The sequence below is a fragment of the Bradyrhizobium australafricanum genome, assembly GCF_020329495.1.
Lineage (GTDB): Bacteria > Pseudomonadota > Alphaproteobacteria > Rhizobiales > Xanthobacteraceae > Bradyrhizobium > Bradyrhizobium australafricanum.
The window spans coordinates 224651-281669 of record NZ_JAGKJL010000001.1 but is presented as its reverse complement, the minus strand read 5'-3'; the positions used below and the strand labels follow the sequence as shown (position 1 = coordinate 281669).

Annotated in this window: 52 protein-coding genes, 1 tRNA gene and 1 pseudogene (1 of these 54 only partly in view); 30 read left to right on the top strand and 24 right to left on the bottom strand. The window is 64.7% G+C overall.

Features of this window, described 5'->3' with window-relative positions; translation table 11 throughout:
- Positions 1–101: 101 nt before the first annotated feature.
- On the bottom strand, positions 102–1592 hold the full coding sequence (locus J6525_RS01360; RefSeq protein ID WP_063790157.1) for a methyl-accepting chemotaxis protein: 1491 nt from the start codon (positions 1590–1592) through the stop codon (positions 102–104).
- Positions 1593–2163: 571 nt separating this feature from the next.
- Between J6525_RS01360 and J6525_RS01355 the strand changes: the two genes are divergently transcribed.
- The 3 genes from J6525_RS01355 to J6525_RS01345 all read left to right on the top strand — a co-directional run bounded on the left by J6525_RS01355 (position 2164) and on the right by J6525_RS01345 (position 5456).
- Positions 2164–2325 (top strand): hypothetical protein, encoded by a 162-nt coding sequence (locus J6525_RS01355; protein WP_225641436.1) that lies wholly within the window; start codon positions 2164–2166, stop codon positions 2323–2325.
- Between the two features lie 155 nt (positions 2326–2480).
- Positions 2481–4142 carry a thiamine pyrophosphate-binding protein gene (locus tag J6525_RS01350; protein ID WP_225641434.1) on the top strand — a complete coding sequence of 554 codons (1662 nt, stop codon included), beginning with the start codon at positions 2481–2483 and terminating at the stop codon, positions 4140–4142.
- Between the two features lie 42 nt (positions 4143–4184).
- Positions 4185–5456, top strand: a complete 1272-nt coding sequence (locus J6525_RS01345) for an NAD(P)/FAD-dependent oxidoreductase (RefSeq protein WP_225641432.1) — start codon at positions 4185–4187, stop codon at positions 5454–5456.
- Positions 5457–5476: 20 nt separating this feature from the next.
- Here J6525_RS01345 and J6525_RS01340 read toward each other — a convergent pair whose 3' ends face one another.
- The 3 genes from J6525_RS01340 to J6525_RS01330 all read right to left on the bottom strand — a co-directional run bounded on the left by J6525_RS01340 (position 5477) and on the right by J6525_RS01330 (position 7521).
- Entirely contained in the window at positions 5477–5710 is a 234-nt protein-coding gene (locus J6525_RS01340) for a hypothetical protein (protein ID WP_057019701.1), read from the bottom strand.
- 346 nt (positions 5711–6056) lie between these two features.
- On the bottom strand, positions 6057–6245 hold the full coding sequence (locus J6525_RS01335) for a hypothetical protein (RefSeq protein WP_092085569.1): 189 nt from the start codon (positions 6243–6245) through the stop codon (positions 6057–6059).
- Between the two features lie 295 nt (positions 6246–6540).
- Positions 6541–7521, bottom strand: coding sequence for an NADPH:quinone oxidoreductase family protein (locus tag J6525_RS01330; RefSeq protein WP_225641430.1), 981 nt, complete (start codon positions 7519–7521; stop codon positions 6541–6543).
- 374 nt (positions 7522–7895) lie between these two features.
- Between J6525_RS01330 and J6525_RS01325 the strand changes: the two genes are divergently transcribed.
- The 7 genes from J6525_RS01325 to J6525_RS01295 all read left to right on the top strand — a co-directional run bounded on the left by J6525_RS01325 (position 7896) and on the right by J6525_RS01295 (position 16380).
- Positions 7896–8669, top strand: coding sequence for a motility protein A (locus tag J6525_RS01325; protein ID WP_016848416.1), 774 nt, complete (start codon positions 7896–7898; stop codon positions 8667–8669).
- Between the two features lie 28 nt (positions 8670–8697).
- Positions 8698–9528, top strand: a complete 831-nt coding sequence (locus J6525_RS01320) for an OmpA/MotB family protein (protein ID WP_028334286.1) — start codon at positions 8698–8700, stop codon at positions 9526–9528.
- A gap of 112 nt (positions 9529–9640) precedes the next feature.
- The gene (locus J6525_RS01315; protein WP_225641428.1) at positions 9641–11539 is read left to right on the top strand and encodes a potassium transporter Kup; all 1899 of its coding nucleotides are present in this window, start codon (positions 9641–9643) and stop codon (positions 11537–11539) included.
- A 155-nt stretch (positions 11540–11694) separates the two neighbouring features.
- Entirely contained in the window at positions 11695–13620 is a 1926-nt protein-coding gene (locus tag J6525_RS01310) for a potassium transporter Kup (RefSeq protein ID WP_092085565.1), read from the top strand.
- Between the two features lie 136 nt (positions 13621–13756).
- On the top strand, positions 13757–14086 hold the full coding sequence (locus J6525_RS01305; RefSeq protein ID WP_016848419.1) for a rhodanese-like domain-containing protein: 330 nt from the start codon (positions 13757–13759) through the stop codon (positions 14084–14086).
- Positions 14087–14094: 8 nt separating this feature from the next.
- Positions 14095–15264 carry an aminotransferase gene (locus tag J6525_RS01300; RefSeq protein WP_225641426.1) on the top strand — a complete coding sequence of 390 codons (1170 nt, stop codon included), beginning with the start codon at positions 14095–14097 and terminating at the stop codon, positions 15262–15264.
- Positions 15265–15270: 6 nt separating this feature from the next.
- On the top strand, positions 15271–16380 hold the full coding sequence (locus J6525_RS01295) for a polyamine ABC transporter substrate-binding protein (RefSeq protein ID WP_225641424.1): 1110 nt from the start codon (positions 15271–15273) through the stop codon (positions 16378–16380).
- 122 nt (positions 16381–16502) lie between these two features.
- Here J6525_RS01295 and J6525_RS01290 read toward each other — a convergent pair whose 3' ends face one another.
- The 6 genes from J6525_RS01290 to J6525_RS01265 form a co-directional block, all read right to left on the bottom strand.
- Entirely contained in the window at positions 16503–17438 is a 936-nt protein-coding gene (locus J6525_RS01290; RefSeq protein ID WP_225641422.1) for a lipid A biosynthesis lauroyl acyltransferase, read from the bottom strand.
- A gap of 17 nt (positions 17439–17455) precedes the next feature.
- Positions 17456–18733, bottom strand: a complete 1278-nt coding sequence (locus J6525_RS01285; protein ID WP_028344597.1) for a beta-ketoacyl-ACP synthase — start codon at positions 18731–18733, stop codon at positions 17456–17458.
- A 27-nt stretch (positions 18734–18760) separates the two neighbouring features.
- A complete protein-coding gene (locus tag J6525_RS01280) occupies positions 18761–19945 on the bottom strand; it encodes a beta-ketoacyl-ACP synthase (RefSeq protein ID WP_092085557.1) in 1185 nt (394 codons plus the stop codon).
- On the bottom strand, positions 19938–20414 hold the full coding sequence (locus J6525_RS01275; protein ID WP_225641420.1) for a 3-hydroxyacyl-ACP dehydratase FabZ family protein: 477 nt from the start codon (positions 20412–20414) through the stop codon (positions 19938–19940). Before J6525_RS01275 ends, J6525_RS01280 begins: the two co-directional genes overlap by 8 nt.
- A 9-nt stretch (positions 20415–20423) precedes the next feature.
- A complete protein-coding gene (locus J6525_RS01270) occupies positions 20424–20723 on the bottom strand; it encodes an acyl carrier protein (RefSeq protein WP_024582229.1) in 300 nt (99 codons plus the stop codon).
- A gap of 181 nt (positions 20724–20904) precedes the next feature.
- Positions 20905–21246, bottom strand: a complete 342-nt coding sequence (locus tag J6525_RS01265; RefSeq protein ID WP_057019710.1) for a hypothetical protein — start codon at positions 21244–21246, stop codon at positions 20905–20907.
- Between the two features lie 424 nt (positions 21247–21670).
- On the opposite strand from J6525_RS01265, the gene J6525_RS01260 reads away from it, so the two are divergent.
- Entirely contained in the window at positions 21671–22297 is a 627-nt protein-coding gene (locus tag J6525_RS01260) for a ParB-like protein (protein WP_057019711.1), read from the top strand.
- On the opposite strand, the gene J6525_RS01255 is transcribed toward J6525_RS01260, so the two are convergent.
- From J6525_RS01255 to J6525_RS01245, 3 genes are all read right to left on the bottom strand, one after another.
- The gene (locus J6525_RS01255; protein WP_092085555.1) at positions 22258–22770 is read right to left on the bottom strand and encodes an MgtC/SapB family protein; all 513 of its coding nucleotides are present in this window, start codon (positions 22768–22770) and stop codon (positions 22258–22260) included. The genes J6525_RS01260 and J6525_RS01255 overlap by 40 nt on opposite strands.
- Positions 22771–22778: 8 nt before the next feature.
- Positions 22779–23357, bottom strand: a complete 579-nt coding sequence (locus tag J6525_RS01250; protein WP_225641418.1) for a peroxidase-related enzyme — start codon at positions 23355–23357, stop codon at positions 22779–22781.
- Between the two features lie 98 nt (positions 23358–23455).
- Positions 23456–25204, bottom strand: a complete 1749-nt coding sequence (locus tag J6525_RS01245; protein ID WP_225641416.1) for an ATP-binding protein — start codon at positions 25202–25204, stop codon at positions 23456–23458.
- Positions 25205–25602: 398 nt separating this feature from the next.
- Between J6525_RS01245 and J6525_RS01240 the strand changes: the two genes are divergently transcribed.
- From J6525_RS01240 to ggt, 8 genes are all read left to right on the top strand, one after another.
- Positions 25603–27495: a putative bifunctional diguanylate cyclase/phosphodiesterase gene (locus J6525_RS01240; RefSeq protein WP_312009713.1), complete on the top strand. Its 1893-nt coding sequence runs from the start codon at positions 25603–25605 to the stop codon at positions 27493–27495.
- Positions 27496–27676: 181 nt separating this feature from the next.
- On the top strand, positions 27677–28633 hold the full coding sequence (locus J6525_RS01235) for a catechol 2,3-dioxygenase (RefSeq protein WP_225641414.1): 957 nt from the start codon (positions 27677–27679) through the stop codon (positions 28631–28633).
- Between the two features lie 194 nt (positions 28634–28827).
- Positions 28828–29262 (top strand): DUF1801 domain-containing protein, encoded by a 435-nt coding sequence (locus J6525_RS01230; protein ID WP_312009712.1) that lies wholly within the window; start codon positions 28828–28830, stop codon positions 29260–29262.
- Positions 29263–29477: 215 nt separating this feature from the next.
- Positions 29478–30755 carry a sulfite dehydrogenase gene (gene soxC, locus J6525_RS01225; RefSeq protein ID WP_225641413.1) on the top strand — a complete coding sequence of 426 codons (1278 nt, stop codon included), beginning with the start codon at positions 29478–29480 and terminating at the stop codon, positions 30753–30755.
- A 34-nt stretch (positions 30756–30789) separates the two neighbouring features.
- Positions 30790–31287 carry a c-type cytochrome gene (locus J6525_RS01220; protein ID WP_225641599.1) on the top strand — a complete coding sequence of 166 codons (498 nt, stop codon included), beginning with the start codon at positions 30790–30792 and terminating at the stop codon, positions 31285–31287.
- Between the two features lie 180 nt (positions 31288–31467).
- Complete coding sequence (locus J6525_RS01215; RefSeq protein ID WP_225641411.1) at positions 31468–31776, top strand: BA14K family protein; 309 nt, start codon at positions 31468–31470, stop codon at positions 31774–31776.
- 145 nt (positions 31777–31921) lie between these two features.
- Positions 31922–33421, top strand: a complete 1500-nt coding sequence (locus J6525_RS01210; protein WP_249795876.1) for an amino acid permease — start codon at positions 31922–31924, stop codon at positions 33419–33421.
- Positions 33422–33505: 84 nt separating this feature from the next.
- Positions 33506–35242 (top strand): gamma-glutamyltransferase, encoded by a 1737-nt coding sequence (ggt, locus tag J6525_RS01205; protein ID WP_225641407.1) that lies wholly within the window; start codon positions 33506–33508, stop codon positions 35240–35242.
- 111 nt (positions 35243–35353) lie between these two features.
- On the opposite strand, the gene J6525_RS01200 is transcribed toward ggt, so the two are convergent.
- Positions 35354–35689 (bottom strand): hypothetical protein, encoded by a 336-nt coding sequence (locus tag J6525_RS01200; RefSeq protein WP_225641405.1) that lies wholly within the window; start codon positions 35687–35689, stop codon positions 35354–35356.
- Between the two features lie 559 nt (positions 35690–36248).
- Here J6525_RS01200 and J6525_RS01195 point away from each other — a divergent pair.
- The 3 genes from J6525_RS01195 to J6525_RS01185 all read left to right on the top strand — a co-directional run bounded on the left by J6525_RS01195 (position 36249) and on the right by J6525_RS01185 (position 39566).
- A complete protein-coding gene (locus tag J6525_RS01195) occupies positions 36249–38729 on the top strand; it encodes a penicillin-binding protein 1A (RefSeq protein WP_225641403.1) in 2481 nt (826 codons plus the stop codon).
- Between the two features lie 183 nt (positions 38730–38912).
- A tRNA-Gln gene (locus tag J6525_RS01190) sits at positions 38913–38986 on the top strand.
- 172 nt (positions 38987–39158) lie between these two features.
- Entirely contained in the window at positions 39159–39566 is a 408-nt protein-coding gene (locus tag J6525_RS01185; RefSeq protein WP_225641401.1) for a GNAT family N-acetyltransferase, read from the top strand.
- Between the two features lie 22 nt (positions 39567–39588).
- On the opposite strand, the gene J6525_RS01180 is transcribed toward J6525_RS01185, so the two are convergent.
- The 3 genes and pseudogenes from J6525_RS01180 to J6525_RS01170 form a co-directional block, all read right to left on the bottom strand.
- Positions 39589–40095, bottom strand: a complete 507-nt coding sequence (locus J6525_RS01180; protein WP_225641597.1) for an invasion associated locus B family protein — start codon at positions 40093–40095, stop codon at positions 39589–39591.
- Between the two features lie 105 nt (positions 40096–40200).
- A pseudogene (locus tag J6525_RS01175) lies at positions 40201–43360 on the bottom strand (efflux RND transporter permease subunit).
- Positions 43357–44526: an efflux RND transporter periplasmic adaptor subunit gene (locus tag J6525_RS01170; RefSeq protein WP_225641399.1), complete on the bottom strand. Its 1170-nt coding sequence runs from the start codon at positions 44524–44526 to the stop codon at positions 43357–43359. The pseudogene J6525_RS01175 and the gene J6525_RS01170 overlap by 4 nt, the downstream one beginning before the upstream one ends.
- Before the next feature lie 182 nt (positions 44527–44708).
- Here J6525_RS01170 and J6525_RS01165 point away from each other — a divergent pair, with 182 nt between their 5' ends.
- The 7 genes from J6525_RS01165 to J6525_RS01135 all read left to right on the top strand — a co-directional run bounded on the left by J6525_RS01165 (position 44709) and on the right by J6525_RS01135 (position 51395).
- The gene (locus tag J6525_RS01165; RefSeq protein ID WP_016841339.1) at positions 44709–45170 is read left to right on the top strand and encodes a MarR family winged helix-turn-helix transcriptional regulator; all 462 of its coding nucleotides are present in this window, start codon (positions 44709–44711) and stop codon (positions 45168–45170) included.
- A gap of 127 nt (positions 45171–45297) precedes the next feature.
- Positions 45298–45537 carry a hypothetical protein gene (locus tag J6525_RS01160; protein WP_028344615.1) on the top strand — a complete coding sequence of 80 codons (240 nt, stop codon included), beginning with the start codon at positions 45298–45300 and terminating at the stop codon, positions 45535–45537.
- 259 nt (positions 45538–45796) lie between these two features.
- Complete coding sequence (locus tag J6525_RS01155) at positions 45797–48364, top strand: TonB-dependent receptor (protein WP_225641397.1); 2568 nt, start codon at positions 45797–45799, stop codon at positions 48362–48364.
- 20 nt (positions 48365–48384) lie between these two features.
- A complete protein-coding gene (locus J6525_RS01150) occupies positions 48385–49074 on the top strand; it encodes a Fe2+-dependent dioxygenase (RefSeq protein ID WP_028334318.1) in 690 nt (229 codons plus the stop codon).
- Between the two features lie 3 nt (positions 49075–49077).
- On the top strand, positions 49078–50121 hold the full coding sequence (gene exbB / locus J6525_RS01145) for a tonB-system energizer ExbB (RefSeq protein WP_225641395.1): 1044 nt from the start codon (positions 49078–49080) through the stop codon (positions 50119–50121).
- A gap of 3 nt (positions 50122–50124) precedes the next feature.
- The gene (gene exbD / locus J6525_RS01140) at positions 50125–50589 is read left to right on the top strand and encodes a TonB system transport protein ExbD (protein ID WP_076826519.1); all 465 of its coding nucleotides are present in this window, start codon (positions 50125–50127) and stop codon (positions 50587–50589) included.
- Between the two features lie 11 nt (positions 50590–50600).
- Positions 50601–51395 carry a cell envelope integrity TolA family protein gene (locus J6525_RS01135; protein ID WP_225160637.1) on the top strand — a complete coding sequence of 265 codons (795 nt, stop codon included), beginning with the start codon at positions 50601–50603 and terminating at the stop codon, positions 51393–51395.
- A gap of 139 nt (positions 51396–51534) precedes the next feature.
- Here J6525_RS01135 and J6525_RS01130 read toward each other — a convergent pair whose 3' ends face one another.
- The 5 genes from J6525_RS01130 to J6525_RS46675 all read right to left on the bottom strand — a co-directional run bounded on the left by J6525_RS01130 (position 51535) and on the right by J6525_RS46675 (position 55139).
- Positions 51535–52770: an ABC transporter substrate-binding protein gene (locus J6525_RS01130; protein ID WP_225641393.1), complete on the bottom strand. Its 1236-nt coding sequence runs from the start codon at positions 52768–52770 to the stop codon at positions 51535–51537.
- Positions 52771–52965: 195 nt separating this feature from the next.
- Entirely contained in the window at positions 52966–53373 is a 408-nt protein-coding gene (locus tag J6525_RS01125; RefSeq protein ID WP_026192644.1) for a hypothetical protein, read from the bottom strand.
- A gap of 102 nt (positions 53374–53475) precedes the next feature.
- Positions 53476–54156, bottom strand: coding sequence for a site-2 protease family protein (locus J6525_RS01120; RefSeq protein ID WP_225641392.1), 681 nt, complete (start codon positions 54154–54156; stop codon positions 53476–53478).
- Positions 54157–54240: 84 nt separating this feature from the next.
- A complete protein-coding gene (locus J6525_RS46680; RefSeq protein ID WP_446471725.1) occupies positions 54241–54885 on the bottom strand; it encodes a DMT family transporter in 645 nt (214 codons plus the stop codon).
- The gene (locus tag J6525_RS46675; protein ID WP_446471724.1) at positions 54882–55139 is read right to left on the bottom strand and encodes an EamA family transporter; all 258 of its coding nucleotides are present in this window, start codon (positions 55137–55139) and stop codon (positions 54882–54884) included. Before J6525_RS46675 ends, J6525_RS46680 begins: the two co-directional genes overlap by 4 nt.
- Positions 55140–55231: 92 nt before the next feature.
- Here J6525_RS46675 and J6525_RS01110 point away from each other — a divergent pair, with 92 nt between their 5' ends.
- Positions 55232–56104, top strand: a complete 873-nt coding sequence (locus tag J6525_RS01110) for a LysR substrate-binding domain-containing protein (protein ID WP_225641391.1) — start codon at positions 55232–55234, stop codon at positions 56102–56104.
- On the opposite strand, the gene J6525_RS01105 is transcribed toward J6525_RS01110, so the two are convergent.
- Positions 56101–56847 carry an SDR family NAD(P)-dependent oxidoreductase gene (locus tag J6525_RS01105; RefSeq protein ID WP_057019729.1) on the bottom strand — a complete coding sequence of 249 codons (747 nt, stop codon included), beginning with the start codon at positions 56845–56847 and terminating at the stop codon, positions 56101–56103. The two genes, J6525_RS01110 and J6525_RS01105, sit on opposite strands and share 4 nt — an antisense overlap.
- Positions 56848–56859: 12 nt before the next feature.
- On the bottom strand, positions 56860–57019 hold the 3' portion of the coding sequence (locus J6525_RS01100) for an SDR family oxidoreductase (protein WP_225641389.1). It continues 575 nt past the right edge of the window; only the last 160 of its 735 coding nucleotides appear in the window; its start codon lies beyond the right edge, outside the window; its stop codon occupies positions 56860–56862.

Here is a 57019-nt window from a genome sequence, read left to right as displayed (position 1 = left end):
CCGGAATCTCGAAGTTGCGGCTTGAGATTCCGGGTTCGATGCTCGCGCATCGCCCCAATGACGCGGAGGGGTGAGTGCGCGCTCATGTCCTCCGCGAGCCGCTACATCGCGCGCACGTTCTTGAGGAACTTGTCGACCTGAACTTCCAACTCTGAGGCGTTGCTGGCGAGCTCTCCGGAGGCCGCCAGCACGTTCTCGGCGGCCTTGCTGGCATCGTCGATCGCCTTGGTCGTGCCGTTGATGTTGGCGGTGACCTCCTTGGTGGCCGCGGCCTGCTCCTCGACCGCGCTGGCAATCACGGTCGAGATCTCGCTGATCTGGACGATGACCTGGGAGATCGCCTTCAGCGCCGTGGCGGTGTTGCCGGTCGCGGCCTGCATCTCGTTGATCTGCGCCGAAATGTCTTCCGTGGCCTTGGCGGTCTGGTTGGCCAGCGCCTTCACCTCGGAGGCGACGACGGCGAAGCCGCGTCCGGCCTCGCCGGCCCGCGCGGACTCGATGGTTGCGTTGAGCGCAAGCAGGTTGGTCTGGCCGGCGATCTGGCTGATCAGGGCGACGACGTCGCCGATCTTCTGCGCCATGGTCACGAGGCCCGCGACCAGCTTGTCGGACTTCTCGGCTTCGTCGACCGCCATGCGGGCAATGCGGCTCGCCTCGGCCACCTGGCGGCTGATCTCGTTGACCGAGGACGACAGTTCCTCGGACGCGGACGCCGCGCTCGCCGAGCGCTGATTGACGAATTCGGCGGTCGTCGTCAGCGATCGCGCAGTGCCCTGCATTTGCGTCGACGCCGACGCCAGCATCCCGGCAAGGCCCTTCACGTCCTTCTCGAAATCGTCCGCCAGCTTCACATTGCCTGTCACGACCGACCAGCTCAGCATCGCGCCGGTGTAGTTGCCGCGCTTGTCGGTCAGCCCGGAGACCCGCAGGTCGAGCGTTTCCGGACCGAGCTTGATCTTGGCCGCATGCGGCAGGTTTTTGGGATCGCCGACGATGCGGCGCTGGTGCGCCGGGTTCTTGTGGAAGATGTCGAACGAGTTGCCGAGGATCTTGTCCGGCGCCACCGGAAGCAGGTGCTTCACGGTGTCGAGCGTCTTGAGGCTGGTCTGGTTGATGTAGGTGATGTTGAAATCGGTGTCGCACATCATGATGTTGATCGGCATGTTGTCGAGCATCTGCAACAGCCGTTCGGTCTGCGTTTCAAGCCGCGCCTTCTCGGTCGCGAGCTCCCAGGTCAGCATCGGGCCGGTGTAGCGGCCGCGCGAATTGGTCATCGCCGTCACGGTGAGATCGAGCGTCTCGCCGCCGATGGTGATGCGCGCCTTGTGCGGCAGGTTCTTCGGGTCGGACAGCAGCCGGCGCTGATGCTGCGGGTTCCTGTGAAATATATCGATCGATTGCCCGATCAGCGCGTCGACCTTTACCGGCAGCACATGCTCGATCTTCTTCAGGTTCTGCCGCGTCGACTCGTTGATGTAGGTGATTTTGAAATTGTCCAGCTCGCAGAGCATGACACTGATCGGCATGTCGTCGAACAGCCGGTACGAACTGTCCGAGCCGATCACGCTTGCGACGCTCTTCATCCCCAACATGCATTGCCTCCAGCCTTGATAATGATCTTGGTGAATTGAAACGGTGCACCTGATCGGCAGCGGAATGCCTTCCACCGCCGGCCCCACGCAGGTGCGCTACACGATTTACAATTTCTGACTGTGTGGAACGGTAAGCGATTCGAATTCCACCAAGAAGGGCACGCAATGCGCCGCGTGCGATCGCACAAGGTCGAACGCGCGATGCTCGCGATGAGCGCAGCCGAAAACGTCGCACAACACCGCGATTTGCCGTGAAATCCGCGCGATCCGGCGACGAAGATGTGAAGCGGCCGATCGCTGCACCGTAATCTTACGGAAGCACACGCGTGCGCTCCTAATGATTGTTATCGTGCACATAACGTGTGGCTCATGCAGATTGTGCCACGCCATCGCGCGCAGCGGAGAGCTCTTGACTGCAATCGTCTCGGCGGCCACGCGCTGTCGGTCTTGGCAACGTGGCGTGCGAGCATTCTTTCGCCTGCTCTCTGTTGCGTCGGTCGACGCCTCCGTGATGAGAGGCTGCCGCATCGTCGATGCGGGTGTTCGTGAAAGAAGCCCGCGCAGGTTGATAATGCCGCGCGAGACCCGATCGGGGGCACAGACCGGCGTCGTGACATCGGTCCCGCTTGAGCGCGGCGAGATCGCGCTGGAGCCGGCCGACGGTGACCTGCGCTGCTTGCCGGCCGGCGGCTTCAATCCTGCCGGCGATCGTCCGCTCTGCGGAAATCGATGACGAAACGGCGTTGCCCATTGCCTACCGCATGGCTTGGCGCCGCTGCGCGCGGGAGACGCAGCTTCGGCCTTGCACCCCATTTCCGTCTATCATACCCCGTGGGACCACGATCCGCGCGAAGCCCAAACGCGCGCCAGTACTTGCAGGGAGCCCTCATGACCAAAAGCAATGCCCGCACCGGAGGCCAGATCCTGATCGACCAGCTGGTCGCGCAAGGGGTGGAGCGCGTCACCTGCGTGCCGGGCGAGAGCTATCTGGCGGCGCTCGACGCGTTGCACGACAGCCCGATCGACGTCGTGATCTGCCGCGCCGAGGGCGGCGCCGCAATGATGGCGGAGGCCTATGGCAAGCTCACGGGACGTCCGGGCATCTGCTTTGTCACCCGTGGTCCGGGCTCGACCAATGCCGCCCATGGCGTGCACATCGCGATGCAGGACTCCACTCCGATGATCCTGTTCGTCGGCCAGGTCGACACCGGCATGCGCGAGCGCGAGGCGTTCCAGGAACTCGACTACAAGGCGGTGTTCGGCACGATGGCGAAATGGGCGGTCGAGATCGATCGTCCGGATCGCATTCCGGAACTGGTCGCGCGTGCCTTCCGCGTCGCGCTGCAGGGCCGGCCCGGTCCGGTGGTGATCTCGCTGCCGGAGAATATGCTGACTGAAACCGCCGCGGTCGCCGACGCGCCGAAGGTCGAGCCTGCGGCGACCTGGCCGGCGCCGGCCGATCTCGAGCGCCTCGGCAGCATGCTTGCCGGCGCCAAGGCGCCGATCGTGGTGCTCGGTGGCTCGGCCTGGACCGCGGAGGCCGCCAAGGGCATCGCGCGCTTCGCCGAGCGCTTCGACTTGCCGGTTACCACCTCGTTCCGCCGCGCCTCGCTGTTCGACGCCGACCACTCGCATTATGCCGGCGATCTTGGCATCGGCCCGAGCCCGAAGCTCAGGGATCGCATCACCGGCGCCGACGTCATCCTCCTGATCGGCGGCCGCATGTCGGAGATGCCGTCCTCGTCCTACACGCTGCTCGACATTCCGGTGCCGAGCCAGAAACTGATCCATGTCCATCCCGGCGCCGAGGAGCTCGGCCGTGTCTACCAGCCGGCGCTGGCGATCCAGGCGACGCCTGCGGCCTTTGCCGCCGCGGTCGAGACCATGAAGCCGGCGGTCGCGCCGGCCTGGAAGGGCGAGGCGGCCAAGGCGCACGCGGATTACCTCGCCTGGACCGACAAGCCGCGCGAGCTGCCGGGCAGCTTCCAGTATGGCGAGGTCGTGACCTGGCTGCGCGACCGCCTGCCGAAGGATGCCATCGTCTGCAACGGCGCCGGCAATTATGCCGGCTGGATTCACCGCCACCATCGCTTCCACGCTTTCGCCGCGCAGCTCGCGCCGACTTCGGGCTCGATGGGCTACGGCGTGCCGGCGGCTGTGATGGCCAAGCGGCATCATCCGGACCGGGTCGTCGTGGCGTTCGCCGGCGACGGCTGCTTCCTGATGAACGGGCAGGAGTTCGCCACCGCCGTGCAGTATGACGCGCCGCTGATCGTCGTCGTTATCGACAACGCGCAATACGGCACCATCCGCATGCATCAGGAGCGCGATTATCCGGGCCGCGTCGTCGGCACCCAGCTCAAGAACCCGGACTTCGCGCTTTATGCCAAGGCGTTCGGCGGCCATGGCGAGCGGGTCGAGCGCACCGAAGACTTCGCGCCCGCGTTCGAGCGCGCGCTGGCCTCCGGCAAGCCCGCGATCCTGCACTGCCTGGTCGATCAGCGCGCGCTGTCGGTCGGCAAGGATTTTGCGCCGCAGGCCACGCGCTAGGGCATGATCCGGAAAAGTGCGAAGCGGTTTTCCGAGGAGATCATGCCCAAACAAGAGTCCCGTCACGTCGCGATCATCGGGGCCGGCGCGGTCGGCGTCATCAGCGCCATCGAGGCGCTGCGTGCGGGCCACAGCGTAACCTTGATCGATCCGGGCGAGCCCGGCGGGACCCAGGCGGCGAGCTACGGCAATGCCGGCTGGCTGTCGTCGCATTCGGTGATCCCGCCGGCCGAGCCGGGCACCTGGAAAAAGGTGCCGGGCTATCTGATGGATCCGCTCGGGCCGCTGGCGATCCGCTGGTCGTATCTGCCGAAGGCCCTGCCGTGGCTGGTCAAGTATCTGCTGTCGAGCCGGACCGAGGCGCAGGTCGAGGCCACCGCGCGGGCGATGCGCGAACTCCTGAAGGATGCACCGCTGCTGCACCGGCAGCTCGCCGAGGAAGCCGGCGTGGGCGAATTGATCGAGCGGCGCGGGGTGATGCACGTGTTTCCCTCACGCGCGCCGTTCGACCGCGATCTCGGCTGGCGCATCCGCAAGCGTGTCGGCATCGAATGGCTGGAGCTTGATGAAGACGAGATGCGCCAGCGCGAGCCCGATCTGCATCCGCGCTACAAATTCGGCGTCGTGGTGGAGGAGGCGGGACGCTGCCGCGATCCCGGTGCCTATGTCGGGGCGCTCGCCGCGCACGCCATCGCGAATGGCGCCGAGCGCGTCGCCGCCAAGGCCACGGGCCTCAGGCTTGCCGGTGACAGGCTTGTCGCTGTGATCACCGAGAGCGGCGAGATCGCCTGCGACGCCGCGGTCGTCGCCGCGGGCGCGCGCTCCAGGCAATTGACCGCCTCGATCGGCGATCCGCTGCCGCTGGAGACCGAGCGCGGCTATCACGTCATGATCGAGAATCCGGAATCCGGCCCGCGCAATTCGATGATGGCCTCCGATGCCAAGATGGTCGTCAACTGGACCGACAAGGGCCTGCGCGCCGCCGGCACGGTGGAGATCGCGGGGCTTGACGCCGCGCCGAACTGGAAGCGCGCCGAAATCCTGCGCGAGCACCTCTTCAGCATGTTCCCGAAGCTGCCGAGGGATATTCCGCCATCGCGGATCAAGACCTGGTTCGGCCATCGGCCGAGCATGCCGGACGGGCGCCCCTGCATCGGCTATGCCCGTGCCACGCGCGACGTGGTCTACGCCTTCGGCCACGGCCATGTCGGCCTGGTCGGATCGGCCCGGACCGGCCGGCTGGTCGCGCAACTCCTGAGCGGCAAGGCGCCGGAGATTCCGCTCGCCCCGTTTGCGCCCTCGCGCTTCCTGTAGGAAGCAACGGCGGCGAAGCCTCAGCTGTCGCCGGCCCAGGCCGTGATCGCGGCCGGTGCGATCACGCGTCGCGGTGCGTGCGGATTGATCGTTCCGGCGCTGACGTCCTGCGTCTGAACGAGCAGCGTGCGCGCAAACGCCTTGGCGTCCTGCTCGGTCGTGAAGGTACGGGTCTGGCGCGCGAAGCGGTGATGTCCGGCGTCAGGATTTCGCATGGCGAACGAGACGTACCAGATGGCCTTGTCGGTCTTCATCGCGCCTCTTTGGTGGTAATCCGCCCGCGCGATCGCGACGTGATGCTCGATGCTCGATGTGCAAAAAGTGCCAAGACAAAGAATCCTGAAATACAACACATTGCGGCGAATAGGCTCCTCGGCGAACCAGCAATGCTACAACATCGGCACGTCTACCGATACTGGCGGCATATTACCTGTCAACCGATGGGTGAAATGACAATGCGCCGTTGCGACGTTGGTTCCATCCGGCAAATTGCCATGTCGGACGAGGCGCTGGTCGCGGTCCGCGAGGGCGAAGCGGCGGCCCTGGTGGCGAGCCGTCACGACAAGTGTCGATACTTTCGAACGCTCGACGTAGGCCTCGCTAGATGACTTGGTCCTTCTTGCGGGCTGCGTTGATGGTTTCCTCCACCTCGGCGGCAAGGGCCGTGAGATGTTCGGCGAGCTTGCTGAACAACTCGCGCTTGCGCATGTCAGTCGCCAGGTCTCGGATCAACGCACATTCCGCCGCGTCACGGCGAAGCTTTTCGAGATGCGTCAGCATGTCCTGCATTTTTCGTCCCCGAATGCCGTACTCCGCAACGCTAAGGCGGCACAGAACCGCGCAACAATAACCTGTGATAGTTTTCGCGAACCTTGGCGACGGTCGCGTATCTCTCCGACCTCTAGGCAGGCTTGGCTTGCGACATTCAGTGTCGTCCCTGCGAAAAGCAGGGACCCATAACCACAAGTGCTGATTGGTGTGCTTCGCTGGAATGACCAGTTCTGTTCACAACATCCGCCGCGGCGTATGGGTCCCTGCTTTTCGCAGGGACGACAGCGAGGATGAGGCGATAGCGCTGCCTCTCTCACGACCCGATCCGCACCACCATCTTGCCGAGCGCCGCGCGGGTCTGCATGGTGGTGAAAGCCGCGCGAAAATCGTCGAATGCGAACACCTTACCGACAACAGGCGTCAGTCGGCCATCGTTCAGCCATGCCGACAATTGCGTCATCACGCGCGCCTGCGCCTCGGGCTCGCGCCGCGCGATCTGGGCGGCATCGACGCCGATCAGGAGGCCGCCTTTCAGGAGCGGCAGATTGAACGGCAATGCGGGAATGCTGCCGGCCGCGAAGCCGACCACGACATGGCGGCCGTTCCAGGCGATCGAGCGGAACGCCTGCAGCGAGACCTCGCCGCCGACCGGATCGAAGATCACGTCGGCGCCGTGGCCGCCGGTCGCGTCCTTCAGCGCGTCGCGCCAGTCGGGCTTCGTGTAGTCGACGGCAGCGTCGGCACCGAAGCTTGCGGCGAAGTTGCGCTTCTCCTCCGTCGAGGCCGCGGCGACGACGCGCGCGCCGAGCAGCTTGCCGACTTGAATGGCGGCGATGCCGGTGCCGCCGGCGGCGCCGAGCACCAGCAACTGCTCGCCGGCCTTGAGCGAGCCGCGCTCGCCGAGCGCGTAGAGCGCGGTGAGGTAATTGGTGCGAAAGGCCGCGGCGGCCTCCATCGACAGTCCGTCGGGCATGATCTCGACGGCGTCGGGCGGCACCACGATGTGCTCGGCCAGCGCGCCCGAGCGCGCCGCGCCCATCACCCGCATGCCCGGCGCGATGCCGGCGACGTCGCCTGCGACCGCATCGACCACGCCGGCGAATTCCGCGCCCGGCGTAAAGGGCAGGGCATCCTTGGTCTGGTAGCGGCCCTCGACCTTCAGCCCATCCACGAAGCCGATGCTCGCGGCGTGGACCCGGACGCGGATCTGTCCGAGGCCGGGTTCGGGGGTGGGGATCTCCCTCAGCCCGATCTGATCGATGGGTGCGTATTGCTCGACGACGACCGCCTTCATCCTGTCCTGCTCATTGGTTGGTTTCCTCGAGAGCCTTTTCCGCTCCGATTGAATCGGAACGGGGCCCCGGATTCTTGTGCTGACGCGTTTTCTTCACGCGAACCGTTAGCCGTTTCGCGCGAAGACGCTTCCGGCAAACCTATCCCATGTCCGTTGTTCTACGGGGAGGGGTTTTGCACATGCAACGGCAGGCTCGCATGCGGAAAGCCAGCATCTTCAACGACATCGCGAAAAGACCGGCGTTTACCCGTTGTTATCCCTACCAAATTCGGTAACGCGTCCTTAATGGCGTTAACGTTAGGGTTTTCCACGCGGCCCGCCTTGGGCTGCGCGCCGTCCAGGACGGGCAGGTTGCGTACGCGTTGGAGTCTCCTATGGATATCATGACTGGCGCCGGGCTGTTGGCTGGCATCATCGTCATCGCGGTGATGATGTTCATGGGCGGCGACCTGCACATGTTCATCTCCGAACACGCCATGATCATCATCTTCGGCGGCTCGATCGCGGCGACGATGATCCGTTTTCCGCTCGGCGTGATGCTGCACGGGCTGCCGCTCGGCGCCAAATTCGCCTTCACCATGAGCCGCCTGTCGGCCCGCGATCTCGTCGACGAGCTCGCCCGCATCGCCGAGATCGCCCGCAAGCAAGGACCGGTCGGCCTGGAAAAGGTCGAGACCGACGAGCCGTTCCTCGCCAAAGGCATCCGTTACGTCGCCGACGGTTACGACCTCGAATTCATCCGCGACAACATGGAACGCGACCGCGACAACTTCCTGATGCACCTCGACGAGGGCAGCAAGATCTATCGCGCGATCGGCGACTGCGCGCCGGCGTTCGGCATGATCGGCACGCTGATCGGCATGGTGCAGATGTTCGCCAACATGACCGACCCCTCCAAGCTCGGCCCGTTCATGGCGACGGCGCTGCTCGCGACGCTGTACGGCGCACTGGTCGCCAATTTGTTCTGCCTGCCGATCGCCGACAAGCTGCACGGCAAGCTGCTCGACGAGGAGACCAACCGCACGCTGATCATCGACGGCATCCTGATGATCCGCGACTCCAAGAGCCCGGCGCTGGTGCGCGAGATGCTGCTGGCCTACCTGCCGGAGAAGCATCGCCAGGAGGAAGGCGAGCCGGTTCCGGCCTGACCGGACCGCGCTTTCGGGAAACGCAGCGATGGCCAAGAAAAAGCGCGGCGACGCCCATACCGGAGGTCACGGCTGGTTCGTGACCTTCGCCGATTTGATGGGCCTGATGATGAGCTTCTTCGTGATGCTCGTCGCGTTCTCCACCATGGACAACAACAAGCTGAAGATCGTCGCCGGCTCGATGCGCGATGCGTTCGGCGTGCAGACCAATGTGCGCTATTCCGGCATCGTCGAGTCCGACGGTCTGCCGACCCGGCCGAAACTGAAGAACGTCGAGCACATCTCGCCGGAAGAGTCCTCCGCCAATCCGACGCCGGACGAGAAGGAGCGCAGCCAGATCAACGGCGCGCGGCTGAAGATAGACCGCGAATTCGCTCTCGCCTCGGCCTCGCTTCGCCAGGCGCTGCAGGACATGCCGGAGCTGACCGAGATCTCCAAGAACATCATGTTCGAGGAGACCAAGGAGGGGCTCAATCTCGAGATCGTCGACCAGGATGGCCGCTCGATGTTCGCCGACGGCTCCAGGGAGCCGTATGACCGCACCCGCCGGCTGATCCAGAAGCTGGCCGCGCCGCTGAAGGCGACGCCGCTGCGGGTTGCGATCGTGGGGCATACAGCCGCAGGCTTCGTGCCGGCGCGCAGCGATTATGACGGCTTCGACCTGTCCGCGGACCGCGCCAACGCGGTGCGGCAGATCCTGGAGCGGGAAGGGCTGCCGCCGTCGCATATTTTCGCGGTTTCAGGCAAGGCCGACGGCCAGCCGCTGTTTCCCGACGATCCGACGCTGCCGGCCAACCGTCGCGTGACCATCACGTTGATGCGGGAAAATCCGCCGCTGCCGCCGGATCTGAAGCCGTAGCTCCGGGTTACCATACTACCGTCAACTACCATTGTTGCGCGGTTGACACGCGAAGCGGAAGCGTCGATAGCCGCGCGGATCAAATCAACCGATCGGGCGTTCCAACCTCGCCATGGCTGTCAGCGTCTCATCTACCGAAGCTCAGGAAGGACAACCCACCTCCAGCTTCTGGGCCCTGACACTCGGCAGCATCGGGGTGGTGTTCGGCGATATCGGAACTTCGCCGCTCTACGCATTCCGCGAGGCGGTCGGCGGCGCCGCGCACGGCCAGCCGGTCACCCGCATCATGGTGCTGGGCGTGCTCAGCCTGATCCTGTGGGCGCTGTTCACCGTCGTCACCGCGAAATACGTGCTGTTGCTGCTGCGTGCCGACAACAATGGCGAGGGCGGCACGCTCTCGCTGATGGCGCTCGGCCAGCGCGCGATCGGTCGGCGCAGCTGGCCGCTGCTCGCGCTCGGCGTGGTCGGCGCCTCGATGTTCATCGGCGATTCCATGATCACGCCGGCGATCTCGGTGCTGTCGGCGGTCGAAGGCCTCAAGCTCGCCACCCCGCATCTCGAGCACTATGTGGTGCCGCTGACGATCCTGATCCTGGTCGTGCTGTTCTCGGTGCAGAGCTCGGGCACCGCGCGCGTCGCTTCCGCCTTCGGTCCGGTGATGGTGGTGTGGTTCGCCTCGCTGGCGGTGATGGGGCTCGTTCACATCATGGACGACCCGTCGGTGCTGGCGGCGATCAATCCTTATTACGCGCTCCAGTTCATGCTGACCCACGGCACCATCGGCCTGGTGACGCTGGGCGCGGTGTTCCTCGCGGTGACCGGCGGCGAGGCGCTGTATGCCGATCTCGGGCATTTCGGCCGCAAGCCGATCCAGTCCGGCTGGCTGTTCTTCGTGCTGCCGTCGCTGCTGCTGAACTATTTCGGGCAGGGCGCGCTTGTGCTGTCCGATCCCAGCGCGATCGAGAACTCGTTCTACCGCATGGTGCCCGACGTGCTGCTGCTGCCGCTGGTCGGGCTCGCCACCGCCGCGACGGTGATTGCAAGCCAGGCGGTGATCACCGGCGCCTATTCGCTGATCAGCCAGGCGGTGCAGCTCGGGCTCTTGCCGCGCTTCGAGGTCCGCTACACCTCGGAGACCCATGCCGGGCAGATCTATCTGCCGCGCGTCAACCGGCTGCTGTTGATCGGCGTGCTGCTGCTGGTGCTGCTGTTCCGCACCTCGAGCGGGTTGGCTTCGGCCTATGGCATCGCCGTCTCCACCACCATGGTCGCCGACGGCATCATGGGCTTCATCGTGATCTGGAAGCTGTGGAACTGGCGCATGGCGTCGGCGGCGGCATTGATCATGCCGTTCGTGATCGTCGACATGACCTTCTTCAGCGCCAATCTCCTGAAGCTGTTCGAGGGCGCGTGGGTGCCGCTGCTGTTCGGCGTCGTGATGGCGACGATGATCTGGACCTGGCGCCGCGGCGCCGCCATCTTGGTCGCCAAGACCCGACGCATCGAGGTGCCGCTGCGCGACCTGATCCACAGTCTGGAGAAGCGGCCGCCGCATATCGTCAAGGGCACCGCGGTGTTCCTGACCAGCGATCCGAGCTTCGTGCCGACCGCGTTGCTGCACAATCTCAAGCACAACAAGGTGCTGCACGAGCACAACGTGATCCTGACCATCGAGACCGCACCGACGCCGCGCGTCGATCTATCCGAGCGCGTCAACATGGAGAAGGTGAGCGACAAGTTCACCGCGGTGCGGCTGCGCTTCGGCTACATGGAATCGCCGAACGTGCCCAAGGCGCTGGCGGTCGCGCGCAAGCTCGGCTGGCAGTTCGACATCATGTCGACCTCGTTCTTCGTGTCGCGCCGCTCGCTGAAGCCGTCGGCCCAGTCCGGCATGCCGCAATGGCAGGACCACCTGTTCATCGCGATGAGCCGGTCCGCCAATGATGCCACCGACTATTTCCAGATCCCGACCGGCCGGGTGGTTGAAGTGGGTACCCAGGTAACTATCTGACCGGGCGCAGGATTCTGACATTGATCGGCCGTGACCCATGCGTGACGTGCATGGCGGAGGCCTAAATCCGGGCTAACCTATGCATTCCTGCCGGGAGTATAGCGCTGCGACCCGGCATTGTGCGGTGCGGCAGAAGACAGAGGCACAGCTTCCCCATGTCATCCGAGAGTGCGATCACCGCGGCGGAAACGCCGGCGGCAAACGGCAATGGTGAGGCGCATTCAACCGCCACCTTCAAGGCCCTGATGCTCGGCAGCATCGGTGTCGTCTATGGCGACATCGGCACCAGCCCGCTTTACGCCTTGCGCGAGGCCGTCGTTGCCGCCGCCGGCGGCGAGGGCGCGGTGACGGCGCATGCGGTGCTCGGCGTGCTCTCGCTGATCCTCTGGGCTTTGATCGTCGTCGTCACGCTGAAATACGTCGTGATCCTGCTGCGCGCGGACAACAATGGCGAGGGCGGCACACTGGCGCTGATGGCGCTGGCGCAGCGCGCGGCGACTAAGGGCGGCGCCGCGATCGTGCTGCTCGGCATCATCAGCGGCGCGCTGTTCTATGGCGACGCCGTCATCACGCCGGCGCTCTCGGTGCTGTCGGCAATCGAGGGCATCAAGCTCGTCACCTCGACATTCGATCCCTATGTCGTGCCGCTCACGGTGGTGATCCTTGTCGTCCTGTTCGCGGTGCAGTCGCGCGGCACCGCGCGCGTCGCGGCCTTCTTCGGCCCGGTGATGTGCGTATGGTTCGCCCTGATCGCGGTCGCGGCGCTGCCGCAGATCGCGCGGCATCCCGAAGTGCTATACGCGCTCAATCCGATCCTCGCGGTGTCGTTCATGCTGCATCACGGCGTGATCGGCTTCATCACGCTCGGTGCGGTCTTCCTCGCGGTGACCGGCGCCGAGGCGCTCTATGCCGACCTCGGCCATTTCGGCAAACGCCCTATCCAGACCGCGTGGCTGTTCATCGTGCTGCCGTCGCTGGCGCTGAACTATCTGGGGCAGGGCGCGCTCTTGATCGGCAATCCCAAGGGCATCGAGAACCCGTTCTTCCTGATGTTCCCGGACTGGGCGCTGATCCCGATGGTAGCGCTGGCGACCATGGCGACCGTGATCGCGAGCCAGGCCGTCATCACCGGTGCGTATTCGCTGACGCGGCAGGCGATCCAGCTCGGCCTGTTGCCGCGGTTCGAGATCCGCCACACCTCGGAAGCGCATTCCGGGCAGATCTATATGCCGCGCATCAACCGCTTCCTGTTCATCGCGGTCATCGTGCTGGTGCTGATGTTCCGTTCGTCGAGCGCACTGGCCTCGGCTTACGGCATCTCGGTGACCGGCACCATGGTGGTGACGGCGATGATGGGCTTTGTCGTGATCTGGAAGGTCTGGCGCTGGTCGCCGATCGCGGCCGCCGCGCTGGTCGCGCCCTTCCTGTTCCTCGACATCACCTTCCTGGCCGCCAACCTGCTCAAGGTGTTCGAGGGCGGCTGGGTGCCGCTCGCGCTTGGCGGCGCCATGATCGTGGTGATGTACACTTGGCGGCGCGGCAGCCGCCTGTTGTTTGAGAAGTCGCGCAAGCTGGAATTCCCGCTCGCCGATCTCGTCGCGATGCTGGAGAAGCGGCCGCCGCAGCGGGTCTCCGGCACCGCTGTGTTCCTGACCAGCGATCCCGTCAGCGCGCCGACCGCGCTGATGCACAGCCTCAAGCACTACAAGGTACTGCACGAGAAGAACGTCATCCTGACCATCGAGACCGCGCCGACGCCGCGCATCGATCCGTCCGAGCGGGTGCGGATGGAGCAGCTGAGCGAGACCTTCTCCAAGGTGACGCTGAAGTTCGGTTTCATGGAACAACCGAACGTGCCGAAGACGCTGGCGATCGCCCGCAAGCTCGGCTGGCAGTTCGACATCATGTCGACCTCGTTCTTCCTCTCCCGCCGTGCGCTGAAGCCGGCGGCGCATTCGGGCATGCCGAGTTGGCAGGACCATCTGTTCATCGCGCTGAGCCGCTCGTCGAACGATGCCACCGACTATTTCCAGATTCCGACCGGGCGGGTGGTCGAGGTCGGCACGCAGGTCACGATCTAAGGGCCACGATCCAGCTTTTCCGCGTGGCATCTAACCCGTTTCGGACGCTTGATTTTCTCTGCGCAAGAGGCGACTTTGCGGCCCGGAACGGCGGGCCGCGCGACGCTCGCCAAGCTGATATCGGGAGGATATTTCCGTGGCGGACCACAAGGTGGAAGATTTGTTTCCGGACGAGGTGTCGAAGGGCATAGCGGAAGGCCGCTATCTGCTGGTCGACGTCCGCGAGCCCAACGAGGTCGCCGTCGAGGCCTATCCCGATGGCGTCGTAGTGCCGCTGTCGACGTTCGATCCGGCGGCGATTCCCGATCCGCAGGGCAAGCAGGTGGTGTTCGCCTGCCGCTCCGGCAAGCGCTCGGTGACGGCTTCGCTGGCCGCCCAGGCCGCGGGCCTGCCCTATGACAAGCACCTGGCGGGCGGCATCATCGGCTGGAAGGCGGCGGGACTGCCGACCAAGACCGGCGGCTGATCCCTGATATGACCTCCATGAACAAGGTCTTCGCGGACCTTCCTGTCACCATCTTCGAGGCGATGTCGCAGGCCGCGCGCGACAACAACGCCATCAATCTCGGCCAGGGCTTTCCCGACGATCCCGGTCCGGAGGACATCCGACGCGCCGCCGCGGACGCCTCGATCAACGGCTACAATCAATATCCGTCGATGATGGGCATCCCGGAACTCCGTCAGGCGATCGCATCGCATTACGGCCACTGGCACGGACTCAAGCTCGATCCGATGACCGAGGTGATGGTCACCTCCGGCGGCACCGAGGCGCTGACCGCCTCGATCCTCTCCGTGGTCGAGCCCGGTGACGAGGTGGTGTGCTTCCAGCCGGTCTATGATTCCTATCTGCCGATCATCCGCCAGGCCGGCGGCATTCCGCGGCTGCTGCGGCTCGAACCGCCGGAGTGGCGGCTGAGCGAGGAGATGCTGCGCAGCGTCTTCAACCACAAGACCAAGGCGGTGCTGTTCAACAATCCGCTCAATCCGGCGGCGGTGGTCTATCCGCGCGAGGACCTCGAACTGCTGGCGCGGTTCTGCCAGGAATTCGACGCGGTCGCGATCTGCGACGAGGTCTGGGAACACGTGGTGTTCGACGGCCGCGAGCACATCCCCCTGATCACGATCCCGGGCATGCGCGACCGCACCATCAAGGTCGGCAGCGCCGGCAAGATCTTCTCGCTGACCGGATGGAAGATCGGCTTCGTCTGCGCCGCGCCGCCGCTGCTGCGCGTCGCTGCGAAGGTGCACCAGTTCCTTACCTTCACGACGGCGCCCAATCTGCAGGCGGCGGTGGCATATGGCCTCGGCAAGCCCGACGACTATTTCCTCGACATGCGCAAGGACATGGCGCGGAGCCGCGACCGCCTGACCAAGGGGTTGGAGAGCATCGGCTTTCCGGTGCTGAAGTCGCAGGGGACCTACTTCCTCACCGTGGACCTGTCGCCGCTCGGGCTCAACGAGACCGATGCGGAGTTCTGCTGGCGGATCGTGCAGGACTACAAGGTTGCGGCGATCCCGGTGTCGGCGTTCTACGAGCAGGATGCGGTGACGTCGGTCGTGCGTTTTTGCTTCGCCAAGAAGGACTCGACGCTCGACGCCGCGCTGGAGCGGTTGTCGGACGCCGTTCACCGCCGCAAGAGGTAGGCCAGAATGCGAGAGCAGAGCCGTCGTCTCGTCAGCTTCGTCGGCGTGGTCGCGACGGTCCTGCTGGTCTCGGCCTCCGCTGACGCCGAGGAGCGCACGGTCAACTTCTACAACTGGTCGAACTACATGGCGCCGGGAGTTCTCGAGGACTTCACCAAGGAAACCGGCATCAAGGTGGTCTACGATACGTTCGACGCCAACGAGACGCTGGAGACGCGGCTGCTCGCTGGCAAGTCGGGCTACGACGTCGTGGTGCCGACCGGCTACTTCCTGCAGCGCCAGATCACCGCGAAGGTGTTCCTCAAGCTCGACAAGTCGAAGCTGCCGAACCTCGCCAATGCATGGCCCGTGGTGACGGAGCAGCTTGCGACTTACGATCCCGGCAACAATTACGGCGCCAACTACATGTGGGGCACCACCGGCATCGGCTACAACGTCAAGATCGCGGAGAAGATACTCGGTCCGGACGCGAAGATCGACAGCTGGGACATGGTGTTCAAGCCGGAGAACCTCGCGAAATTCAAGGATTGCGGCATCCACATGCTGGATTCCGCCGACGACATCCTGCCGGCGGCGCTGAGCTATCTCGGCCTCGATCCGAATTCGACCAAGCAGGCCGACCTCGAGAAGGCCGCCGATCTCGTCATCATGATCCGGCCCTATGTGCGCAAATTCCACTCGTCCGAATATCTCAGCGCGCTGGCCTCGGGCGAAATCTGCTTCGTGGTCGGATGGTCGGGCGACATCATGCAGGCGCGCAGCCGGGCGGCGGAAGCCAACACCGGCGTCGAGATCGGTTACACGATCCCGAAGGAGGGCGCGCAGATGTTCTTCGACAATCTCGCGATCCCCGCGGATGCGAAGAATGTCGCTGAGGCCTATGAGCTGATCAACTACCTCTACCGTCCCGAGGTCGCGGCGAAGAACTCGAACTTCCTGTCCTACGCCAACGGCAATCTGGCGAGCCAGAAGCTGATCGATCCGAAGATCTTCAACGACAAGAACATCTATCCCGACGAAGCGATGCAGAAGAAGCTGTTCGTGATCACGGCGCGCGATCCGGCGACGCAGCGGATCATCAACCGGTTGTGGACGAGGGTGAAGACTGGGAAGTGACACACTCGTCGCAGTAGCGTGCCGTTATTGCGAGGAGCGTCAGCGACGAAGCAATCCATGGCTCCGCAAGTGGCGAGATGGATTGCTTCGCTTCGCTCGCAATGACGAATGACAGTCTCCGTCTACCGCCAGCGCCGGTGCAGCCAGAGCCATTGATCGGGATACTCACGGACCCAGCCCTCGACGACGTCGGTGACCGCCTGCATGGTGCCCTGGATATCGATCTGGCCGGATGCGTCGAACACCGGCTTGATTTCCTCGGTGACCTCGCCGCGGAAGCGGCCGTCGGGCAGGCGGATGATCCGCGTGCCGTGGATGGGGCAATCGATCTGCCGGCGCAGGCGCGCCAGCAGCGGATTTGCGGTGGTCTTGCGGCCGAAGAAGGTGACGGGAACGCCGTTGGTCAAATACTGATCGACCAGCATCGCGACGTGCTGGCCGTTCTTCAGCGCCTGCGCCAGCTTGAGCGGCGCGTCGCGGCCGGCCGGGACCAATGTGCCCAGGTTGACTGCGCGGATGCGCTCGATGGCGCGGTCGGCGGCTTCGATGTTCGGCCGCCGAAACAGGATGGTGGCGTCGAGCCCATGCGCTGCGGCGGCAATTGGAGAGAGCTCCCAGTTGCCGAGATGTGCGGCGAAGAACAGAGCCGGCTTGCCGTCGTCACGCAACTGATCGAACAGCTGCTTGCTGCGCGCCGAGAATTCGACGCGACCCGGCTTGTCGGGATTCTGGGGATCGTGGTCCCAGATGCGGTCGATATGCGCGAATTCAGCGCCGATGCGTCCGAGGTTGTGCCAGACGCCCGTCAGGATCTCCTCGATCTCCTCCGGTGACTTTTCCGGGAAGGCGGCCTTGAGGTTCTCGCGGCCGATGCGATCCTCGCGCAGCCGGCGGCCGATGAAATGCGCGGCGCGGCCGAAGAACCTTGCGGTCTTCTCGGGATCGAAATAGCGCGTCGTACGCAGCAGGCCGATCGTCAGCCCGCCGATCGCCGCGTCGGTCACGGGCTTCGCGGCGTCACGCAGGTGCGCCCTGGTGCGAAGGAGCAGGCGTTTCATCTGATGAGGCGAGAGCGCTAGGCCGGCTCGCGCGTCAGGATCAGTGAGGCGTTCTGCCCGCCGAACCCGAACGAGTTCGACATCACGGCGGTCACCTTGGCATCGCGCGCCTTGTTGCCGACCACGTCGAACGGGATCGCGGGATCTGGCACCTCGTAGTTGATCGTCGGCGGAATCCGCTGATGCTCGAGCGTGAGCAGCGAGAAGATCGCCTCGACTGCACCGGCGGCCGAGATGGTGTGGCCGACCATCGACTTGTTCGACGACACCGGAATGTTTTTGGTGTGTTCGCCAAACACGGCCGACGTCGCAAGATACTCCATCTTGTCGTTTTCCGGCGTCGAGGTCCCGTGCGCGTTGATGTGATCGATTTGCTCGGGCTCCATTCCAGCATCGGCGAGTGTCTTGCGCACGCAGCCGATCGCCGGCTTGCCGTCCGGGGCCGAGCGGGTGCGATGGAAGGAATCGGTGAGCTCGCCGCAGCCGGCGACGACGCCGAGGATGCGCGCGCCGCGGGCCATCGCGGCCTCGTAGCTCTCGAGCACCAGCGCGCCGGCGCCTTCGGCCATCACGAAGCCGTCGCGGTTCTTCGAGAACGGTTTCGAGGCGGCCTGCGGCGGGTCGTTCTGGGTGGAGAGAGCCGACAGCAGCGAGAAGCGCACCATGGCTTCCGGGTTCACCGAGCCGTCGGTTGCGACGCACAGCGTCGCATCGGTTTCGCCGCGGCGGATCGCCTCGACGCCGAGCTGGATCGCGGTCGCACCGGAGGCGCAAGCCGTCGACAGCGAAATCGGGGACCCTTTGGTACCGAAGGTCTCGGCGAGGTTGAGCGCGACGGAGCCGAAGGTGAAGCGCCGGTGAAAGTGCGCGAACTTCCCGCCGCTGCAGGTCGCCAGGTATTCGATGATTCCAAAGTCCTTGGTCGGAACCTCGCGCGCGACTTCGAGCCGCTGCGGCCACTCGGTCTCGATCGGGGCGACTGCCAGAAACAGCGGGCCGGGAAAGTCGCCCTTGCTGCCGATGCCGGCTTGCTCGAGCGCTTCTTCGGTCGCGATCTCCGCCAGACGCTGCGACAGGCTGGTCGAGGAGAACGGGTCGACGGTGACGAAATCGACGGCGCCGGCCATCGTCGTCTTCATACTGTCGAGCGGGAAGCGTGTCACGGTCTTGATGCCGGACTCACCCGCGGTGAGGCGCTTCCAATTGTCGGTCTTGCCGCCGCCGAGCGACGTCACGATTCCCATGCCGGTCACGACGACGATCGGTCGGCCGAATTTATCGCGTGGTGCTGTCATGGTGTCCCCGTCGGTGCTTGCGCCGAATTACTTGACGGCCTCGACCAGTGCCATGCCTTCGCCCTGCCAGTGGCCGACCCCCAGGACAACAATCTGGGTTGGCGCTTCGGTCTTTTCAACCTCCAGCCCGGTCGGGTCGTTGGCCGGATAGAGCGCGCCGCGCGAGATCGACAGCGCGGCCAGCGCGAGCCCGAGCGGGAACTGCGCCTCCATGGTGTGGCCAAAGGTCGTTCCGGTGGCGCGGACGGCAAAGCCGGCATGCTGGCTGAGGAATGCACGCTCTTCAGCGGTCGCAGGTTCGGCGCCGGTCGCGCCCGTGATCAGGATACCGCTGTCGCCGCTGACGCCGAGCTGCGGCCACAACGTCTGCAGCGATTTCGTCACGGCGCCCGGCTCCTTGCGTCGGGCAAGGTCGGCGACCACCTTGGTCAGCTTGGCGTACGGCTTTGCGCCGCGGGCCTCGGCATGTTCGCGCGATTCCATCACGAGGAAGGCGCCGGCGGAGCCGATGGCAAAGCCCGGGTTGTTCCTGCGGGCCCAGACCGAGCTATGCTGGTCCTTGAGGGCGAGATCGCCGAATGCATAGAGCATCAAGAGGTCGCCGCGATCACCGTTATGAGCGGCGCCGACCAAGGCGATGTCACTCTGGCCGGCTCCAATGCGCGCGACCGCGATCCGTGCCGCGTCGATGCTTGAGGCTTCCTCGCCCATGAAGGTGCGCGAGGTCCCGCACACGCCGTGAACGATCGCGATGTTGCCGGCGAGCAGGTTGGAGAGCTGCGCCAGGAACAGCGTCGGGCGCAGCTCGTTCATCAGCTTCTCGTTGAGCAGGGCGGGCGGCAGCTTGCCCTGCGCATCGGCGTTCATGATCGCCAGGTCGACAGTGAGGTCACGCTCGCCGCCACCGGCTGCGATGATCATGTCCATCCGCGACAGGATTTCCTGATTGCCTTTGACGCCGGCGGAATCGAGCGCCAGCCCGGCGGCATAAGTGCCGATCCGCTGCCACGTTTCCATCTGACGCTGATCGCCCTTCTTCGGGATCTGGGCGTCGAAGCTGACGGGAGCGATCGGATGGATCACGTATGGCGCGAGACGCTTCTCGTCGGCATTGACGCGCCGGGCGCCGAGCGCCTCCCAATGCGCATCCAGTCCCTCGCCAAGCGAGGAGAGCAGGCCTACGCCGGTGATCCAGACTTCCTTCTCAGCCATTACTCATTGCCTGCTGCGGAAACCCGATCTTGGCGGCCATCGCATCCATGTGCACGCGCAAGTCCGGGCTGGGGAAGGGGATGTGACGGAAGGTCAGCTCGGCATTGCACTTGAGCTCCTTGCCGACGCGAACCTTCGCCGAGGCCACGGCGAAGCCTGAACCTTCGTGCTCGATCTTGGCCTCGATGGTCAGGACCGAGCCGGGGCTGACGAAGCCGCGCATCTTGGCTTCCTTGACCATGGCGAGGAAGGGCATGCGCTCGAACTTGGTCAGACCAAGGATCAGCCAGCCCGAGCTCTGGGCCATTGCTTCGGTCAGCAGTACGCCGGGCATGATCGGGTAGCCCGGGAAGTGCCCCGCGAACACCGAATGGCTGCCGGGCGGAACATCCGCCTCGACGACAATGGTCCTTGCGTCGAGGTTGAGGTCGACGATCCGATCAATCAGCTGAAAGATCTCGAGCTGCATGATGGGCGATTACGAGCCCGTGCCCGTGCCCGCGTTCTTGGCTGCAACCAGCTCGTCGATGCGGTCGGCGAGATTCTTCAACACGAAATACTGCTCCGTCGTGGCCTTGCCGTCGTTGACCTCCTGGGTCCACTTTTCGAGCGGCATCTTGATCCCGAAGGCCTTGTCGATGGCAAAGGCGATGTCGAGGAAGTCGAGGCTGTCGATCCCCAGATCGTCGATCGCGTGGCTCTCCGGCTTGATCGTGTCGCGCGGGATGTCGCAGGTCTCCGCGATAATGTTGGCGATCTGCTCGAATGTGGAGGACATCATTAAGCCTTTGATATATTGAAGGTAATTCCGGGTCGGCTCAGAGGAGGCGGGCGCGTTGCCCCGGAATGCCCGATTGCTGGTGCCGGAGTCGTGTGCCCGTATATCGGAGCAGGGCCGTTAGTTCAATGGAGCTTGGCCGGCATCGCAAGGACGGTTTTTGGGCAGGGTTCCGGCCAGCCTAGCTGCGCGGCATCACCGTAATCTTCGCGCAATCCCGGCGGCCCATCAGCACGCAATCCTGGGTCTTGCGCAAATCGGCGATGCTCATGGCAAGCCAGATGCCGATCGCGGTGAGCGCCACCGTGAAGGCGAAGGCGGCGATGTTGGCGAGCATGCGCTGGCGGAAATCGTCCGGCTCCTCGCGCGGCTTCTCATAGCGAGAGAGATCGTTGGCAACGGAAGCCGGGCGCGTCGTTCGGTGCGGCTCCTCGCGCTTGCCGGGCGGCTGCGCCGAGGTACGCGGCCGGAATTTGAGCACCACGTGCTCGGCATCCGAGGAGATTGGCCGCTGCGTCTTCACTGTTGTCAGTCCGGTCGCGTCGCCGGTTATGTTTAGCATGTTCGCTGCACTTCACACCTAAAATCTTGGTGCGCGCAGAGGTGGTATTCATGCGTCGATCACCTCCAGGAACTGGCTTGCCGTCGAGGCGGCTGCTGCGGCGCGCGGGATGCTCGGCGATGACCATGTCGACATATTCGTTCGACCTTCGCGCATGCACAGTTTGCGCTGCAACGCCGTCACGGAGGTTGAGGCTGCGCGCCCGGGCATTGACAGCCCGGGCATTGACAGCCCGGGAGCATCGACAGCCGAGGGCGGACCATCCGGCCATCGGCCCCCACCGCTTCGTGAAGCCATTCCGGCACACCGGACTCTTTCACCCGCCTGCGGGCTCATGACATAGTGGAACCCGTTCCGGAGTGCCGGTCAAAAGGGAGCATAAATCATGGCCCACACGCGCGAGCCTTACGTCAAACCGGTCCCGATCCTGTCGCTGCGGCCGACCCAGATGACGGTCGGCATGCAGGAGGTGACGGAGAAGCGGAAGCGCTGGCGCGAGCACAAGTCGGACAAGAAGCGCGCCGAACTGCTGGGCAAGCACATGATCCCGGTCGTCCATGGTCCCGACGATCGCTACTACGTGGTCGATCACCATCACATGGCGCGGGCGCTGCACGACGAGGGCGTCAAGGACATCCTGGTCACGGTGATCGGCGATCTCACGATGGTCGAGCGTGACGTGTTCTGGGGCGTGATGGACAACAAGCGCTGGGTCTATCCCTACGATTCCAAGGGCGAGCGCCGCCACTTCAAGGACATTCCGAAATCGATCAAGGACCTCAGGGACGATCCGTTCCGCAGCCTCGCCGGCGAGATGCGCAGGGCGGGCGGCTTTGCCAAGGACACGACGCCATTCAGCGAATTCCTGTGGGCCGATTTCCTGCGCCGCCACATCCCGCGCAAGACGGTGGAGAACAATTTCGCCAAGGCGCTGGAGAAGGGACTGGCGCTCGGCCGCAGCAAGGACGCAGTCTATTTGCCCGGCTGGTGCGGGCCGGCATCTGACGACTGATCTGCCGCCACCGCCGGCCCGTGCTGATCCTCCCTGCCGCCGAGCGCGTGGTGCAGCCACCGCTCGGTCCGCTTGCCGAAGGTCAACAGCAGGAACGCCAGCGCGACGGCGGTGACGACGATCGGCCAATGTCCGGCGCCGCAGACGATGCCGACGCAAGCGGCGAAGAAAGCGCATGCGGCGCTGGTCAGGCCGCGGACCTGGAAGCGGTCGCCCTGCCGCACGATCACGCCGGCGCCGAGGAATCCGATGCCGGTCAGCACGCCCTGGATCACGCGGCTCACCGCGTCGGTGAACTTGCCGGGCTCGACGGCCTGCAATGCCAGCAGCACGACCATGGCTGTCGAGAGGCTGACGAGACCCAGCGTCTTCAGGCCGATCGGCTTGCCGCGCAGGTCACGGTCGAGCCCGATCGCGCAACCGGCAAGGGTGGCCGCGCCGAGACGCAGGACGATCTCGCTCCAGTCCGCCAAGGCGTCCTCTATTTCGGCTGCCGGCCGAGCATGTAGAACTCGCTGTTCGGCCGCATGCCGGTGACGTTGGCGAGCCGGTTCGACAGCGCGAAGAATGCCGCAACCGCGGCGATGTCCCAGACGTCGTCGTCGCTGAAGCCGTGGGCGGCAAGCGCGGCGAAGTCCGCCTCCGAGACTTCCTCGGCGGCGCGGCTCACCTTCATGGCGAAGTCGAGCATCGCGCGCTGCCGCGGCGTGATGTCGGCCTTGCGGTAGTTGACCGCGATCAGGTCGGCGATTTCCGGATTCTTGGCGCGGATGCGCAGGATCGCGCCGTGGGCGATCACACAATACTGGCACTGGTTGGCGGCGCTGGTCGCCACCACGATCATCTCGCGCTCGGCCTTCGAGAGGCCGGAGTCCTTCTCCATCAGCGCGTCGTGATAGGCGAAGAAGGCGCGAAACTCGTCGGGGCGATAGGCCAACGTGAGGAAGACGTTCGGCACGAAGCCGGATTTCTCCTGCACCGCCAGGATGCGGGCGCGGATGTCCTCGGGGAGCTTGTCGAGAGCGGGCGTCGGGAAGCGTTTTGCGGTCGGCTGCGTCATGAGATGGTTCCGGCGTGCCGCCTGGATGCGGCGTCACGCGAGACCATAGTGGATGACGCCTTGGGCGCAAGGCGCATCGGCGCCTTGGCGGAATTCGGCTAACGCAGCGGCTTCTTCAGCAGCGAGAAGCGGTCCGGATCAAGGCCGAGCGAGGGCTGCAGCATCGGCGCCTCGGCCGGCGCCATGCTGCGCGCCGGCGCGGGAGAGTTGAAGTTGGCGTCGCCGCTCGGGCTGTCGCGATGCGAGGTGGCGCCGCGCCAGCGCTCCAGCACGGCGCTGACGAAATGCATGTCATGCCCGGCGGTGACCGACGGTACCGTGGCGATGGTGGCCTCGCCGCGCGGCAGCTGGTGCGGCGGCACCTCCTTGAAGCGCAGCCGGGTCGGCAGCGCCACGCCTTCGCCGAACGCCAGCACCTCGCGGGTGCCGAGCGAGGGCACGAAGGACAGCAGGTTGGCGGCGGCGTCCGAGACCGCGGAACGCAGCAGCGCCTGGTCGCGGTCGTTGGCGAGGCGCATCGTGAACAGCGTGTTGCACTGGGAGATGATGGTCGCGTCGAGCTCGGCCGGACGCTGGGTGATCAGGCCGAGATAGATGCCGTATTTGCGGCCTTCCTTGGCGATGCGCGACACCGCCTTGCGGGTCGGCCCGAAGCCGATATTGCGGTCGGCCGAGGCGTAGCGGTGCGCTTCCTCGCAGACGAACAGCATCGGCGAGACGCCGTCGCTCCACAGCCCGAAATCGAACGCCATGCGGCACAGCACCGACACCACGGAATCGACGACTTCGGCGGGGAAGCCGGCGAGCTGCATGATCGTCATCGGCTTGCCGTTGGCGGGCAGGCGGAACAGATGGCTGATCACCTCGGCCATGGTATCGCCGCCGACATTGGCATTGTCGAACATGAAGGCGTAGCGCGGATCGTTGCGCACCGCGTCGATGCGCGAGATCAGCTTGTGATAGATGATGCGCGAGGAGCGGTTCTCCAGCTTGCCCATGCGCTCGTCGATCAGCGAGATCAGGTCGACGAGGCGATAGGGCACCGGCGTATCGACGGTGTAGCCGACCTGCTTGGGGTCGATGCGCTTCAGCCCGAGACCGACCCGGTCGGAGTTCTGGTACTGGGTGTAGATGCCCTTCGCCATCGGGATCACCTCGGCGAGAATGTCGAGCTCCTCGGGCACGCCGGGCCGGCCGCCGAACAACACGTCGACGATCTCTTCGAAGTTGAACAGCCAGAACGGCAGCTTCAGGTTCCGCGGGTTGAGCACCTGGGCGCGCTCGCCGAAGCAGCGGCCATATTCGTTGTGCACGTCGAGCAGGAAGATGCGCAGGTTCGGCCGCGACTTCAGGATCTCGTTGAGCAGCAGCGACACGCCGGTCGACTTGCCGACGCCGGTCGAGCCGAGCACCGCGAAGTGCTTGGAGAGCATCTCCTCGACGTCGACATAGGCGATGACAGAACGATCCTGCTGCAGCGTGCCGACATTGATCTGGTCCGAGCCGCTCGGCGCATAGACCGTGCGCAGCTCCTGGTTCGTGATCAGATCGGTGCTGTCGCCGATGGTCGGATAGTGGGTGACGCCGCGTTGGAATTTCGGGCGGTCGCCGCCCAGGATCTCGCCCAGCAGGTCGACCGAGGCGGTCGCCATGTATTCGTCGGATGCCGGCAGGTTCTCGCACGTCACTTCGGTGATCATGGCGACGATGACCGAACTTGCGCAGCGGATACTGACGAACCGGCCGACGGTCGCTCGCATTTCCGAAAGTTGCATCTGGCCGCCCGCCAGCAGCCCAACCCGGGCCTGCGAGCCGCGCACAGAGATCACACGTCCGAAGGGTGTCACAGTTCCAGCCTGGCTCGTTCTCAAAATCTAAATGTCCGGACCAATATGCCCGCCCGGGATTGGAAAAACCGTTAAGTCGCCGGGGGTCCGCATCGGCTAAATCTACACCTTCCCGGTGACGATTTGTTTCTATCGTACCGGGAGAATATGCGCTGTCGCGCGCATCGGCAGCGGAATCGTCGCTTTCCGGCACAGCCGCGTTTGTTTCCCGGTTTTTCCGTTAAGGCGGGATTCACCATCTCCGAGGAGTGCATCGGCAGCTCCGTAGGTTTACGGGGCATTGGGCGCGATTTGTCATACGCTGTCACCCGGTATCGCGTAACCGATTGCTAACTGCGAGTTGTAACGACCTTTCCATTTGTGCTGCGTAACGATGCCGCGCCCTGGGAGAGATCAGCGTGCGCATCGAACACCGCAATTCATCGTCAGGAAATGCCGATGCCGGCTCGACCAAGGGGCTGGCGTTCTGTGCCGGCCTGTTGGTCGGCAGCCTGCTCGGAAGCGCGACCGCGCAATGGAGCGAGCGCGAAGGCCTGCTGATGGCGGCATTCGCGATCATGGCCGTGATCGTCTTCCTGTTGCTCAAGCGGCACGAAATCTCCGACGAACGGCTCGCCAGCGAACGTCGCAATCTCATGACCGCCGTGAACAACATTCCGCAGGGCCTCGTGCTCTACGATGCATCGGCGCGCATCATCATCTGCAACCGTCCCTACATCGAGATGTTCGGGCTTTCGCCCGACGTCGCCAAGCCCGGCTGCACGATGCACCGGCTGATTGCGCACAGACAGGAGACGGGCTCGTTCGACGGCGACGTCGACGACTTCTGCGACGCCATCATCGGCAACGTGAAGCTTGGCCGCGCCACGCGTCAGCTGACGCAGGCGCCGGGCGGGCGCGCGATCGAGATCGTCAACAAGCCGCTGCCGGAAGGCGGCTGGGTGGCGACCATCCAGGATGTCACGGAGCGCACGCGCACCGAGAACAAGATCGCCCACATGGCGCATTATGATGCGCTGACCGACCTGCCGAACCGCGTGCTGTTCCGCGAACGCCTGGAGCGGTTGCTGAAGGCGATCCGGCCGGATCAGCAGCTCGCGGTCATGTATATCGACATCGACGAGTTCAAGGCCGTCAACGACGCGCTCGGCCATCAGATCGGCGACGAATTGCTCAGGGCGGTCGCCGACCGCCTGCGCGGCTGCGTTGGGGACACCGACGTCGCGGCGCGGCTCGGCGGCGACGAGTTTGCCGTGATCCAGACCGCCGTCCGCGATCAGACCGAGACCATGCAGCTCCTCGCTGCGATCTATCAGGCGATCCGCCGGCCGATCGACTGCAGCGGGCATCTGATCACCACCGATGCCAGCATCGGCATCGCGGTTGCGCCCGCCGACGGCCTCGACATCGATCAATTGCTGCGCAATGCCGACCTCGCGCTCTACGGAGCCAAGAGCGACGGCCGCCGCACTTACCGGTTCTTCGAGACCGGCATGGATGCACGCGCCAAGGCGCGGCGCAGCCTCGAGCTCGAGCTGCGCCAGGCGATCGCCGACGGCAGCTTCGAGCTGCACTATCAGCCGCTGCTCCATCTCGAGGAGGGGCAGGTCAGTTGCTGCGAGGCGCTGGTGCGCTGGCGTCATCCCGAACGCGGCACCATCTCGCCGGCGGATTTCATCCCGATCGCCGAGGACACCGGCCTGATCAACGATCTCGGTCACTGGGTGCTCAACACCGCGTGCCGCGAGGCGATGAACTGGCCGGAGCATGTTCATGTCGCGGTCAACGTGTCTCCGATCCAGTTCAAGAGCCAGACGCTGGCACTCAACGTCGCCGCCGCGCTCGCCGCGACAGGTCTGGCACCTTCGCGGCTCGAGCTCGAGATCACCGAGGCGGTGCTGATCCGCGACGACGAGGCTGCGCTCGATATCCTGCATCAGCTGCGCGAACTCGGCGTCCGTATCGCGCTCGACGATTTCGGCACCGGCTATTCCTCGCTGAGCTATCTGCAGCGCTTCCCCTTCGACAAGATCAAGATCGATCGCGCCTTCATCAAGGATCTCGCCGGGACCGGCGCGTCGTCCACGATCGTCCAGGCCGTCGTCAACATCGCCGCTGCCAGCGACATGACCACGACCGCGGAGGGCGTCGAGACCGAGCAGCAGCGCAACCTGCTGCGCATCCTCGGCTGCACCGAGATGCAGGGCTATCTGTTCAGCCGGCCGGTGTCATCGGCTGAAATCCGCAAGCTCCTGTCGTCGGATCGCGAGAAGGCCGTCTCGGTCGCCTGACGCCTGCCTTGACCGCTTTCACGAGGTGATTCCGGCCACGGAATGCCCTGCGAGCGCAATTGCCGTCGCCAGTAATTTGTTGACGGGACCTAATCATTTGTACACTAGTACAAATCGGCGCGCCGCTCACCTGTCCAACCGCAAGTCGTCGATCCGGCGTCGTCGCGGAGGGAGGCCATCCATGCAGCCGGAACCGATCTTCGATCTCGCGCATCTCGGGCACATGGAGCTTTTGACGCCGAAGCCGGACGAGAGCTTGAAATTCTTTGTCGACGTCTTGGGCATGACCGTTAGCGGCCGCAAGGGCGAGTCGGTGTATCTGCGCGGCTGGGACGATTACGAGCGTTATTCGCTGAAGCTGACGGCATCGAAGGCTTCAGGGATGGAGCACATGGCGCTGCGGGCGCGCAGCCCGCAGGCGCTCGAACGCCGCGTTGCCGCGCTGAAGGGCTCGGGGTTCGATATCGGCTGGATCGACGGTGACATGGGGCAGGGGCCGGCATTCCGCTGCCGCGACCCCGACGGCCATGTCATCGAGCTCTATTACGAGACCGAGTGGTACGAGGCGCCGGCCGAGCTGAAGCCCGCGCTGAAAAACCAGGCGCAGCGCTTTCCGGCGCGCGGCGTCAATGTGCGGCGGCTCGACCATCTCAATTGCCTCGCGGTCGATATCAAGGCCAACCGTCTGTTCTTCGAAGACTACCTCGGCTGCCGCACCACCGAGCAGATCGTACTCAACGACGGCACGGAAGCCGCGATGTGGATGACGATGTCGAACAAGAGCTACGACTTCGCCTATACGCGCGACCATTACGGCAAGCGCGGCCGGTTTCACCATGTTACCTACGCGCTCGACAGCCGCGAGGAGATCCTGCGTGCTGCGGATATTTTTCTCGAGCACGGGGTGCATATCGAGACCGGGCCGCACAAGCACGCGATCCAGCAGACTTTCTTCCTCTATGTCTATGAACCCGGCGGCAACCGCGTCGAGGTCGCCAACGCCGGCGCACGCCTGATCCTCGCGCCGGACTGGAAGCCGATCGTGTGGACCGAGGAAGAGCGCAGGAAGGGACAGGCGTGGGGGTTGAAGACGATCGAGTCGTTTCACACCCACGGCACCCCGCCCGTGATCGACTAGATGCCAGACCGCCGCACGAAAAGCCGCCCGAGCGCGTCGATACGCCGCCGCGAACACGCGCGCTCGCTGACGACAACACCGACGCGCAACCGATATGATCCGGTTCGCGACGGCGGGCGCTGCGCTGCACGCGAGACGTGAACCGGTGAGAGCGGGCACAATGGCTGGCAAGACGCCAAAGACGTCGGCGAAGGGTGCGAAAAAGAGCGCCGCGGCGTGGCACTGCAAAGCCGCGTCTGCTCGCGGGCGGCAATCCGCAGATCGCCAAGGGATATGGTGACGCTCCGGTGCAAGCCTATATCGCCGCGATGCCGGGGTGGAAGCGCGACGTCGGACGCAAACTTGACGCGCTCATCGTGCGTGCCGTCCCCGGCGTGCATAAGGCGGTGAAGTGGAACTCGCCGCTCTACGGCATGGAAGGGGAAGGCTGGTTCCTCGGCATCCATGTCTTCACGCGCTACGTCAAGGTGGCGTTCTTTCGCGGTGCGTCGCTGCATCCGGTGCCGCCGGGCGAGTCCAAGCAGCAGCACACGCGCTATCTCGACATTCACGAGAACGACGAGCTCGACGAAGCCCAATTCACCGCGTGGGTGAAGCAAGCCAGTCAATTGCCCGGCGAACGGATGTGAACGCAAGCAAACACTGTCGAACAACGGCCATCACGCGCCGTCGATGCAGCTCTGCGCGATAGAGCATTGCCTCGCCTCAGCCCTTTGGTGTTAGGCTGCACCAAAGCCCGATGAATCGTCATCGCGCTTTGGATTGTTGTCCTGGCATGATCTTTTCGGAAAACCGCTTCGCACTTTTCCGGATCATGCTCTGGTAACGTCAGAGGAAAACGTCGATGAGCGAACACACGACGGACAAGCGCGTGCGAGAGGCGTCTCGCAGGCGATTCCTTCAGGCCGGTGCAGCTCTGGCCGGTGGCTCCGCGATATCGGGAGTTGCCGGTTTTACCGCGCTTGCCGAACAGGGGAATAATCTTCCGCCCAACGTGCCGGAATGGATGAAAGCGCCCGGCGACCCGATGGGAAGCCAGCCCTATGGCACGCCGTCGGTTCACGAGAAGGCTGTTGTCAAGAACATCTCGAAGACGCTGCCGCAATACATCTCCGCTTCAGGCCGCACGCCGTTGCAGGAGCTCGACGGCATCATCACGCCGAACGGTTTGTTCTACGAACGCCATCATGGTGGCGTGCCGACCATCGACCCGGCCGAGCACCGGCTGGTGCTGCATGGCATGGTCGATCGCCCGCTGGTGTTCACGATGGAGGACATCCGCCGCTTCCCGTCGCAGTCGCGCATCCACTTCCTCGAGTGTTCCGGCAATCCGGTTTACACCAAGCCCTACGGCAAGACGGCCTCCGACCTCGTCGGCCTCCTGAGCTGTGCGGAATGGACCGGCGTGCCGCTCAAGACGGTGCTGGACGAGGCGGGCCTGCAGGCCGGCGCCAAATGGATCGTGGCCGAAGGCGCCGACGCCGCTGCGTTGACGCGCTCGATCCCGATCGAGAAATGCCTCGACGACGCCATGCTGGTCTACAGCCAGAATGGCGAGCGGCTGCGCCCGCAGCAGGGCTATCCGCTGCGCCTGTTGCTGCCCGGCTTCGAGGGCAACATGAACGTGAAGTGGCTGCGCCGGCTCAAGGTCGTCGCCGAGCCGGCCTATTCGCGCGAGGAGACCTCGAAATACACCGACCCGATGCCCGACGGCACGTCGCGCGAATTCACCTTCTATATGGAAGCCAAGTCGATCATCACGCGGCCGTCCGGCGGGCAGAAGCTGACCGCGCAGGGCTTTCACGAGATTACCGGCATCGCCTGGAGCGGTCACGGCAAGATCAAGAGCGTCGAGGTCTCGCTCGACGAGGGTAAAAGCTGGCAGCAGGCCGAATTGCAGGAGCCGGTGTTGACGCGCGCGCTCACGCGCTTCCGCTTGCCCTGGCATTGGGACGGCAAACCCGCCGTGATCCAGAGCCGCGCCATCGACGAGACCGGATACGTGCAGCCGACGCTGGCGGAATTGGTCAAGGTGCGCGGCCTCAACTCGTTCTACCACAACAACGCGATCTGGCCCTGGCGCATCGATGCGAATGGTGAGGTGACCAATGGCCAGGCATAAGCTCAAGGCGGCGTTCCTTGCGAGTGCGGTCGCGATGCTCGCGACTGCCGGGCAGGCCGAGGATCGCTTTGGCATCGGGCGTGCGGCGACGCCTGCCGAGATCGCCGGCTGGAACATCGATATCGGCCGTGACGGCTCCAACCTGCCGCCGGGCAACGGCAGCGTCGAGCGCGGCCGCACCGTGTTCAGCGAGCAATGCGCGGCGTGCCACGGCGACAATGGGCAGGGCGGCGTCGGCGACCGCCTGGTCGGCGGACAGGGCACGCTGGCGAGCCCAAAACCGATCCGCACCGTCGGCAGCTATTGGCCCTATGCCCCGACGCTGTTCGACTACATCCGCCGCGCGATGCCGCAGAACGCGCCGCAGTCGCTGAGCAATGAGGACGTCTATGCGGTGTCCGCCTACATCCTCAGTCTGAACGGCATCGTGCCGGCCAATGCGGTGCTCGACGCCAAGTCGCTGGCCGCCATCAAGATGCCGAACCGCGACGGCTTCGTCTCCGACCCGCGGCCCGACGTGCACAACCACTGAAGCGTCGGCAGGACGTATGTCTCGGGCTGCGGTTGCAGTGCCGCGCAGACCGCTGGGCTCGCGCCATTGTGACCTCCCGGTCCCTGGGTCCGGACCTTGGCCGGCACCATATCGATCGCGGGCACAAGAGCGACACCGCCGCTCTTGGACAGTTTTCAGTTGATGCATCGGAGAGGTCATATGGCCGGATTCAAGGCCGTTGCAGCCGTTGTGCTGCTCGTGGGAATGACGTTCACGCCGGTCGCGGCCCAGATGTCGGAGCCGGCATATTTCGACGCGCAAAATCCCGGGCGCAGCGCAATCAACGGCGGCGCCCTGACGCCATGGGGTGAGGCCCAGGAGGCCGCGCAGCGCGGGCGCAATCCGGCGAACGCCTACGGTGCCATGCCTGCGGCGGAGCCATCTTCCGCCTGCGCGCGTTACCGTTCATTCGATCCAGCGTCCGGTACCTTCCTTGGCCGCGACGGCCGCCGCCATCCCTGCCGATAAGGCCTGCACCGCGCTTGGCGGTGGATAAGGGCGCCGGCACTCGCCCGGCGCGCGAACGACTGGACGTTAGGCGCGTTATAGTCCGCCGATCGTGTCGGGTCCCGCCGGACCCGAGCGGCGGAGGACACCCGGCGTGACAGATGCTCTGGCCGGTTTCTGGGACCGAAAGTCGACCTCGGACCTGTTGCGGGAGGCGGCGCGCGCCGATGGCGACGCGGAGACGCCGATCTTCAGGCGCTCGCTGTCGGCGTTGCAACTGGTCACGCTCGGCATCGGCGGCATCATCGGCGCCGGCATCTTCGTGCTGACGGGCCACGCGGCCGCTGCCAATGCCGGTCCCGCGGTCACGCTCTCCTTCATGCTTGGTGCGGTGGCCTGCGCCTTCGCCGGCCTGTGCTACGCCGAGATGTCGTCGACGGTACCGATCTGCGGCAGCGCCTACACCTATGCCTATGCCACGCTCGGCGAACTGATCGCCTGGATCATCGGCTGGGACCTGATCCTCGAATACGCGGTCGGCGCGATCGCGGTCTCGGTCGGGTGGTCCGGCTATTTCGTCAGTCTGATGCGCGATTTCGGCATCAACCTGCCGCCGCAATTCACCTCGGCGCCGCTCGCCTACGACGTCAACACCGGCGCGTGGTCGTCGACCGGTGCGGTCATCAACATCCCGGCGATCGCGATCATCGCCTTCGTGACCACGCTGCTGGTGGTCGGCATTCGCGAGTCCGCGCGCTTCACCAGCTTCGTCGTCGTGGTCAAGCTCATCGTGATCGCGCTGTTTCTCGCCACCGCGGCTTCCTCGGTGACGCTGGCGAACTGGGTGACGGCGAGCAACCCGGAGGGCGCGCTGATCCCGCCGAATGCCGGTCCTGGCGTGTTCGGCTGGTCCGGCGTGGTCCGCGGCGCGGCAGTGGTGTTCTTCGCCTATATCGGCTTCGACGCGATCTCGACCGCGGCGCAGGAAGCGAAGACGCCGGAGCGCGACATGCCGATCGGAATTCTCGGCTCGCTCGTGATCTGCGCCGCGCTCTATGTCGCGGTCGGATTTGTGCTGACCGGCATCGTGCCCTATGACCGGCTCAGCGTGCCCGATCCGATCGCCGTCGGCATCGATGCGATCGGTATCGGCTGGCTCGGTCCGTTCATCAAGCTCGGCATCCTGTTCGGATTGACATCGGTGATCCTCATCATGCTGCTGGCGCAACCGCGGATCTTTCGCGCCATGGCGCATGACGGATTGCTGCCGGGCTTTGCCGCTAAGATCCATCCGCGCTTCCAGACCCCCTATGTCTCGACCATCTTCGCCGGCACCGTGGCCGCTCTTCTCGGTGGGCTGTTGCCGATCGGGCTGGTCGGCGAACTGGTCTCGATCGGCACGCTGTTCGCATTCACGGTGGTCTCGATCGGCACGCTGGTGCTGCGCGTGCGCGATCCGGAATTGCCGCGTCCGTTCAAGGCGCCGGCGATCTGGCTGGTGGCCCCCGCTGCCGCTGCAACCTCGCTGTTCCTGATGTTCGGCCTGCCGCTCGACACCTGGATCAGGCTCGCGGTGTGGCTAATGATCGGGCTTGTGATCTATGCGGCCTATGGCAGACGGCACAGCCGGCTGCGGGCAAGCAGCGGTGACCGCGCGGGCCTATAGTGCGCGCGCGTGCGGCCTGCTAGATGTACGCGTTGAAATAGCACCGCAAGCCGCGACAAGCCGGCATTCCCCGGGGAGACTTTTATGCAAAATCCAACGGCCCGCGCGCGATGGATGGTCGCCGCGCTCGTCTCGATCGGCATCGTGTCGGCTGCTCCCGGTCGGGCAGCCTCGGTTGCGCCGGTCGCGGCCGAGAACGGCATGGTGGTGTCGGCGCAACGTCTTGCCACGCAGGTCGGCGTCGAGGTGTTGAAGCAGGGCGGCAATGCGGTCGATGCGGCGGTCGCCGTGGGTTACGCGCTTGCGGTGGCCTATCCCGCCGCCGGCAATCTCGGTGGCGGCGGGTTCATGACCATTCAATTCGCCGACGGCCGCAAGACCTTCCTGGATTTCCGCGAGATCGCGCCGAAGGGCGCCACTGCCGACATGTATCTCGACAAGGACGGCAACGTCATCCCGGGGCTGTCGACCAAGGGGCATCTCGCTGTCGGTGTACCGGGTTCGGTGGCCGGGATGGAATATGCGCGCGAGAAATACGGCACGATGAAGCGCGCTGACGTCATCGCGCCGGCGCTGCAACTTGCGGACGATGGTTTCGTGCTCGACCAGGGCGACGTCAGCATGCTGCAGACCTCGACCAAGGATTTTCAGGACGATCCGGCCTCGGCCGCGATCTTCCTCAACAACGGCAAGCCGTTCCAGGTCGGCGAGCGGCTGACGCAGCATGAGCTCGCCGAGACGCTGCGCGAGATCAGCAAGCGCGGCACGGATGGCTTCTACAAGGGCTGGGTCGGCGCGGCGATCGTCGCCGCGAGCCAGGCCGGCAAGGGCCTGCTGACGCAGGAGGATCTGGACAACTACAGGGTTCGCGAGCTGGCGCCGGTCGAATGTGACTATCGCGGTTACCACGTGGTCTCGGCGCCGCCACCCAGTTCGGGTGGCGTGGTGATCTGCGAGATGCTCAACATCCTCGAGGGCTATCCGCTGAAGGAGCTCGGCTACCATTCGGCGCAAGCGGTGCACTACCAGATCGAGGCGATGCGCCACGCCTATGTCGACCGCAACAGCTATCTCGGCGATCCGGACTTCGTGAAGAATCCGCTCGAGCGCCTGCTCGACAAGACCTACGCCGCGAAGATCCGTGCCGCGATCGACCCGGCCAAGGCCGGTGTGTCCAGGGACATCAAGCCCGGCGTTCCGCCGCATGAGGGCAGCAACACCACGCACTATTCGATTGCCGACAAGGACGGCAATGCGGTGTCGGTCACCTACACGCTGAACGACTGGTTCGGTGCCAAGGTGACGGCGGCCAAGACTGGCGTGCTGCTCAATGACGAGATGGACGACTTCACCGCCAAGGTCGGCGTGCCGAACCTGTATGGGCTGGTGCAGGGGGAGGCCAACGCGATCGTCCCCGGCAAGCGTCCGCTGTCCTCGATGAGTCCGACCATCGTCTCCAAGGACGGCAAGCCGGCCATCGTGATGGGCACCCCGGGCGGCAGCCGCATTATCACCGCCGTGCTGCTGACGATGATCAACGCCATCGACTATGGCATGAACGCGCAGGAGGCCGTGGACATGCCGCGCTTCCACCAGCAGTGGCTTCCCGAGGCGACCAACCTCGAGGACTACACGCTGTCGCCGGATACGCGGAAGATCCTGGAGGGCATGGGCCACAAATTCGGCCCGCCGCATCCGGCCAACCACCTCGCGGTGATCATCATCGGCGCGCCGTCGCTGGGCGGCAAGCCGGTTGGCAACAACCGCTTCTATGGCGCGAACGATCCGCGGCGCAATTCGGGGCTCGCCGCAGGTTATTGATGGTGACGCCTGCCGTAGCCCGAATGAGCGAAGCGATATCCGGGTCTTGTTGAGCTCCCGCATGTCGCTCCGCTCATGCGGGCTACTGCTCCAATTGATCGGCGCCGCGCGTCATGCGACGGCGGTCGACCTGTGGTCGTCGTGCCCGCTGGTCAGCAGCAGGCGCCGGCGGATCGCGTCTTCGACCAGGGCCAAGGATTGCTTGGCTTCGCGCGCCTCGGCTTCGGCGGCCTGGGCGCGGAATTCGGCCGCATCGAGTTGCTCCTGTTGGGACTCGATGCGTCGTCGGGCTTCCTCAAGCGCCCGCGACGCATCCCTCAATTTGCGCTCGGTGGCGGCGATGATTTCGAGCTGCGCCTGTTCGGCGGCCTCGGCGCGCGCCTCGCCGGCGCGGGCCCGGTCCTCGATGCTGCGGAACAAATCCGCCGCCTGATAGACGAGGTCCAAGGCTTCTGTGCCCATGGCCGACGTGGGTGGTTTTGGAAATCCAAGGACATTCGGGTCGGCCGTAAAAGGCCGTCTAAATCCGCGCAGTGCCATCAAAATCAGCCCGTCGCGAGTCGGTGTATGCCAACAACTTGCGGTAGTTATAGTTAACAAATCCTTAATGTGACTGGCGCGCCGGCGCTGTCCACCGGTTTCTGATGTCGCAGCACCCAAATCGGCGGCCGGATAAGGGGAATCGATCCGTCCGGCCCGCGCTTTTCTTTCGTAACGTGCTCTCCGCGCGAGCGTATCGAGACCGCAGCGCTATCAGGCGCGGCGCACGAATCGCCCAGCGCTGCAGCGAAGATCGATGCAGCCTCCGCGGGCAGCCCCAGCCGGCGAGGTCTGCCGATTTGGCTGCGGGCGCGAGCCGGGCTCTATGGCATAAGTTTGACGCCTGGCTTGCTTTAATTCTCCGGTGTTGAATTGCAGGTCCCTGGAGCGACCGATATACCGGGCGACCTAAGTGGCACGCAGCGCGCTCAGAACGAGCGACGTATTCGCCACGGAAATCTGGTCGATGAAATTTCTGTTGCGGTTCTTCGGGTTCCTGTTCACCGCAGGCACCATCCTGTTCCTGGCTGGTCTGGCCGCGGTCGCAGGGCTGTTCTGGCATTTCTCCAAGGACCTGCCCGACTATTCGCAGCTCCAGAACTACGAGCCGCCGGTGATGACCCGCGTGCACGCGGCCGACGGCTCGCTGCTCGGCGAATACGCCAAGGAGCGCAGGCTCTATCTGCCGATCCAGGCGGTGCCGAAGCTCGTGATCAACGCGTTCCTCGCCGCCGAGGACAAGAATTTCTACGAGCATGGCGGCGTCGACTACACCGGCATGGCGCGCGCCGGCGTCGCCTACATCCAGAACTTCGGTTCCAACCGGCGGCCGCAGGGCGCCTCGACGATCACCCAGCAGGTCGCCAAGAACTTCCTTTTGACCAACGAGGTGTCGTTCACCCGCAAGATCAAGGAAGCCTTGCTGGCGATGCGAATCGAGCGGGCTTACTCCAAGGACAAGATCCTCGAGCTCTATCTCAACGAAATCTATCTCGGCCTTGGCGCCTACGGCATCGCGGCGGCCTCGCTGGTGTATTTCGACAAGTCCGTCAATGAACTGACGGTCGCGGAAGCGGCCTATCTGGCGGCGCTGCCGAAAATGCCGGCCAGCCTGCATCCGGTGCGCAACCGCGCGCGCGCCGTCGAGCGGCGCAACTACGTGATCGACCGTCTGCAAGAGAACGGCTGGATCACCGCCGCCGACGCCGACAAGGCGCGCAAGGAGCCGCTGACCGTCACCAGCCGCAGCAATGGCGCGCACACCTTCGCCGGGGAATATTTCTCGGAAGAAGTCCGCCGCGACATCTTCGAGCGCTATGGCGAGAAGAAGCTCTATGAAGGCGGCCTGTCGGTGCGTACCACGCTCGACCCCAAGGTCCAGGTGATGGCGCGCAAGGCGATGGTGGCGGGGCTCGTCAACTATGACGAGCAGCAGGGCTATCGCGGCGCGATCCAGAAGCTCGACCTGTCCGGTGACTGGGGCGTGCCGCTCGCCGAGATCAAGTCGCTCTCCGACATCTCGCCGTGGCGGATGGCGGTGGTGCTGGAGAGCAACGATCAGTCGGCACGGATCGGCTTCCAGCCGGGCCGCGAGCTCGGCGGCGCCGTGAGCAAGCAGCGCGAGACCGGCATCATCACGATGGACGGCGTGCGCTGGGCCAAGAGCAAGGGCAAGACGCCGACATCGGTGGCGCAGGTGCTGCAGCCCGGCGACGTGATCTACGCCGACCCGCTCTTCAGCAAGGACGGCCAGCGCGTCGAAGGCCAGTACCGGCTGCGCCAGATCCCCGAACTGTCGGGCGCGATGGTGGCGATGGATCCGCACACCGGCCGCGTGCTGGCGATGGTCGGCGGCTTCTCGTTCGACCAGAGCCAGTTCAACCGCGCGACGCAGGCCTACCGGCAGCCCGGCTCGACCTTCAAGCCGATCGTCTATTCGTCGGCGCTCGACAACGGCTACACCGGATCGACCATGATGATCGACGCCCCGATCGAGATCGACCAGGGGCAGGGCAACATCTGGCGGCCCGAAAACTTCTCCACCGGCAAGTATCAGGGCCAGGTGACGCTGCGCAACGCGCTGCGGCTGTCGCTCAACACCGTGACCGTGCGGCTGGCGCAGGAAATCGGCATGCCGCTGATCGGCGAATATGCAAAGCGCTTCGGCGTCTATGACGAGTTGCCGAACTATCTCGCCTACGCGCTCGGCGCCGGCGAGACCACGGTGATGCGGATGGCCACGGCCTATTCGATGATCGCCAATGGCGGCGTCCGCGTGAAGCCGACCTTGATCGACCGCATCCAGGACCGCTACGGCCACACCATCTTCAAGCACGATCAGCGCGAATGCCGCGGCTGCGACGCGCCGGAGGGCTGGAAGAACCAGCCGGAGCCGCAGCTCGTCGACCGCCGCGAGCGGGTGCTCGACGCGATGTCCGCCTACCAGATCACCTCGCTGATGGAGGGCGTGATTCAGGCCGGTACCGGCACCGCGCTGAAGGACGTCGGCAAGCCGCTCGCCGGCAAGACCGGCACCTCGAACGAGGCCAAGGATCTCTGGTTCGTCGGCTTCTCGCCGGACCTCGTGGTCGGTCTCTATGTCGGCTACGACAAGCCGCGCTCGCTCGGCCGCAACGCGCAGGCCGGCCACACCGCGGCGCCGATCGCGCGCGACTTCCTGAAGCTCGCGCTGGCCGACAAGCCCGCCACCCCGTTCAAGCAGCCGGTCGGCATCCGGCTGGTCCTCGTCGATGCCAAGACCGGCCTGCGTGCCACGCCTGGCCAGAACAGGGGCGTGGTGCTCGAAGCCTTCAAGCCGGGCCAGGCGCCGCCGTTCAATGATCCCGGGATGGTCGCCGGCACCGACGTGATCGACGGCACCCAGCAGGGCATTTCGCCGGACGCCGATCGGGCCGTGATGCGGTCAGGGACGGGCGGGCTGTACTGACGCTTGGTGGAAGGGCCTTCGCGGGCAGCGATTTTCACGCCCATTCCCCGCCAACAATGCTTGCCAAGGGCGGGATCAAGCGGGTAGAAGGTCGCTCTCGCGGGGGCGCTGATTTGGCAGGCGAACCCGCTACACCGAGATGTCCAGTCATCCAGCTAAGCTGTTGATACCACGGATTATTCTTGGGGAATGGTGTAACGGTAGCACAACAGACTCTGACTCTGTTTGTCTTGGTTCGAATCCAGGTTCCCCAGCCAATCCGCCTCGGTGGCGTGATCATCCTCTGAAATCCCGACGAGATTGCCGGCTGCAGCTGCCGACGGTGGTCAGTCGTATGTGTGCCATCACGGCATGAGGGTGGATTGGTCCGGCGTAATCCACCATGGTCCCGCGCGTGTGGTCCGGCCCGTTGCGACTGAGGTCAAGCTGATGGACGAAATTCTCTATACCCGCGAGTCCTCGATCGGCGTCGACGAGTTCATCGAGGTGCTGCGGCAGTCGGGCCTAGGCGAGCGGCGGCCGCTGGCGGATGTCGAGCGGCTGGAGCGCATGATCGCCAATGCCAATCTGATCGTGACGGCGCGGCGAGGGCACACGCTGGTCGGTGTGTCGCGCGCGCTGACCGATTTCGCCTATTGCTGCTATCTGTCCGATCTGGCGGTCGATCGCGCGTATCAGGGGCATGGCATCGGCAAGCGTCTGATCGCGGAAACGCGGCGCCTCGCCGGACCCGAATCGATGTGCCTGCTGTTGTCGGCGCCGGACTCGATCGGGTTCTACAAGACCATCGGCATGCCGCAGCCGGACAACGCGTTCCTCTACAAGCGGGAGCGATAGCGAACGGCTCCGCTGCGCGGCGCTACTTGATCTTGTCGTAGACCGTTGCGAAGTCGGCGAGCGGCATCGGGATGGAGATGGTTTCCTTGCCGAGATTCTGGAACGACACCTTGAGCTGCTTGCCCGATTTCAGCTGGGTCAGGACATCGGCGGCGATTGGCGTATTGATGTAGCAGCCGCGCGCTTCGCAGGTCTGGATCGGCACGTCGACGGCCTTGCCGTCGTCGACCTGCAGCTTGGCGCCGACCGGCAGGTTCAATCCGAGTGGAAGCTGGATAAGCGCCACCGGCGTGCGGGTGTCGCCGGGAACGCGGATGTTGACCAGCACGATGAGCTGGCCGGTCTTGGTGAGCACCGCGGTCTGTTCCATCGCGCATTCGAGCGGAGCGTCGCGGCTCGCACTGGTGCAGCGCGCGATCCAGCCGGAATTGTTGGGGGCTGTTGCATCGCTCTGAGGAGCCGCGGGCGCAGCTGCCGGAGCGGGCGCGTTCTTGCCCTTGGCTGTCTGGGCGTGGCCAGAGTGGGCCATGCCGAACGCGGTCAGCAGGACGAAGAGCGACTTGGCGACAATCTTCACGGCACCGGCTCCGAAATGAACATCTTTCGGATGTGCCGGGATGCCGTCAAAGTCAAGTCACTCGGCGGCTTCCTTGACCGATCCATGCTCGCCGTCGTCAGCGTCGTGGTCGGCGCGCGGCGAGCGGCCCCAGTTCGCAAACGCATTGGAGAGCTTGTCGAGATAGAGGTAGACGACCGGCGTCGTGAACAGCGTCAGCGCCTGGCTGACGATCAGGCCGCCGACCATGGCGTAGCCGAGCGGCTGGCGGATTTCCGAGCCGGTGCCGGTCCCTAACATCAACGGCACGCCGCCGAGCAAGGCGGCCATCGTCGTCATCATGATCGGACGAAAGCGGAGCAGGGCGGCCTGGCGGATCGCCGCCACAGGCTCCATGTGCTGGTCGCGCTCGGCCGCGATCGCGAAGTCGACCATCATGATGCCGTTCTTCTTCACGATGCCGATCAGAAGGATGATGCCGATCAGCGCGATCAGCGAGAAGTCGAAGCCGGCCGCCATCAGGATCGCGAGCGCGCCGACGCCGGCCGACGGCAGCGTCGATAGAATCGTGATCGGGTGGATGTAGCTCTCGTAGAGAATGCCGAGGATCAGGTAGACGACCACGAGCGCCGCCAGGATCAACAGCGGCACTGTCGACAGCGATTGCTGGAACGCCTGCGCGGTGCCCTGGAAGCTCGAGCTCAGGGTAGGCGGCGCGCCAAGGTCGACCATCGCCTTCTGCACCGCTTCCGTCGCCTGGCCGAGCGCAACACCCTGCGCCAGGTTGAACGAGATCGTGATCGCCGGGAACTGGCCCTGGTGGCTGATAGAGAGCGGCCGTACCGGCACGCTGGTCCAGGTCGCGAAGGTCGAGATCGGCACCTGTTCGCCGGTCAGCGGCGACTTGATGTAGATCTTGTTCAGCGTGTCGATCGCGCCCTGCAGCTCAGGCAACACCTCGAGGATGACGTGGTAGCTGTTGAGCTGGGTGAAGTACTGCGTCACCTGGCGCTGGCCGAACGCATCATAGAGCGTGTCGTCGATCAGCTGCGGCTGGATGCCATAGCGTGAGGCGGTGTCGCGGTTGATCTTCAATTCGAGCGTGGTGCCGTTGGTCTGCTGGTCGGTGGCGACGTCACGCAGCTGCGGCAGCGTCTGCATCTTGCCGAGAATCTTAGGCGCCCATTCGTTCAGTTCGGCGAGGTTGGCATCCTGCAGCGTGAATTCGAACTGGGTGCGGGTCGGGCGGCCGCCGAGGCGGACGTCCTGCGCCGCCTGCATGAACAGCCGGGCACCCTCGACCTTCTCCAGCTTCGGCCGCAGCCGGGCGATGACCTGCTGCGCGTTGGCGTCGCGATCCTTCAGCGCCTTCAGCGTGATGTACATCGCGCCGTTGTTGCCGGCGCGGCCACTGCCGCCGATCGCCATCGCCACCGTCGCCACCGCGGGATCCTGCAGCGCGATCTTGCCGAGCTCCTCCTGCTTCCGCTTCATGTCGGCGAAGGAGATGTCCTGGTTGGCTTCCGAGGTCGCGGTGATCAGGCCGACGTCCTGCTGCGGGAAGAAGCCCTTCGGGATGATGACGAACAGGTAGACCGACAGCGCCAGCGTCCCGAAGAAGATCATCAGCGTCGTGAACTTCCAGCGCAAGGCGAGGTCGAGCACGCTCTGATAGCCGCGCAGCATGGCGTCGAAGCCGCGCTCGCTGAGCTGGTAGAACCGACCGTGCTTCTCGTCATTGTGGGCGCGCAGGAAGCGCGAGGCCATCATCGGGGTCAGCGTCAGCGACACGAACATCGAGACGAAGATGGTCATCGCCAGCACGACCGCGAATTCGCGGAACAGGCGGCCGATGATGCCGCCCATCAGCAGCAGCGGGATCAGCACCGCGACCAGCGAGATGCTGATCGAAACGATGGTGAAGCCGATTTCCTGCGAGCCCTTGAAGGCGGCAGCCATCGGCTTCTCGCCCTCTTCGATGTAGCGGCTGATGTTCTCCAGCATCACGATGGCGTCGTCGACCACGAAGCCGACCGCGATCGTCAGCGCCATCAGCGACAGATTGTCGAGGGTGTAGCCGAACACCCACATCAGCGCGCAGGCGCCGAGCAGCGCCAATGGCACCGTGACCGTCGGGATCACGGTCGCCCAGAAACTGCGCAGGAAGACGAAGATCACCATCACGACCAGGAAGATGGTCAGCAGCAGGGTGAACTGGACGTCCTCGACCGCCGCGCGGATCGTGGTGGTGCGGTCGCTGATCACGTCGATCTTGATCGCCGGCGGGATCGCGGCGACCAACCGGGGCAGCGTCGCCTTGATCTTGTCGACGGTGTCGATGACGTTGGCGCCGGGCTGCTTGAAGATGACGAGGAATACGCCGCGCTTGCCGTTGGCCCAGGCGGCCTGCTTGGCGTCCTCAGGCCCGGTGACGGCCTGGCCGATGTCGCGGATCCGCAGCGGCCCGCCATTGCGGTAGGCGATGATGACGTCGTTCCACGGGCCCGCCGTGAGCAGCTGGTCGTTGGCGTAGATGGTATAGGCGCGGGTGGCGCCGTCGATGTTGCCCTTCGGACTGTCGACGGTGGCGATGTTGATCGCGGCGCGGACGTCCTCCAGCGACAGGCCCTTGGCGACGAGCTTGGCCGGGTCGATCTGGACGCGAACCGACGGCTTCTGCTGGCCGCCGATGATGACCTGCGCAACGCCCGAGATCTGGCTGATCTGCTGCGCCAGCTGGGCGTCGACGGCGTCGCTGACCGTCGTCAGCGGCAGCGTGTCCGATGTGGCCGACAGCAGCATGATCGGCGAGTCCGCCGGGTTGACCTTGCGGTAGGTCGGCGGCGAGGGAAGGGTTTTCGGCAACTGGCCGCTGGCCGCTGGCCGCGTTGATGGCGGCCTGCACGTCGTTGGCGGCGCCGTCGATGCTGCGGTTGAGGTCGAACTGGATGGTAACCGCCGCCGTGCCGAGATAGCTCGTCGAGGTCATCTGCGCGATGCCCGGGATCTGCGCGAACTGGCGCTCCAGCGGCTGGGCGACCGAGGTTGCCATCGTTTCCGGGCTGGCGCCGGGCAGGGTCGCGGTGATCTGGATGGTGGGGAAGTCGACCTGCGGCAGCGGCGCGACCGGCAGCAGGGGATAGGCGACGAGACCGACGAACAGGATGCCCGCCATCAGCAGCGAGGTGCCGATGGGGAAACGAATGAATGGTGCGGAAATTCCGGCGCCGACGCTCATTCCTGCGCAACCTTCGACTGGGACGGATCCGAGCTCGCCACCGCCGTTGTCACCGGGGTTCCCGGCGAGACCTTGTACTGGCCCGCGGTGATCACTTGCTGTCCGGGCGACAGGCCCTCGTCGATCACCGACTTGCCGTCGATCGACTGGCTGACCTTGATCTTGCGAAGCTCGGCCTTGTTCTCCTGATTGACTGAATACGCGTAGAGGCCATCGGTGCCATGCTGCACCGCGTCATCCGGGACGACGGTGGCATCCTTCAAGGTTCGGACCAAAAGCCGGGTCGAGACCGACTGGCCCGGCCACAGCGCGTGGTCCTTGTTATCAAACACCGCCTTCAGCCGGACAGTCCCGCTTGATGTGTCGACCTGATTGTTGATCAGCGCCAGGGTTCCCGTGGATAGTACCCGCTTGCCGTCGGTGGTGAGTGCAATGGTCTTAGGCGGCGCCACCGAGAGCGCCGCCTTGATATCCGGCAGCTGGTCTTCCGGCGCGGTGAAGATCACCGTGATCGGCTCGATCTGGGTGATTGTGACAATGCCGGTCTGGGCCGAGGCATTGACGATGTTGCCGATATCGACCAGTCGCAGGCCGACAATGCCGTCGATCGGGGATTTGACGGTGGTGTAGTCCACCTGGGTCTGGGCGTTGAAGATGGCGGCCTCGTCGGCCGTGATCTGGGCGGTCAGCTGCGCCACCGTGGAGCGCTGGGTGTCGAGCTGCTGGCGCGTCGCGAACTCGCCGAGCCTGGTGGTGCGCTGCAGGTCGAGATTGGCGTTGGCGAGATTGGCTTCGTCCTGGGCCTTCTTGGCCTTGGCCTGGTCGAGCGTCGCCTGATAGGGCCGCGGATCGATCTCGACCAGCGTGTCCCCGGCCTTGACGAACTGGCCTTCCTTGAAAGCGATCCTGGTGATCTGGCCGTCGACCCGGGTGCGGACCTGGACGGTGTTGAACGCCTGCACGGTGCCGAGGCCCGTGAGATAGACCGGGAAGTCGGCTTTCTCGACCGGCGAGATCTTGACCGGGACGGCCGGGCGTTGGGCGGAGCGCTTCTGCGCGGCTTCGGCCGCCTGCTGGTTGCTCGTGTGTTTCTGCCAGCCGAAATAACCGGCGGCGCCGACCGCAGCGATCACTAAAACCCAACCGATGGTGCGTGACTTTGACATGCGGACTCTTGGGTTCGACGTAACAATAAAGGCTGATCGAAACGGTTCACAGAGCTTGCGGATATAATATGCGTGCACTTAATGTGTAAACACACCAAGGCTTGAGAATCCTAAACATTTGGAAAGGTTTAGGTCAGAAACGAGCAGAAACAATTCGCCTGGGAAACGCACCGAGGACCCCTATGTCGCTCGATCTCAAACGCCAGTTTATCGCGCAGCTCGTCGAGAGTTCCCGGCTGCTGCGCAATTATATCGATCATCGCGCCAAGGCGCGAGGCACCACGCGTGCGCAATGGATCGTGCTCTTCCGCCTGCGCGAGCAGGAGGGACTTTCCCAGGTCGATCTCGCCGACGTCCTCGAATTGCAACCGATCTCGCTGGTGCGGCTGCTCGACCGCCTTGTCGAGCATGGCCTGCTCGAACGGCGTCCCGATCCCAGGGATCGCCGTGCCAATCGCCTGTTCCTGACCCGGAGCGGGCGGCGTCTCGTCGACGATCTCGACAGTTTGCGCGACGCGATCGCCGGCGACGTGCTGCGCGACGTCTCGGACAAGCATGTCGAAAGCGGCCTCGCCACGCTGCGCGAGGTCAAGGATCGCATCAAGGCGCTCGGCGAGGAGGCGGAGCGCATCGCCGCGAAATAGCGCATCTCATCGCACGCAGATTCCTGCGCTCCATCCATTCACCCGTTGCAGCGTGCGCGAGCCGGTTGAATCGTCGCGGGATGTCGTTCATATCGCGCAGCGACGATGCGAGAGGATGAGGGCCGCGATGGATGAGTTGAACGGGCGCATGATGGCATGCCAGATCCTGGTTACAGGATTGATCGCGCGCGTCGCCAACGAGCAGCGCGACCCGCTGCGCTTTCTCACAGACTTCCGCGACGAGATCAAAGCGGTCGTCAACGGCGTCAACATCGCCGGCCTCGAGAACAGCGATCGCGTGCGGCAGGTCGCGCAGCGGACGATCGACGAACTGTTTTCGCTGATGAAGCCGCCAAGCGCCGAGTAATCGCGTGGTCGCATGGACAGCGCCCGCACGCGGCAGCCAATGACGGGCAACACCGATTTAGAACGATTATTAGAATGCTTAAAAACTACAGTTTAGAACGATTTCAAACCGTAGATTAGAATCGCTTTGAATTGGGGCGATTCAAGCCGACTGTTGCGCTCGCCGCATTGATAAAAAAGGTCACGCTCGATAACCGATGGAGACAGTTCGTCGCAGCTTCATTTCGCGAGCGAGCTGATTTTTCTGGGGCGAGCAAGACATGAGCAATGTGAAGGCGCCGAGATCGCTGCGCTTTGATGCAGCGATCGGTTCGGCTGATGACACCGGTTATTCCGCCACGAAGGTCTCCGCAGTCGCGAGCCTGATCGCGGTGGCGTCGTTTTCGGGGGCTGAAGCGCAGCAATCCAACCTGCCGCCGGTGAACGTCGATGCCCCGGTCGCTCGCCCGCGGCCCGTGACGTCAAAGCCCACTGCGGACCAGGTCCGCGCCCGCAACGCGCTGCGCCGCGCCGCGCGCCGCAACAATCAGCAGGCACAGCAGACGCCGGTGCCGTTTCCCAACGCCGGCGGTCTTCCCGCCGACCGCGATCCCTATGCGGATCCGGCCGCGCCGTACAAGGGCGACCGTTTGCAGTCGTCCGGGAAATATCCCGAGCCGATCCTGAACACGCCGAAATCGGTCACGGTGCTGACCAAGGACGTGCTCGAAGACAAGAACGCCACATCGCTGAAGTCGGCGATCCTGTCGACGGCCGGCGTCACGCTCGGCACGGGCGAGGGCGGCAATGCCTTCGGCGACCGCTTCTTCATCCGCGGCTTCGACGCACGCAACGACATCTTCATCGACGGCGTGCGCGACTCCGGCGTCAGCGTCCGCGAGAACTTCTTCACCGAGCAGGTCGAGATCCTGCGCGGCCCGGGCTCGTCCTTTGCAGGCCGCGGCACCACCGGCGGCGCGATCAACATCGTCACCAAGCAGGCGACGACGCAGAACAGCTTCTACAACATGGACACCACGTTCGGCACCGATCGCACCAAGCGCGTGACGCTCGACGTCAACCAGGTGATCAGCCCGACGCTGGCGATCCGCGCCGGCGGCCTGTTCCAGGATGCCGGCGTCGCTGGCCGCAGCTATGTCACCGACGACCGCAACGGCGCGTTCGTCGCCGGCACGTGGAAGCCGGTCGACGCGGTGAAGATCACCGGCAATTACATCCACACCGAGCTCACCGGCATCCCGGATTTCGGCGTGCCGTACTACCGGCCGAGCACCGCGAGCACGGCTGGCGGTCCGTTCCCGGATTTCGGCGTCAACCGCAACAATTTCTACGGCTTCGTCAACCGCGACTTCTTCAGGACCGGGCAGGACATCGGCACGATCAACGCCGAGGTGCAGATCACGCCGGACCTCGTGGTCAGCAACAAGATCCGGGAATCGCGTTCGACACAGAACTACATCGGCACGCTGCCGGAAGCGCCGACGCTGGCCGCCGGCGCTCCGTTCACGGCGTATACGCTGAGCGCCAATCCGCAAAGCCGCTACCAGGTCACCGACGTGTTCGCCAACCAGACCGAGGCGACCTACAAGTCGGTCGACGGCCTCGGCTTCAAGCACACGACGACGGCCGGCGTCGAATACGACAACGAGCGGTCCTCGATCGACAGATATCTCGGCCTGAGCTCGGAAATAACGACCGGCACATCGGCATTCACGGGAAGCGGATCGCTCTCCGGCGTCAGCGTGTTCAATCCGCAATACACCAACATTCCGTTCCCGATTCCGTCGGGGCTGTCCGGGATGCCGACCAAGATCGGGATCGACACCACCAGCGGCTACATCATGGATACCGCGAACTACAATGACTTCGTGATCCTCAATGGCGGCATCCGCTACGACGACTACAAGATCAACACGTCGGGCTATCTGACTTCGGGCGGCAGGACCACATTCGGCAGTCAGTCGGCCGACTTCGGGATGCCGAACTTCAACCTCGGCCTCACGTTGAAGCCGTTGCCGAACGGCAGCGTCTATGCGGCCTATGCGACCTCATCCAACCCGGTCGGCGCCGAATTCGACGGCACCAGCACGGCGTATGGCGGTCTGTCTCCCGTGCTGAACGGCGGCAATACCCAGATCTTCGGGCCGGAAAAGAACAAGGCGATCGAAGTCGGCACCAAGTGGGAATTGTTTGATCGTCATCTGCTGGTGACGGCGGCGCTGTTCCAGACCGAGAAGGAAAATGCGCGCGAATCGCAGAACGTGAACAACGCAACCGCGGCCGCGGCCCTTGGCTGCTCCTATCCGACCGGGACGACCGGCAATATCTCCTGCATCACCGCGGGCGCGGCCTACCGCATCCGCGGCATCGATCTCGGCGTCGGCGGCAAGATCACCGACAAATGGAGCGTGTTCGGCGGTCTCGTGCTGATGCAGTCGGCAGTGACGAGGTCGCTGGCGCCGCCGGCCAACACCATCCTGTACTCCAGCAATGTCGGACTGCCGCTCGCCAACGTCGCGCACCAGTCGTTCAGCATGCTGACCAAGTACCAGCTCACCGACATGTGGGAGCTAGGCGGGCAGGCGGTGTATCGCTCGAAGGTCTATGGCGGCACGCTGCTCGCGGCCAACCAGGGCACCTCGATCCCGAGCTATTGGCGCTTCGACGCCTTTGCCGAAGCTAAGATCGACAAGCACTGGACCATGAAGCTGTTCGTCAACAACATCTTCGACAAGCGCTACTACGACGCGCTGTACCAGAGCGCGGCGCCGTTCGTGCTCGAAGCGCCGGGACGCGCCGCGTATCTGGTTGTTTCTGCGCGTTACTGACGGAGGCTTCGCGGCGACAGATGCTGGTCTGTGTTCCCAACGTATTGAGCAAGGCTGATGTGGCGGACTTCCGCCGCATCATGGCGCAAGCCGAATGGGAGGACGGCCGCTCGACCGCCGGCGCCGCGTCCGCGATGGTCAAGCGCAACGAGCAGCTGCCGCCCGACAGCGAGGTCGCGCGGCAGCTCGGCAACCGGATCCTGTCGGCGCTGTCGGCGAGCCCGCGCTTCATCTCGGCGGCGATCCCGCTTAGAATCTTTCCACCCTTGTTCAACCGCTATGCCGCCAGCGACGGGCACCATTTCGGCCTGCACGTCGACAATGCGGTGCGCGGCGACAGGCTGACGGGCATGAGGATCCGCACCGACCTCTCGGTCACGCTGTTTTTATCGGAGCCGGAGGACTACGACGGCGGCGAGCTCGTCATCGAAGACCTCTACGGATCCCATGAAATCAAGCTGCCGGCTGGCGATCTGGTAGTTTATCCTGCTTCCAGCTTGCATCTGGTCACGCCGGTCACGCGGGGGACGCGGGTAGCGTCTTTTTTCTGGCTGCAGAGCATGGTACGGGATGCACACGCGCGCAGTCTGATCTTTGATCTCGATACCGCGATCCAGGCTCTGGTGGAGCGGCTGGGGCGCGATGACCCCGAAACGGTCAAATTGACCGGGATTTATCACAACCTGATCCGTCACTGGGCTGAAGTGTAACTGATGATGACATTCAAGTTCCCCGCTGCATCCGCCATGATCGCCTCGCTGGCGATGCTGATGCTGGCCGCGCCGTCTTCGGCGCAGCAGCAAACGGCGCCTGTAGCGCAGCCCGCACCCGTGACCCGGCCTCAGGCCGCACCCGCCCAGCCGGCGGCGGCCCAGCCCGCGCCGGCTGCCCAGGCCGCGCCGGTGGCCGCCCAGCCGGCACAAGCGGCGCCGCAGGCACAGGCCGCGCCGGCCCCTGCCGCGGCAGCTCCGGCTCCGACGGCGAACGAGGCGTCCCTGGCTGCGCCCGCGAGCGGCGACAGCAAGGCGCTGAAGTCGACCTCGACCGGCCTGCACGAATTGTCGCCGTGGAATATGTTCTTGAACGCCGACATCATCGTGAAGGCGGTGATGCTCGGTCTCGCTTTCGCGTCGCTCGTCACGTGGACGGTGTTCATCGCCAAGATGGTCGAGCTGACGGTAGCGCAGCGCAAGCTGCGTGGCGCGCTGGCCAAGATCGCTGAATCCCGCTCGCTGGCCGAAGCGCAGTTCGCGCTCGGTGCCAAGGGCAGCGTGCTGTCGTCATTCATCGCAGCTGCGATGCGGGAGGGGCGCCTGTCGGCGGGCATCTCGAGCGACAGCGGCATCAAGGAGCGCGCGGCGTCGAGCTTCGCCGAGATCGTGCGCGCCGAAGCCCGCAAGATCCGCATCGGCATGGGCCTGCTCGCGACCATCGGCGCGACGTCGCCCTTCGTCGGCCTGTTCGGCACCGTCTGGGGCATCATGAACAGCTTCATCGGCATTTCGAAGTCGCAGACGACCAACCTTGCCGTGGTGGCGCCGGGCATTGCGGAAGCGCTGCTCGCGACCGCGATCGGCCTCGTCGCGGCGATCCCCGCGGTCATCATCTACAACCATTTCTCGCGCGTCACGAAGGTCTATCTCGAGTTGGTCAACCGCGCCTCGGGTGCCGCAGGACGGCTGTTGTCGCGCGATCTCGACCGCACCCATGGCGACGTTCCGCGTAACGCGCATGCGCGCGCCGCGGCGGCGGAGTAGGCGATGGCAGTCTCGATCTCCGAGAACGATGGCGACGACGATTTCGCGGAATCCCACGAGATCAACGTCACGCCGTTCATCGACGTCATGCTGGTGCTGCTGATCATCTTCATGGTGGCAGCACCGCTCTCGACCGTCGATCTTCCGATCGATCTGCCGACCTCCAGCGCGACGCCGCAGAAGAAGCCGGACAAGCCGACCTATCTCAGCATCAAGCCGGATCTGACGCTGGCGATCGGGGAGAACGCGGTGAAGCGCGTCGACCTGGTCAATTCGCTGGATGCTGTGCCCGACATGACCCGGGACAAATACGTGTTCCTGCGGGCCGATCGGATGGTACCCTATGGCGAGCTGATGGGCGTGATGGAGCTGCTGCGCGCCGGCGGCTACACGCACGTGAAGCTGGTCGCGCTCGAGGGCGTTCCGGGAGCGCCCGCGGCGGCGCAGGCCGATCCTGCCAAACCCTGACGGCGAACGCGATGTCCACCAACCCCGATCTCGATCTGCGGACCTCGAAGCGGCTCTGGGTGATCGCTGCCGTGACGGCAGTCGGGCTGCATCTAGGCGGTGCCGCGCTGGCACTGACCAATTTGCGCGGCGACGACGGCGACGAGGGGCTCGGCGCTGCCGGCGCGGAGTACGCCGTCGAACTGGCTTCCGCGGATGCAACCGAAGAGGCCCTACCGCCCGGACCGCTGGCTGACGAGCAGCAGGCTGTGCAGGAAATGGCGCAGCAGAAGGCCGAGGTGAAGGACACCGACCTGCCTCAGGAAAAGCCGGTCGAGTCCGACGACCCCGATCGCATCGTGACGGAAGACACTGCCAAGAAGCAGAAGGAGGAGGAGGCCAAGGTCGCCAAGGTCGAGACCAACGCGCAGGAAGCGCAGCAGGCCTCGGAGGCGGCCGCGCCGACCAAGCTGGAGGACGCGCGTCAGTCGGACACCACCAAGGCACCCAACCCAGGCATCGGCAAGGACAAGCTGCTGCTGACCGCCAAGTGGGGCAAGAAGATCAGCGCCTATCTCGACCTGCACAAGAAATTCCCGGAGAAAGGCAAGGCCAAGGAGGCCAAGGTGAAGGTCGCCCTGGTGCTGAATCGTCTGGGCAAGGTGCTGTCGGTTGCCGTGCTGGAATCGTCCGGAGATGCCGCCTTTGACGACGCGGCGATCTCGATGGTCCACCGGTCCGATCCGGTCCCGGCGCCGCCGGCCGACCTGACCGACGATCAGTTCTCCTTCAGCCTCGACGTCAATTACAACAAGCCGAAGAAGTAGCGAGCCGCGGCTGCTTGCGATCAGACGCCGGCGTCATTCCGGGGCGCGACACGTCGCGAACCCGGAATCCATTTCTCCATTGAATGCGCCGCTGGTCGATTCCGGGTTCGCGGTTCACGAGCCCCGGAACGACGTTGCCTCAGCTCTTCTTCACCAGCGGGCAGACGCTCTTCTCGAGCGGGAGGAAGGCTTCGTCCGCGGGGATGGTGGCGACCAGCTTGTAATAGTCCCACGGATATTTCGAGTCCGACGGCTTCTTCACCTCGAACAGATAGGCGGGGTGGATCTTGCGGCCGTCGACGCGGATCGAGCCCTTGCCGAACAGGGGATCGTCGGTCGGCAGCTCCTTCATCTTGGCGACAACGGCGCGACCGTCATGCGGATTGCCGCCGAGCGCTTCCAGCGCCTTGAAATAGTGGATCAACGACGAATAGACGCCGGCCTGCACCATGGTCGGCGGGTTCTTCTTGAAGCGCTCCATGAAGCGCTTGGAGAAGGCGCGGGTCTGGTCGTTCACGTCCCAGTAGAATGTCTCGGTGAAGTTCAGGCCCTGCGCGACGTTGAGGCCGAGCGCGTTGATGTCGGTGATGAACAGCAGCATGCCCGCAAGCCGCTGGCCGCCCGAGGCGATGCCGAATTCCGCGGCCTGCTTGATCGCGTTGGTGGTGTCGCCGCCCGCATTGGCGAGTCCAACGATCTTGGCCTTCGAGCTTTGCGCCTGCAGCAGGAAGGACGAGAAGTCGGCATTGTTGAGCGGATGCTTGACGCTGCCGAGCACCTTGCCGCCATTCGCGGTGACCACGGCCGAGGTGTCGCGCTCGAGCGCCTGGCCGAACGCATAGTCCGCGGTGAGGAAGAACCAGGTGTCGCCGCCGGATTTCACCAGCGCCTTGCCGGTGCCGTTGGCGAGCATGTAGGTGTCATAGACCCAGTGCACCGTGTTCGGCGAACATTGCGCGCCCGTGAGGTCGGACGAGGCGGAGCCCGAGTTCAGGTTGACGACGTTCTTCTCCTTCGAGAGGTTGGCAATCGCGAGCCCGACATTGGAGGCCGCGAGGTCGACGAACACATCCACCTTCTCGACGTCGATCCACTGCTTGCCGATGTTGACCGCGACATCGGGCTTGTTCTGGTGATCGGCCGAGATCAGATCGATCTTCCAGCCCTTCGCCAGCAGCCCGGAATCCTCGATCGCCATCTGCGCCGCCACGGTCGAGCCGGGACCGCCGATATCCTGATAGAGGCCGGACTGATCGCCGAGCGCGCCGACCTTGGCGACCTTGTCCATCGTCTGCGCCGAAGCACCGCCGCAGAACACGAGACTCGTGGTCATGACCAAGGCCGTCGTGACCGAGGCTGCAATGGAACGCTTCATCTTCCCTCCAGTATGATTTTGTTTTTTGAGTTCCGGATTATGCCCGGCATCGGGCGCATCGCCTAGAGCGCCGGCGCAATCGCTCGCGCGCGATATTCCACGCCACGGCGATTGCGCAGCCGGTGACGCGCGACGGGATGCCGCGGTGTGCGTGGTTCGATCATCGGACGCGGATAGGGTGAAGTGCGGACGGCGCTATTTCCAGTAGTACCGGATCGCGACATAGACCACGACGAGGCAGGCGAAGATCAGTGCCACCGGCATCGAACGCTTGGCGTTCGGGTCGGAGGTGCTCGTCTTCTTGGGGGGCAGGCGGCGGAACGTCGTGACGTTGCCGCTGTCGGCGACCGGCTCGCGCGCGCGCGCTGGAACCTCCGGCGCTTTGCCGGCGCCGCCCATCTCGACATAGTAGGTGCGGTACATCTCCTGGATGGTCGCCTCGCCGGCGTCGGCTTCGCTCATCTGTCCCAGCAGCTTGTTGTAAATGGCCAGGAAATTCTGCGCCTCAGGCGGCAAGGCGGAGGCGCCGTTCAGCTTGGCCATCATCTTCCAGGTCGCAAAGTCGGCCCGCGCGCGGGTGTCGGCGCGTCGTGCAATCAGCATATCGGCAGCTTTGATCACCATGGCCTCGAAGCGTTCCTGTCCTCAACGCATGACCGGGAAAATTGGCTACCGGTTTTCGATCGGGTCGTGCGTAAATCAAGGCTATGTGTTTCCGGTAATGAGGAGAAGGGCGTTCCTCACATAGCCGGTCAGAATTCCTAGTATCGTTGAAATAACATCAAGATTTAGGCCGACTTGCTGGCCGATCACCGGTAGCAGGATCAACAGCCCGATGAGGATCAGCATGCCGTAGGGCTCCAGCCGGGCGAGCGGGATCGCCAGCGGCCTTGGCAGCAGCCCGACCGCGACCCGGCCGCCGTCGAGCGGCGGGATTGGCATCATGTTGAAGATCGCGAGCACGATGTTGATCAGGAAGGCGTTTTTCAGGTTGTCTGCGGTCCATTTCGCGGCATCGGCCGGCACCAATGGCAGCGCGTGGAATGCCAGCGCCGCGGCGGTCGCCAGGATGATGTTGGTGGCAGGGCCGGCCAGCGCCACCCACACCATATCGAGCTTGGGATGATTGAGCTTGCGGAAGTTCACCGGCACCGGCTTGGCGTAGCCGAACAGGAACGGCGAATGCGCGAACAGCAGCACCGCAGGCAGGATCAGCGTGCCGAACGGATCGATGTGCTTCAGCGGGTTGAAGCTGACGCGGCCGAGCTGCCAGGCGGTGTCGTCGCCGAGCCGATGCGCGACGAAACCGTGCGCGGCTTCGTGAAACGTGATCGCAATGACCACCGGCAATACCCAGACGGAGATGTCATAGAGGGAGATGTTCAATGGCGTGCCGCCTCAGGTTCGCTGGGACCGGACCTCAGGCTAGCACGGATTCGCTGAAGGGCTTGCTGGCGAGCGTTGCCGCGGTCAGCGCATGTCGGGGGCGACCGCGTGCGCCAGGGGCGGCTCGGTGGTCGCGATCCTGATGCCGACAAAAACGGTGACGATGCCGGCCACCAGATTCCAGCTCAGCGGCTCGCCGAGCAGGGCTGCGCCGACCAGCGATGCCGAGATCGGATTGACGGTGACCGAGATCGCCACCCGGGTCGGCGTCGTCCGCTCCAGCGCGAAGGCCCAGAGATAGAAGGTGAGCGCAGCGCCGAAGGCGCCGAGATAGATCGCGCCGAACCATTGCGGCGCGCCGAAATCGGCAACCGGCGCAAAACTGCCGCGCAGCAGCGAGGCGACAATGAGCACCACCGCCCCGGCGGCCATCGCGAGCGTAGTGAAGGGGATCGGGCCGGAGCAGCGGATATAGGGTTTTGACCAGATGCTGTAGAGCGCCATGCACAGCGCGGCTGCGATCATCAAGAGGTCGCCGCGCCAGGCACCAGGCGGAGCCGTGGCGAGGCCGGAGAGCAGCGCCATCGAGACGCCGAGGATGGTGATCAGGACGCCTGTGGTCTTGCGCGCGGTGAGCGCTTCGGCGCCCAGCACCGCGCCGACCAGCATGGTCAGCAGCGGCAGTGTCGACAGCGCGAGTGCGCCGCGCGCGGCGGTGGTGAAGATCAATGAGGCGTTGAACAGGACCGGAAACGCCGCAAAGAACAGCAGGCCGAGGCCGGCAACGCCGAGCCAGGCCGCGTCGGCCAGCTCCGGCGTTGCAGCAGTGCCAGCGGCAGCAGCAGCAGGACGCCGATGCCGAAGCGGAACGCGCCGATCGCCAGCGGGTCGATGGCGCCGACCAGAAACCGCGTCGCGCCGATCGAAGTGCCGCCGAGCGCGCTCGAGGCCACCGCCGCCAACACCCCCCAGATCTCGCCCATTCCGTTGGCCCCTTGGTTTTGCTTGCGCAAACTAGGGAAGGGAACATAATCAGGGAATGGAATAGATGTGATTGACTAAATCACAGATCGTTATGAGCGCGCCCATCCTGAACCCGGATCTTCTGCAGGCCTTTGTCGCGGTGGCGGAGCATCGCTCCTTCACCCGCGCGGCCTCGGCGCTGAACCGGACCCAATCCGCCGTCAGCATGCAGGTGAAGCGGCTGGAAGAGCGGCTGCAGGCCGAACTGTTTCACCGCAGCACGTCCAGTGTCGACCTGAGTGCAGCCGGCGAGGGATTGCTCGGTTATGCCCGCCGCATCCTGAGCCTCAACGCGGAGGCGGTCGGCCGGGTGCGCGAGCATGGCACGGATGGACGGGTTCGCCTCGGCGTGATGGACGACTATGGGACGATGATCGTCCCGCCGCTGCTCAAGGACTTCATCGCCAGCTATCCGCTGATCCATGTCGAGATGGAGACCGGGCTGACGTCGACAATGACCGATCGGCTCGGCGAAGCCTATGACCTCGTGATCGCGATGCACCCCGAGGGACGCGGCGAGGGCGAGTTGCTGCGCACCGAGCAGGCGGTGTGGGCCGCGAGCGCTGCGCATCGCGTCGAGGAGCTCGATCCGCTGCCGGTCGCGCTCTATCCGCAGGGCTGCCTGTTCCGGAGCTGGGCGATGCAGGCGCTGGACCAGGCGAACCGGCCGTGGCGGCTCGCCTTTGTCAGCCACAGCCTGTCCGCGGTCGAGGCGATCGCGGCGCAGGGCCTCGCCGTGACCGTGGTCAAGTCGGGGACATTTCCGCCGACGCTGCGTCGGCTGACCGCGCGCGACGGCATGCCGCGGCTGCCGCGGGCCGAGATCCGGCTGCATCGCGCGCAAAACCTGTCGCACGCGGCGTCACTCCTGGCCGATCATCTCGTCGCGGCGCTGCGGCAGCCGGCGAGGCGAGCGGCGATCTAATAGGTCGCGCGGCCGCCGGAGATGTCGAACACCGCGCCGGTGGAGAAGGCGCAGTCTTCCGACGCCAGCCATGCCACCATCGAGGCGAGCTCCTCGACCTGGACGAAGCGGGCTTTCGGGATCTTCGACAGCATGAAGTCGATGTGCTGCTGGGTCATCTGGTCGAAGATCGCGGTCTTCGCTGCGGCCGGCGTCACCGCATTGACCAGAATGTCGTGCTGCGCGAGCTCCTTGCCGAGCGATTTGGTGAGCGCGATCAGGCCCGCCTTCGACGACGAATAATGCGCCGCGTTCGGATTGCCTTCCTTGCCGGCGATCGAGGCGATGTTGACGATGCGGCCGTATTTCTGGCCGATCATAGTCGGCACGATCGCCCTGCAGCAGATGAAGGGACCCTCGAGATTGATGCGCATCACCCTGCGCCAGTCGTCGAGATCGGTTTCCCATACCGGCTTGTTGGCTCCGGTGATACCGGCGTTGTTGACGAGAATGTCGATCTTGCCGAACGCCCGCAGCGTTTGATCGCGCGCGGCGTCGACCGCGTCGGGATTGGTGACGTCGGTCTTGATCGCGATCACGTTCTCGCCGATCGCCCGCGCGGTCTTCTCGGCCAGCGGCTGGTCGAAATCCCAGATCGCGACCTTGGCGCCCGACGCGACAAAGCGCTCGGTGATAGCGCGGCCAAATCCCTGCGCGCCGCCGGTGACGACGGCACAGCGGCCGTTGAGATCGATCTTGTTCATGTTGCCTCCCGATTAGAGTGTCCAGCCGCCGTCGATGACATGCGCGACACCTGTCGTGAACGAGCTTTCGTTGCTGGCAAGATAGACGGCGAGCGCGGCGATTTCCTCGGCGGTGCCGAGCCGGCCCATCGGCTGGCGCGCAACGAACATCTCGCGTCCCTGCGGGCCGGCA

Excerpts from the sequence above, each read along its gene's own strand:
- J6525_RS01340 (WP_057019701.1), bottom strand. The coding sequence starts at position 5,710 with ATGAAGACCGACAAGGCCATCTGGTACGTCTCGTTCGCCATGCGAAAT.
- J6525_RS01290 (WP_225641422.1), bottom strand. The coding sequence starts at position 17,438 with ATGAAACGCCTGCTCCTTCGCACCAGGGCGCACCTGCGTGACGCCGCG.
- J6525_RS01285 (WP_028344597.1), bottom strand. The coding sequence starts at position 18,733 with ATGACAGCACCACGCGATAAATTCGGCCGACCGATCGTCGTCGTGACC.
- J6525_RS01125 (WP_026192644.1), bottom strand. The coding sequence starts at position 53,373 with ATGCTGATTGCACGACGCGCCGACACCCGCGCGCGGGCCGACTTTGCG.
- J6525_RS01105 (WP_057019729.1), bottom strand. The coding sequence starts at position 56,847 with ATGAACAAGATCGATCTCAACGGCCGCTGTGCCGTCGTCACCGGCGGC.
- J6525_RS01345 (WP_225641432.1), top strand. The coding sequence starts at position 4,185 with ATGCCCAAACAAGAGTCCCGTCACGTCGCGATCATCGGGGCCGGCGCG.
- exbD (WP_076826519.1), top strand. The coding sequence starts at position 50,125 with ATGGCAGTCTCGATCTCCGAGAACGATGGCGACGACGATTTCGCGGAA.
- J6525_RS01185 (WP_225641401.1), top strand. The coding sequence starts at position 39,159 with ATGGACGAAATTCTCTATACCCGCGAGTCCTCGATCGGCGTCGACGAG.
- J6525_RS01110 (WP_225641391.1), top strand. The coding sequence starts at position 55,232 with ATGAGCGCGCCCATCCTGAACCCGGATCTTCTGCAGGCCTTTGTCGCG.
- J6525_RS01195 (WP_225641403.1), top strand. The coding sequence starts at position 36,249 with ATGAAATTTCTGTTGCGGTTCTTCGGGTTCCTGTTCACCGCAGGCACC.
- J6525_RS01310 (WP_092085565.1), top strand. The coding sequence starts at position 11,695 with ATGTCATCCGAGAGTGCGATCACCGCGGCGGAAACGCCGGCGGCAAAC.
- J6525_RS01150 (WP_028334318.1), top strand. The coding sequence starts at position 48,385 with ATGCTGGTCTGTGTTCCCAACGTATTGAGCAAGGCTGATGTGGCGGAC.
- J6525_RS01320 (WP_028334286.1), top strand. The coding sequence starts at position 8,698 with ATGGCCAAGAAAAAGCGCGGCGACGCCCATACCGGAGGTCACGGCTGG.
- exbB (WP_225641395.1), top strand. The coding sequence starts at position 49,078 with ATGATGACATTCAAGTTCCCCGCTGCATCCGCCATGATCGCCTCGCTG.
- J6525_RS01155 (WP_225641397.1), top strand. The coding sequence starts at position 45,797 with ATGAGCAATGTGAAGGCGCCGAGATCGCTGCGCTTTGATGCAGCGATC.
- J6525_RS01250 (WP_225641418.1), bottom strand. The coding sequence starts at position 23,357 with ATGACGCAGCCGACCGCAAAACGCTTCCCGACGCCCGCTCTCGACAAG.
- J6525_RS01330 (WP_225641430.1), bottom strand. The coding sequence starts at position 7,521 with ATGAAGGCGGTCGTCGTCGAGCAATACGCACCCATCGATCAGATCGGG.
- J6525_RS01355 (WP_225641436.1), top strand. The coding sequence starts at position 2,164 with ATGCCGCGCGAGACCCGATCGGGGGCACAGACCGGCGTCGTGACATCG.
- J6525_RS01160 (WP_028344615.1), top strand. The coding sequence starts at position 45,298 with ATGGATGAGTTGAACGGGCGCATGATGGCATGCCAGATCCTGGTTACA.
- J6525_RS01130 (WP_225641393.1), bottom strand. The coding sequence starts at position 52,770 with ATGAAGCGTTCCATTGCAGCCTCGGTCACGACGGCCTTGGTCATGACC.
- soxC (WP_225641413.1), top strand. The coding sequence starts at position 29,478 with ATGAGCGAACACACGACGGACAAGCGCGTGCGAGAGGCGTCTCGCAGG.
- J6525_RS01135 (WP_225160637.1), top strand. The coding sequence starts at position 50,601 with ATGTCCACCAACCCCGATCTCGATCTGCGGACCTCGAAGCGGCTCTGG.
- J6525_RS01270 (WP_024582229.1), bottom strand. The coding sequence starts at position 20,723 with ATGTCCTCCACATTCGAGCAGATCGCCAACATTATCGCGGAGACCTGC.
- J6525_RS01180 (WP_225641597.1), bottom strand. The coding sequence starts at position 40,095 with ATGGCCCACTCTGGCCACGCCCAGACAGCCAAGGGCAAGAACGCGCCC.
- J6525_RS01260 (WP_057019711.1), top strand. The coding sequence starts at position 21,671 with ATGGCCCACACGCGCGAGCCTTACGTCAAACCGGTCCCGATCCTGTCG.
- J6525_RS01325 (WP_016848416.1), top strand. The coding sequence starts at position 7,896 with ATGGATATCATGACTGGCGCCGGGCTGTTGGCTGGCATCATCGTCATC.
- J6525_RS01280 (WP_092085557.1), bottom strand. The coding sequence starts at position 19,945 with ATGGCTGAGAAGGAAGTCTGGATCACCGGCGTAGGCCTGCTCTCCTCG.
- J6525_RS01215 (WP_225641411.1), top strand. The coding sequence starts at position 31,468 with ATGGCCGGATTCAAGGCCGTTGCAGCCGTTGTGCTGCTCGTGGGAATG.
- J6525_RS01235 (WP_225641414.1), top strand. The coding sequence starts at position 27,677 with ATGCAGCCGGAACCGATCTTCGATCTCGCGCATCTCGGGCACATGGAG.
- J6525_RS01170 (WP_225641399.1), bottom strand. The coding sequence starts at position 44,526 with ATGTCAAAGTCACGCACCATCGGTTGGGTTTTAGTGATCGCTGCGGTC.
- J6525_RS01295 (WP_225641424.1), top strand. The coding sequence starts at position 15,271 with ATGCGAGAGCAGAGCCGTCGTCTCGTCAGCTTCGTCGGCGTGGTCGCG.
- ggt (WP_225641407.1), top strand. The coding sequence starts at position 33,506 with ATGCAAAATCCAACGGCCCGCGCGCGATGGATGGTCGCCGCGCTCGTC.
- J6525_RS01335 (WP_092085569.1), bottom strand. The coding sequence starts at position 6,245 with ATGCAGGACATGCTGACGCATCTCGAAAAGCTTCGCCGTGACGCGGCG.
- J6525_RS01315 (WP_225641428.1), top strand. The coding sequence starts at position 9,641 with ATGGCTGTCAGCGTCTCATCTACCGAAGCTCAGGAAGGACAACCCACC.
- J6525_RS01360 (WP_063790157.1), bottom strand. The coding sequence starts at position 1,592 with ATGTTGGGGATGAAGAGCGTCGCAAGCGTGATCGGCTCGGACAGTTCG.
- J6525_RS01350 (WP_225641434.1), top strand. The coding sequence starts at position 2,481 with ATGACCAAAAGCAATGCCCGCACCGGAGGCCAGATCCTGATCGACCAG.
- J6525_RS01165 (WP_016841339.1), top strand. The coding sequence starts at position 44,709 with ATGTCGCTCGATCTCAAACGCCAGTTTATCGCGCAGCTCGTCGAGAGT.
- J6525_RS01220 (WP_225641599.1), top strand. The coding sequence starts at position 30,790 with ATGCTCGCGACTGCCGGGCAGGCCGAGGATCGCTTTGGCATCGGGCGT.
- J6525_RS01300 (WP_225641426.1), top strand. The coding sequence starts at position 14,095 with ATGACCTCCATGAACAAGGTCTTCGCGGACCTTCCTGTCACCATCTTC.
- J6525_RS01275 (WP_225641420.1), bottom strand. The coding sequence starts at position 20,414 with ATGCAGCTCGAGATCTTTCAGCTGATTGATCGGATCGTCGACCTCAAC.
- J6525_RS46675 (WP_446471724.1), bottom strand. The coding sequence starts at position 55,139 with ATGGGCGAGATCTGGGGGGTGTTGGCGGCGGTGGCCTCGAGCGCGCTC.